This window comes from Fictibacillus sp. 23RED33 (genome assembly GCF_015903925.1).
Classification (GTDB): domain Bacteria; phylum Bacillota; class Bacilli; order Bacillales; family Fictibacillaceae; genus Fictibacillus; species Fictibacillus phosphorivorans.
In genome coordinates, this window is the sequence record NZ_JACZDX010000005.1 from 1 (window position 1) to 57,671 (window position 57,671).

Genomic DNA, 57,671 nt, shown 5'->3' on the forward strand with positions numbered 1-57,671 from the left:
AAATCTCTGGAATCGCTCATAAATCTCTGGAATCGCTCATAAATCTCTGGAATCGCTCATGCAGCGAGCATAGATATGCCGCTGCATGAGCACCTTATTTCAATAACGCAAAAAAACTGGCGATACTAGTTCGTTTCCTGTCCTAGTAAGCCAGTTTTTCCACATTCTTTTATAGATAAGTGATTGCTTCGTCGTTTTTGTATACCGTGTCGATTGTTGCTCCACCTAAGCAAACCTCTCCGTCGTAAAACACGACAGCTTGTCCAGGTGTGATCGCACGTTGCGCTTCATCAAAGACTACATGCAGCGTTTCGTCTTCCATCACATGAACGGTTACACCCATGTCAGGCTGACGATATCTAAACTTCGCCGTACACTTAAAAGTAGCAGGTAGCGGCTTGTCAGAAACAAATCCTGCTTTTACAGCTTTTAAGCTGTCAGAGTAAAGTTTTTCATTATGAAAACCTTGTTCAACATACAATATATTGTCTTTTAAATTCTTACCGACAACGAACCAAGGATCTCCGCTACCACCGATTCCAAGGCCATGGCGCTGACCGATCGTGTGGTACATGAGTCCATCGTGCTTGCCCTTCACTTCACCTTCGAACGTTTGCATATCACCAGGCTTTGCAGGCAGATACTGACTTAAGAATTCTTTGAAGTCTCTTTCTCCAATAAAGCAAATACCCGTAGAGTCCTTTTTCTTTGCGGTAGCAAGTCCAGCTGCCTCCGCAATTTTACGGATTTCAGGCTTCTTCAACTCACCAATCGGAAACAATACCCTACTTAATTGTTCCTGAGAAAGCTGGTTAAGAAAATAAGTTTGGTCCTTATTCTCATCAACGCCTCGAAGCATTTTTACTTCTCCATCTATTTCAGCCACACGTGCGTAATGGCCAGTTGCTACATAATCAGCACCTAAGTTCATGGCATGCTCAAGAAATGCTTTGAATTTGATCTCCTTGTTGCACATCACATCTGGATTAGGTGTTCGTCCAGCTTTATATTCTTCCAAAAAGTACGTGAATACTTTGTCCCAGTATTCTTTTTCAAAATTCACCGCGTAATATGGAATGCCGATCTGGTTGCAGACCGCAATCACATCGTTGTAATCTTCTGTTGCCGTGCATACGCCATTCTCATCGGTATCATCCCAGTTCTTCATAAAGATCCCGATCACATCATAGCCTTGCTCTTTCAGTAAAAGTGCGGCAACGGAAGAATCCACACCGCCGCTCATCCCAATAACTACTCGTGTATCTTGAGGTGCCTTTTTGTTTGATTCTGTTTGCATCGTGTCCACCTCATTTCATTCATATGACAAACATTGTAACTTATTTTGCTAAACGTTTCACGATTTTTGCTGTCTCAAGGGCAGCATATTCAATATTTTCCAATTTATTACCTAGACCGAAGCTAAAACGAACAGATGATTTTGTGCGTTCATCATCTCCAAACATCGCTTTTAGAACGTGTGAAGGTTCGTGTGAGCCAGCCGTACAAGCTGATCCGCTAGAAGCTGCGATGCCAGCAAGATCTAGATTGACTAAAAGCACTTCGGTCTTCACACCTGGAAAACTTACATTTAGAATGTGAGGCAGAAAATGATCAGGACTTCCGTTTTCTATGAAAGATATCTCTTCTTCTGTCCATATTCTTTTCATCGTATCTCTATACGTTGTGTATTGACTAAAGCGTTCTTCTCTTTCTTTTTCAGCGATCGATGCCGCTTTTCGTAAGGCAGCGATTCCTGCTACATTCTCCGTTCCAGCACGGCGCTTTCGCTCTTGTTCACCGCCGAAGCCTTGAGGCAGAAAAGGAACTCCTTCTTTTACATATAAAAACCCAGATCCTTTTGGACTGTTGATCTTATGTCCAGAAGCACTTAACAGATCAATGTTCAGTTCATTTACATCGATTGATATTAAGCCATAGGCTTGCACTGCATCTGTATGAAACAAGATCTCTTTTTCCTTCAATAGGCTTCCGATTTCTTTAATGTCTTGTGTTGTCCCTGTTTCATTGTTACAAAACATGATCGAAACGAGGACCGTATCTTCTCTAAGGGATTTCCTAAGTTCTTCTAGAGAAATTCTTCCGTTATCATCAACAGACAAATATGTGACGTCAAAACCTCTTTTTTCAAGCTCCTGACAAGTATGAAGTACAGCATGATGCTCTACTTCTGTCGTAATAACATGCTTTCCTTTTTTCTCTAGAGCAGAGACTGTACCAAGAATAGCAAGGTTATCACTTTCTGTACCGCCGCTTGTGAAAATGATCTCATTACGTGAAGCACCTATAGAAGTTGCAATCATGGTCCTCGCATCATCAAGAGCTTTACGAGTCTGTCTTCCGTATTGATGGATGCTAGAAGGATTCCCAAAATGTTCGGTTAAAAACGGAATCATCTCTTCTATAACTTCAGGATGAACAGGAGAGGTTGCAGCGTGATCTAAATAAACGTTTTTCATTGCTCATTTCCTTCCTATATATAAAACATGTAAGCGTCCTGTGCGCCCTCATCTTCATAGTTTGCCAAATCTTCAAGTGTTGTAGAATCTAATACATCTTTTACAGCATCTCGGATTTTGATCCAAAGATTTCTTTTTGCGGGCTCTTCATCATCCAATACTTCAACGGGAGAGATAGGTCCTTCAAGTACACGAATGATGTCTCCAGCAGTAATCGTGGATGCTTCTTTTGCCAACATATACCCACCATATGCACCGCGGATACTCTTAACAAGTCCTGCATTTCTAAGCGGAGCAATAAGCTGCTCTAAATAATGTTCGGATAGACTATATTCTTTTGCGATTAACTTCAATGCGATCGGACCTTCACCTGATCTCTTTGCTAATGCCATCATGATGGTTAATCCGTACCGACCTTTTGTTGATATCTTCATATTGTTCACTCCGTTCTAAAACAAACTTCACTAATTTTTGGCAATACGGAAGGGTCCTACCCACGATTGCTCCTATCGTTACACAAAAAAGGATCGTTCCAAACGAAACGGGTCCTTTTAACATCCAACCAAAAAACAGAACAACAAATTCCATTAGAAGTCGAATATTTGAAACTTTCATTCCTGATTTTTCTGTAAGAGCGAGCATCAGACTATCTCTTGGTCCTGCACCGCAGTCTGATGAAATATATAGCCCGATACCAAAACCTAAGATTAAGATTCCGATGATTAAGAACATCCATTTCCCAAAATCAGTTACAGGATCATGAAAAAAAGGAAGCCATAAATAAAAGTCAATAAACAAACCAACAGACACCATATTTAAAAAGGCACCTGATTGAGGTTTCTTTTTTGTTAATAAGGATGTAGCTAAGATGACGAAGAATCCCATAATGATCGACCATGTTCCGATCGATAGTCCGAACTGTGCAAACAGTCCGATATGAAGAACGTCCCACGGAGCACTTCCGAGGTCTGCCTTAATCATAAGGGCGATTCCAAAGGCCATAATAAATAATCCAATAAAAAATACAGACCACTGAAACAAAAACTTGTTCCATCTTGAATGCTTTTGGTCTTTCACTATGCAAAATCCTTCCCCTATTAAGTTGTCTCATTTCGTTTGATTCCATAAATCTAAAGCTTATTATAGCATGAAATCATTTCAACTTGCATGATGTACTATTGTATAGTATTGTCATATGACGATTAGAACAAGTGTACGGAAGGATGATTGTAATGGACTTGTTTTCTTATAAAGATGAAAGCTCCCATTCTTTAAAAAGACCTCTTGCTAACCGCATGCGCCCAAGAAAAATAACGGAATTTATCGGTCAGGAGCATATCGCTGGAGAAGGTAAGCTATTAAGACGAGCGATCGAAGCCGATCAGCTGACACCGATGATTTTTTTTGGACCTCCAGGAACGGGCAAAACAACTTTAGCAAAAATCATAGCGAATTCTACATCTGCATGGTTCGAACAACTTAATGCAGTTACATCTGGAGTGGCTGATCTTAAAGTCATCATGGGAGCTGCGAGAGACCGTCTATTATTAGAAGAAAAAAAGACGGTGCTCTTTATCGACGAGATCCACCGTTTTAACAAAAGTCAGCAAGACGCCCTCCTTCCATACGTGGAAGACGGATCGGTTATCTTGATTGGCGCAACAACAGAGAGCCCAATGTTTGAGATCAACCCCGCTCTCTTATCAAGGTCTCGGTTGTTTCGCTTTGAACCACTAACAGATGAACATATAGCGAAAGTGATCCGACAAGCTCTTTCTGATAAAGAGAGAGGATATGGCAAGCATCCGATCACCATGGAAAAAAATGCAGTCGATCATATCGTATCTATTTCAAACGGAGATGCAAGAACAGCACTTAATGCGGTGGAGCTTGCTGTGTTAACAACCAAACCAGATAAAGACGGCAACATTGTGATCACACTAGAAATTGCTGAAGAATCTATTCAACAAAGAGTCCTTCAATATGATAAAAAAGGAGACAACCATTATGATACAGTCTCCGCTTTCATTAAAAGCATACGCGGATCAGATCCTGACGCAGCTCTGTATTGGCTTGCGAAAATGATTTATGCAGGCGAGGATCCTCGCTTTATTGCTCGAAGACTGCTCGTTCATGCTGCAGAAGACGTCGGTCTAGCTGATCCAAACGCGTTATTAGTTGCCCATGCTGCTAGTTATGCAGCTGATTTTATCGGTATGCCTGAAGCTCGTATTCCACTTGCAGAAGCCACATTATACCTAGCAACTGCTCCTAAAAGTAATAAAGTGATAACAGGAATCGATAAAGCGCTTGATGCAGTGAAAAAAGAAAAAACAGGACTCGTTCCCATCCATCTTCGTGATGCTCATTATAAAGGAGCAAAACAGCTTCAACATGGCGCGGACTATAAATATCCACATAACTTCGAAGACGGATACGTACCTCAAGAATATTTACCGAAACATCTGCAAGGTAAGACTTTCTATGAGCCCACTGAACGTGGTTTTGAAAAGAATATAAAGAAGCGCCTTGACTATTTTAATGATCGTAAGAAAAAAGGAAAGTAAATCTATGAGACTTTATAACTTAGCAAACTAGCAAAAGTTCTTCAGAAGTGTGTATAGGATTCTCTCTGATTGGTAAACATGAAAATATCAAATGAATATTTTTGTAGCTAAGGAGAGGATTACCGTGTCAAAAATCAGACAGGACGCCTGGTCAGAAGAAGACGATCTATTGCTTGCCGAAACAGTCTTACGCCATGTCCGTGAAGGAAGCACACAGTTGCATGCTTTTGAAGAGGTTGGAGATAAATTAGAGCGTACGAGTGCAGCAGTTGGTTTCAGATGGAATGCAATCGTAAGAAAAAAATACGAACAAGCATTAAAGATCGCTAAAAAACAAAGAAAAGAACGTCAGCGTGCACTAGCAAGGTCTCAGCAGCAACAACAACAGTCGAAACCTGCAGCTAAGCCAGTGCAATCGAATAATGCTCCACAGATGCATGATGATGAAACCTATCATCCTGAAGAGTTCTTCAAAACACCTTTTACGTATGAAAGAAACACAACAGCTTTAACACCAGCTGCATCTTCAGCTGCAGTTTCAGAACAACAGAGTTTTGTTCAGCAACCAGAGTCAGAGGCAACAGAAGTTACAAGCTTACAAGGGTCACAACAACATTCATCACCGATCGCTTATCGTCAGCCACAAGCTAGTAATGAAAGTAGTCTTACACTTGATGAAGTCATAGATTTCTTAAGTGGGTTAAAGCGAAACGGTACTTCGAGTGGCAAGCTCGTTCAAGAAAACATGGAACTTCGTCTTCAGATGAACGAGTTGATGCAACAGAACAAAGTGATGAAAGATCAGCTTTCTGTTCTTGAGAAAGAGCACCAAACGGTTCAGGAAGATTATCAAGCATTGATTCAGATCATGGATCGCGCAAGAAAAATGGTATTGTTCCAAGACGAAGATACGAATCCAAACGTTACCTTCCGCATGGACAAGAACGGAAATCTAGAAAAACTAGCAAAATAATAATAGATGACTCATAGGGTTAAGCTTTAATCCCTGTGAGTCATTTTTTTGTGTGGATTTTTGCTTTAAAATCGGATAAATTATTTTATCTGCGGAATTATTTTGTTTATACCTGGATAAATTTCAAATTACCCTGGAATTATTCGAGATTACCTCGTAATAATTCGTAGTGTTCATTTAAGAAGAACATTTTCTTCGCAACGTCCTACTGAAAAGCACAATTCCACTCACCCACATTTATAAGTAATAATAAATTTATGAATAGACGAAAAAAAGCCCTGACTTTAGATCAGTCAGGACTCTTCTTCAATAAAATTTATCGGACTCTTTCAATCTTTATATTGTTATCTTCAATAATTTTGTTGATCACGTAACCTGCCATATAAAGTCCTGAAACAGATGGAACAAATGCGTTTGAAGATGGAGGCATCTTCGCTTTTCGAATGCCAGGAGCGTTCTCTGGTACAATCTCTTTACGAATTTCTTCACGGATCTGGATTGGTTTTTCATCTGAGAATACGACCGGAATTCCTTTTGTGATTCCTTCTTTTCTTAGACGCTGGCGAATAACCTTAGCGATCGGGTCATAGCTCGTCTTAGAGATATCAACGATCTGAAGGCGCGTTGGATCTAGTTTGTTCGCAACTCCCATGCTCGAGATGATCGGAATTTTGCGGTTCAAACATTCTTTCATGAGGTGGATCTTATAGGAGATCGTATCAGAAGCATCAACTACAAAATCAAGCCCATATTCAAAGATTTGTTCATACGTTTCTTCCGTATAGAACATCTTAAGAGCGATTACTTCACACTCTGGATTAATAAGCGCGATTCTTTCTTTCATAAGATCCACTTTTGGCTGTCCAACGGTATTTACAAGTGCATGTATTTGACGATTCACGTTCGTGATATCGACATCATCTTTATCGATAAGGATCAAACGTCCAACTCCTGAGCGAGCTAGTGCTTCAGCTGAAAAGGAACCTACTCCCCCGATTCCAAGCACCGCAACAGTTGAGTTTTTTAAGACCTCTATTCCATCTTTTCCAATGGCAAGTTCATTTCTTGAGAACTGATAAAGCATATTTAGCGAAATCTCCTTTCAGACGTGCACATAAAATAAAGAAAATGCATCTTTATCAGCATATCCACTTTTGAAAACAAAATCAATATGCTTACTTGGTTTTTTTCGCACAAAAAAATGAGCCCCAAAAATGCCGTATACCCTTAGTTTTGAACCTGCTCTCGCAGGTGGGTGCCCTGTTTCGCATTTTGTCCGTCCCCTAGCTTTCAGGGCATGGACGCTGTGTGAAAACACAAACTCCCTAATACTTAATGTTGGCTCAAAACTTTCGGGTTGTTAACGGTCACCATAGGACCCATCGCTTAAATTCATACTATCATACGAGTAATTCAAATACAAGACAAAATGTGTCTCTTTTTAAGACGATTCGTATTTTTCTAAATATTCACTTACTTGGTTTCTTGTTTCACTTTAACTGACAGGTGTAGTTCATCAAGCTGTTTTTCATTTACAGCAGATGGTGCATTCGTAAGTAAACATGATGCAGAAGCTGTTTTAGGGAAAGCAATCGTGTCTCTTAAGTTACTTCTACCAGCTAATAACATCACTATACGATCAAGCCCTAGCGCTATTCCACCATGTGGAGGCGTTCCATATTCGAAAGCCTCTAAAAGGAATCCAAACTCCTCACGCGCTGCCTCCTCGGTGAATCCTAATGTTTTAAACATTTTTTCTTGAACATCACGTTGGTAGATACGCTGAGACCCGCCACCTAGCTCATAACCGTTAAGAACTAAGTCGTACGCTTGCGCTCTTACTTCAGCAGGATTGGAATCCATTAAGTGAAGATCTTCTATCTTCGGCATCGTGAATGGATGGTGCAGCGCCACAAAACGATCTGCATCCTCATCGTATTCCACAAGAGGGAAATCAACGACCCATAAGAAATTGTGTTTTGATTGATCGATCAGATCTAAATCTTTTGCTAGCTTTTGTCTTAACGCACCTAGGCTGTCTGCTACAACGGACGGCTTATCTGCTACAAACAACAACAGATCTCCCTCTTCTGCTTGTAGTGCGTTCGTTAAGTTTGCTGCATCTTCTTCGTTAAAGAACTTTGAAATAGGTCCTTTTAACCCTTCTGCTTCGACTTTCATCCAAGCAAGGCCTTTCGCTCCATATCGAGCAGTGAATTCAGTCAAACCATCAATATCTTTTCTAGAATAATTTGCTGCCTTGCCTTTAACGTTGATCGCTTTAACCTGACCGCCGTTTTCAACCGCTGCTGCAAATACTTTAAATCCAGAATCCTTAACGATTTCTGATACGTTGATAAGCTCTAGGCCGAAACGCGTATCCGGTTTATCTGAACCATAACGATCCATTGCTTCTTTATAAGTCATTCTTGGGAATGGCTTTGGAATCTCTACACCTTTTACTTTTTTAACGAGCCCTGTCATCATCTCTTCCATCATAGCTAAAAGAGGTTCTTGACCCATGAAAGAAGTTTCGATATCGACTTGTGTAAATTCTGGCTGGCGGTCTGCGCGCAGATCTTCGTCTCTGAAACAGCGAACGATCTGATAGTATTTTTCAAAACCTGAAACCATCAAAAGCTGTTTAAATAATTGTGGAGATTGCGGCAATGCATAGAATTCTCCTGGGTGCACACGGCTTGGTACTAGATAGTCACGCGCTCCTTCAGGTGTGCTCTTCGTAAGCATCGGTGTTTCCATCTCCATAAATTCATCGTTCTCTAGGAAGTTACGGATATAGCGAGTTACTTCATGTCTCATCTTCAACGTTTCCTGCATGATCGGACGGCGAAGATCTAGATAGCGATACTTCAATCGAATGTCTTCTGTAATGTCCATATCTTCGCTGATGGAGAAAGGTGGTGTTTTTGCACTGTTTAAAATCTTAACTTCTTCTCCAGAGATTTCAATCTTACCCGTATTCATAGCTGGGTTTACCGTGCTTGGATCACGCTCAAGTACTTTTCCTGTGATCGTTAAAACATATTCACTTCTTACTTTTTCAGCCGTTTCTAACGCTTCAGATGAAACTTCTGGTGAGAATACGATCTGAACAACTCCAGAACGGTCACGCAGGTCGATAAAGATCAGTCCACCTAAGTCACGTCTTTTTTGTACCCATCCTGTTATTGTTACTTTTTCACCGATATATTGTTCTGTAATCTTTCCGCATTGATGTGTGCGATATTCCATGAGATGTGTCCTCCTTATTTGCCTTGCTTCAAAAATGTGCTCAACTTCTCGATCGCTACTTCTGATTGTTCTCCAGAATCCATATTCTTAACGTTGATGATTCCTTTTGAAAGTTCTTCTTCACCTAAAATAGCTACAAACTTCGCCTTTAATCGGTCAGCTGCTTTAAATTGTGCTTTCATCTTTTTATCTAAATAATCTTTGTCACTCTTTATCCCTGCTTGACGAAGCTGACTTAAGATCGCTACTGATTTTTGTTTCGCTTCATCACCAAGTGCAACAACGTAACAATCTAATTCTTCTTCTGTTTCAAGTGTGACACCTTCTGCTTCAAGTGCTAATAACAAGCGTTCTAAGCTCATCGCAAATCCTATGCTTGGCGTAGCTGGTCCTCCAAGGTCCTCAACAAGACCATTGTATCTGCCGCCCCCACTAAGTGTTGTGATGGCTCCAAACCCTTCAGCCTCACTCATGATCTCGAAAGCAGTATGGTTATAATAATCAAGTCCACGTACGAGCGTTGGATCGATCACATACTCGATGTTCATCGCATCTAAGCTCGTTTTCACTTCTTCAAAATACGTTTTTGATTCTTCGTTTAAGTGTTCAAGAATTGAAGGAGCGCTCTTCATGAGCTCATGATCTCGATCTTTTTTACAATCTAAAATTCTTAAAGGATTCTTCAATAAACGATTTTGGCAATCGGAACAGAATTCCTCGATTCTAGGTTCAAAGTGTGCGATCAAAGCTTCTTTATGAGATTTACGGCTCTCAGCATCACCTAACGTATTCAACACAAGACGGAGCTTATTCAAGCCGAGCTCTTTGTATACCGTCATCGCAAGTGAAATTACCTCTGCATCGATGGCAGGATCGGCGGAACCCATCGCCTCAATACCAAACTGTACAAATTGACGATATCGACCTGCTTGAGGTCTTTCGTATCGAAACATAGGTTGAATGTAAAAGAGTTTTACAGGCTGACCTGGTAATCCAAACAATTTATTTTCAACATAAGAGCGAGTTACAGGCGCTGTTCCTTCTGGTCGAAGAGTTAAGCTGCGGTCACCTCGATCATTGAACGTATACATCTCTTTTTGAACGATATCTGTTGAGTCTCCTACACCGCGTTGAAACAGATCAGTGTGCTCAAAGATCGGTGTTCGAATCTCTTTATAATTGAATCGAGCTGATACTTCTTTTGCTTTTTGTTCGATCAGCTGCCATTTTTCTACTTCTCCTGGGAGTATATCTTTCGTTCCCCTTGGAATGTTAATACTCATTTTCTTTCATCCTCCCGTTTTTTGGTTGTTCGTTAAAGATAAAAGGCTGTTCTCTTCTCAATGTTGCTCTTGTAAGTGTTGATTTCCATTACAGGTGCTCGCTTTCCGCGGGGCAGGCGGTGAGCCACATTCGTAAGTTTCACTTTTAAGTGTCTCACCTGCCCACCTGTCCCGCAGGAGTCTCGCACCTTTCACTACAATCAACGAAGTCAGCGAAGATCAAAATAGAAACAACCCTTTAGAAGATAGCCTTTTATAAAAAAACCAATAAAAAAATCCCGTCCCTTATGAAATCAGTCATTTCATAAGGGACGGGATTTCCCGCGGTGCCACCCTGCTTCGAAGCTAAAGAAGCTTCCTCATTATGCAAGTAACGATTGCCCACGTGTAACTCTACTGAGGTCAAAACTTAACCGTTCGAATTAAAACCTATGAAGTGTCTTTCACTTTATCATCAGGGAGAAATACTTTCAGCCATGGTATCTCATCTCTAACCCTGTGGGGTAAAGCTACTTTTCTTCGTCATCAGTTTTCATTTTGGAATTGTAGATTATCATACTTTTAGATGGGGTGTGATGTCAATAGTTTTCGCGTTTAATTTTTTTCTTTAACTGATTGACTTGATATAGATTCATTCCAAATTCTTCAGCAAGCTCCATATCGTTTGCTGATTTTTCGAGAGAAAGAAAATCATGAAAGCTCAGCTGCTTCCATTGAGGGATCCCTTCTATGCCTTTCCGGTTCTGCCTCATAAAAAAACCTCCACCTTTTTTTGATTTAGTCTTTCCATCAAGGCGGAGGTTTCATTCATGTTCAATTTATATTTTAGAGTCCAAGATTAAGGTTACTGGTCCATCATTCGTAAACGAAACATCCATCATCGCACCGAATACACCTGTCTCCACATGTACTCCTAAGCTTTTAAGCTTGTCGTTAAAATAGTCATACATAGTAATGGCGTGATCAGGTTTAGCGGCGTCCATAAAATTTGGACGTCTTCCCTTTTTTGTATCTCCATATAACGTGAACTGTGAAATAGAAAGGATGCTTCCTTCTGTATCTTTTAATGAAAGATTCATCTTTTCATTTTCATCTTCAAATATACGAAGGTTTACGATCTTTTCGGCTATATAATCGGCATCTTTCTCTGTATCTTCATGTGTAACACCAACTAAGAGGACAAGCCCTTTGTCAATTCTGCCCTTAACATCAGAATCGACTAAGACCTTCGCCTCTTTAGCACGCTGTAATACTACTTTCATTGCAGAATCACTTCCTTAAATCCTATTGCATCAATCTTCTAACCGCATATATGTCAGGAATTCTTTTAATTCGTTCGACCACTTTTTGAAGATGACTTACGTTGTGGATCGAGATTGACATACTGATGGTTGCCATCTTGTTGCGATCTGACTTGCCGCTTACTGCTGTAATATTCGTTTTCGTTTCTGCAACTGCATGCAGAACCTCATTTAGAAGGCCACGACGATCAAATCCGTTGATCTCAATGTCCACATTATAATTTTTCGGTTGCTCTAGATTCCCTTCCCATTCAACAGGTAAGAGACGTACTTGAGCATCTTCATTGTGTACGTTGACACAATCCTCACGGTGAACAGATACACCACGACCTTTTGTGATATAACCCACAATGTCATCTCCTGGAACTGGATTACAGCATTTAGATAAACGAATCAGCATATTATCGATGCCTTTAACTACGATACCAGAATCTGTTCTTCGTTTTGGTTCAGGTTTTTCAGCAGAATCTCTTATCGCATCAAGCAGTTCTGAATTATCCGGGTCTTGCTCTTTTTTGCGTCGGACTTTATCCGTTAATCGAGTAGCGATCTGTGCTGCCGTAATACCGTTATACCCTACAGCAGCGTACATATCTTCTTCCCCAGCAAAATTATACTTTTGAGCGACATATTGAATGTTATCATTCGTAAAGATGTCTTTCAGATCGTACCCGCGATTCTTTATTTCTTTTTCAACAAGCTCTTTGCCTTTTGCGACATTCTCTTCTCTTCTCTCGCGCTTAAACCATTGACGGATCTTGTTTTTCGCATGAGAACTCTGTGTGATCTTCAGCCAATCCTGACTCGGTCCGTAGGAATGTTTGCTCGTTAAGATCTCGATAATATCTCCCGTTTTCAAACGGTAATCTAACGTGACCATCTTGCCGTTTACTTTTGCACCAATGCATCTGTTACCAATCTCGGTATGAATGCGGTATGCAAAATCAATAGGAACCGATCCTGACGGCAGCTCATAAACATCTCCCTTTGGAGTGAACACGAACACCATATCAGAGAAAAGGTCGACCTTAAGAGATTCCATAAATTCTTCAGCATCCACAACATCGTTTTGCCATTCTAGAATTTCACGGAACCAAGTTAATTTATTTTCAAATGAGCTAACAGGCGCTTTCGTTGCTCCTTCTTTGTATGCCCAGTGTGCTGCAATCCCGTATTCAGCAACGCGATGCATATCAGACGTTCTGATCTGGACCTCGAGCGGATCGCCTTTTGGTCCGATTACCGTTGTATGAAGGGACTGGTACATATTTGCCTTTGGCATGGCGATATAATCTTTAAAACGGCCAGGCATCGGCTTATAGGCTGTATGAATAATACCAAGAGCCGCATAACAGTCTTTAATATTCTGAACGATGATTCGAACAGCTAAAAGGTCATAGATCTCATTGAACTGCTTTCCTTGTTTAGCCATTTTTCGATAGATGCTATAGATATGTTTCGGTCTTCCAGAGATATCTACCTGAATGTTAACTTCTTTAAGCTTACTCTTCATCTCATCCATCACTTGATGAACATACTCTTCCCGTTCAGCACGCTTTTGCTGCATCAAGTTAACGATTCTGTAGTATTGCTGTGGATTTAGGTATCTTAAAGAAACATCTTCAAGCTCCCACTTTATTGTCGAAATCCCAAGGCGATGGGCAAGCGGAGCGAAGATTTCAAGTGTCTCATTCGCTTTTTGTATCTGTTTTTCTTTTGGCATATGCTTTAATGTGCGCATATTGTGAAGACGGTCTGCCAGCTTGATCAAGATACAACGAATATCTTGTGCCATAGCGACGAACATCTTCCGGTGGTTCTCAGCCTGCTGTTCTTCTTTAGACTTGAATTTGATCTTCTTAAGCTTCGTTACACCATCAACAAGCATTGCCACTTCTTCATTGAACTGAGTGGAAATATCTTTGAGTGTTATCGGTGTATCTTCAACTACATCATGAAGAAACCCTGCTGCTACAGTTACAGGATCCATCTGGAGATTCACCAGAATTGCTGCTACTTCAACAGGATGATGAATATAGGGCTCTCCCGATTTACGGAACTGTCCCTCGTGTGCATTTCTTGCGTATTCATAAGCCTTCGTGATGAAGCTTAAGTCGTCTTTTGAAAGATAGCTCTCCGCTTTTTGCAATACTTCCTCAATCGTCATGGAATCACCTTACGTTGTCATTGTATATTGCTTCTATTATCGTTAAATTGACCCTTCATGTAAAGCAAAAAACGAAATTTGTCGAATGATTGAGCAGATTTTGTGACAGGATTGTAAAAAAACAATTTTTTAGAGGGTAGTTGATTTCCGCTCCAGGTGCTTCGCTTTCCGCGGGGCAGGCGGTGAGCCCCTTGCCGCTTTGCGCCTTTAAGGGTCTCACCTGACCGCTTGTCCTAGCCGAGAGTCTTGCACCTTCCGCTCCAATCAAAATTTACAATGAAGAAAAGAATTTATAGCAATCCTTCTTTTAGAAAAATCACTAAAAAAAGAGCCCCACAAAAGGAACTCTCTCATCATTTTAGTATTGAGTTAAAGTGAAGATATCATAACCTGAAAGTTTTTTACGGCCATCTAGGTAAGTAAGTTCGATCATGAATGCGATTCCTACAACTACTCCGCCAAGCTCTTCTACAAGCTTGATCGTTGCTTCGATCGTTCCACCTGTTGCGAGTAGGTCGTCTGTGATCAAGACTCTTTGTCCTGGTTTGATCGCGTCTTTATGCATCGTTAAAACATCTTTACCATACTCAAGACCGTAATCAACTTTGATCACTTCACGAGGAAGTTTACCTTCTTTACGAACAGGGACGAATCCTAATCCTAACGTGTAAGCGACCGGGCAGCCTACGATAAACCCACGTGCTTCAGGTCCGACGATCACGTCTACCTGTTTTTCTTTTGCGTATACAGCAATATCATCCATTGCTTGTTTATATACTGCACCATCAGACATAAGTGAAGTAATATCTTTAAAACGAATGCCTTCGATTGGGAAATTCTCTACTACTGAAATAAACGGCTTATAATCCATGAATCTTTGCCTCCTGAAAATTACAAACTGGCTTTTGGCCGTGTTTGTTCTGTAAACCAGCTTTTTAAAGAATGATAAGAAGAGTAAACGAGCTGATTTTCAATGTCTGCTTGTTCAAACTTTTTCTGATACGTTTCAGAACTTTCTAATTCTCTTTTGCTAGGTTCTTTGTTAATGAAAATAACACCATCGTCTATTGTAACAAAATCCAGCTCAAAAAACACCTTTGACATGAAATCTATTGTTTCTTTCGACCAGCCTTTCCATTTGGCTAGTTCTGCACCATCCCTTTTGACATTAAAGGTTTTTCTTTTAGCAAGAAACCCATAAAACCATTTGAAGTGTTCTCTGGTCGGTAAAGTCGTGAAAAAGTGTTCTGTACTCTGATGGAACACTGCGTAGATTCTTGAAGGTTCACCGATAGTTTCCAGCCATTCTGAAAAGCGCGTGAGAGAAGGAGGAACATCTAAGAAAACTAAATTCTTTTCTATAAAATAATCCTCGGGTAGAATCAATAACTCGTCTTCACCAATCACTTGGTCAGATAGCGCTTCAAAATCTTTATGCTTTACTGTTTCTTCTTCAAACGCGATAAAACATGTTTTCGAGTACGGCAGTCCGATCAACCGTTTTGCAGCATCTTTCAGACCTCGATAATCAAACAGCTGAAAATGATTTACAGAAAGATCTTCAAGAAGAAGCTGAGGTTTTCTATAGCCGTTCCATTCGTTCAGTTGGATCTGACCCACGATTGAAATCAATGAATATGGCGTCATCTCTTCTAACAAGCTACCTTTTTGAAAACCGATGCAATCTAAAACCGAAAGCTCACCATTGCCCACTTGCAGTTTGAGGTGGTTTGATTGACTCCCAATCTTTTTCATCTCACGGATTGGGACTTCTTCAACCATTACGCGAGGCGATGGATTTCCAACACCGAAAGGAGCTAATGTACTTAGAAGCTCAACCGTTTCTAGTGAGATCTCATTTAATCTAGCTGTAAGATCAACCGTTGTAACCGGCAGATAATCTTCTGGTTTTAAACAATCCTTAGCTTGCCGGTTTAGCCTACTTCGTAATTCATCGACATCATGCATAGAAAGGGTCATTCCTGCTGCCATTGGATGTCCACCGAAATGAGGTAGAATGTCTCTAGATCCTGAAAGATTCTCAAACATATCAAACCCTTTGATGCTACGCGCTGATCCTTTTGCTGTTTCCTTTTCAGGGTCTAAACATAGAACGATCGTAGGACGATAAAATTTTTCAACCAATCGTGAAGCAACAATCCCAATAACCCCAGGATTCCAACCCTCTTTGGCAAGAACTAGCACTTCATTCTCATCAGGAGGATAACTTTCTTCGACCATTGCGATCGCTTCTTTTGTAATCTCGTTTACGATTCCTTGACGTTCCTTGTTTACGGAATCGATCTCTTGTGACAACATGGCTGATTCGTCTCGATCAGTTGAAGTAAACAACTCCACCACCGGCATCGCTGAACCAAGTCTTCCTGCTGCATTCACTCGCGGTCCGATCGCGAATCCAACATCTTCAGCTGTAAGTTCTTTTTCATAAAGACCCGCTACTTTTAGCAGTTCTTGCAATCCGATCTTATCCGTTTTCGAGAGTGCTTCTATCCCAAGTTTTGCGATTACCCTATTTTCATCAACAAGCGGAACAAGGTCCGCTATTGTTCCAATGCATGCATAATCAAGCAAATGTAGCGGTGGCTTACCATGAAGGGCATGTGCTACTTTAAATGCTACACCTACACCTGCGAGTCCAGAAAATGGATAAGTGCAACCTGGTTTCTTAGGATTGATAATGCTATAAGCATCCGGCAATACAGGGGGTGCTTCGTGGTGGTCCGTGATGATAAAGTCTAACCCGATCTCTTTTGCGATATTCGCTTCGTGTACAGCTGAGATTCCCGTATCAACGGTTACAACGAGAGAATAACCATCCTCTTTCGCTTTTCTTAATGCAGGCTCATTCGGACCATAGCCTTCTGTAAAACGGTTCGGAATGTAATAGTCAAACTGTGCACCGAGTTCTTTCAGTGCATAGTACATTACCGTCGTACTACTTACACCATCAGCATCATAATCGCCAAAAATTAAAATCTTTTCATTAGATTCTATAGCTCTATGTATCCGCTCAACGCTCTCTGTCATCCCATCCATCAAGAAAGGATCATGAAATTGATCAGTATCTATTTTTAAAAATGCTTCTGCTTTTTCTATCGTTTCAATTCCTCTGACAACCAATAGATTCGCGATCAGAAGAGGGATATCTAATTCTTGTGACAACCATTTTGCCTTGTCTTCGGATGGTTCTTGAATCTCCCACCTAGTTCTAGGCTCCAACATAAAAATCACCTCTTAACCTATTCATTATACAAAACAGGATAAGAGGTGACAATTTATGAATGATATTTACTTTAAATTTCTGGCTCCGCTTCAACTGGTCGTGTCTTTTTTGATTTCATCTGTCTTGATTTCATAACGTACCACAACTGAGAAGCGATAAAGATGGAAGAATATGCACCGAAAGTAAGACCGATCAACAAGGCGATCGAGAAGTTTCTGATTGAATCAGCTCCAAAGATCAATAGCGCTACTGCTGCGATAATAACCGTTAGAACGGTATTGATCGAACGACCCAACGTTTCAAAAATACTTCTGTTTACGATTTCTGCCAGTTTTTCTTGTGTTCTTACTTTTTCAAGTCTCATGTTCTCTCGAATCCGGTCAAACGTAACGATCGTGTCGTTAATCGAATAACCAACAATCGTTAGAACTGCTGCAATGAATGGAAGGTCTACTTCTATCCTTAAGATACTGAATATTGCAATGATCATAAAAGCATCATGTAATAAAGCAACTACGGATGCAACAGCCATGCTCCATTCAAAACGGAACGCTACATAGATGATGATACCGACTGAAGCGATCAGCACGGCATAAAAAGCGTTCTGTGCTAATTCACGGCCAACCGTTGGCGTAACAGTACTTATACTTGGTGGTTCACCGTATTTTTCTTCAAAGTGAGTGTTGATCTTCAATACTTCCTCTTTTGACAAAGCACCTTTAAAGGAAACATTTGCTTGATCATTATCAGCGCCTGCAAGAACTACTGTAGCATCTTCAAAACCTAGTTCTTCAAACTCTGCTTGAACTTGTTCATTGGTTAAAGTCTCGTTCGCTTGTATATTAACACGTGATCCACGATCAAATTCAATACCAAGCTTCAATCCAGCTGTAAGCAAGAATACAATTCCTATAACCGTAAGGAGAGTCGAGATGATGAAGTAAAGGTTTCTGTTTTTTACAAAGTCGTATTTAAAGCTCACGGATGTCACTCTCCTTTACACCAAACAAACCTGGCTTCTTATCCATTACACGTGACTGTACCCATAAGCCTAGGAAAAGCCTTGAGCCGAACACGGCTGTGATGAAACTTGCCAGTACTGAAATAATTAGAACTAACGCGAATCCTTTTACTGAGCTTGTTCCATATGCGAACAAAACAGCGGCTGCAAGGATTGTCGTAATATTTGCATCAAAAATCGTAGTAAATGAACGACGATTTCCGGCTTTAAACGCACTTAATACAGATTTCCCGCTTCTTAGTTCCTCTTTGATTCGTTCATACGTGATGATGTTAGCGTCAACCGCCATACCCACTCCAAGAATAAGAGCTGCGATACCTGGCAGCGTTAATACCCCGTTCATCAGATAGAAAATAGCTAATATCAACCAGATATAAATGGATAGTGTGATGACAGCAATTATTCCTGGCACACGATAGAAAATCAGCATGAATAAAAAGATTACGGCAATTCCAATAAAGCCAGCAAATACTGTTTCATTTAATGCTTTCTCTCCGAACTTCGCTCCAACTGATGTAGAATACACTTCATCAAGTTTAACTGGCAAAGCTCCAGCATTTAAAATTTTAGCTAAGCTCTGTGCTTCTTCAACAGAGAACTGACCTGTGATGGTTACTACGTCATCTGTAAGTACTTCTCTTACATAAGGTGCAGAAATATACTTTGGCTGTTTTCCAGCAAGTTCCTTCTTCTGTTCTTCCTTAAACGAATCACCTTTTTCATAATCCAGCCAGATAACTAATAAATTCTCTCCTTGTGGCTGACGCTTGAGAACTTCTTCTGTAATTTTAGCAAACTTATTAGCATCTTTTAGCTTAAGGGAAACGATTGGCTTATTATTTTGAGATTCAAACGTTTGTTTTGCACCATTTCCTACTAGATCTGATCCATCTAAAAGCACCTTATCGTCTACATCTCGGAATGTTAACTCAGCTTGTGTAGATAATAGTTCACGTGCTTTGTTCTGATCGGTTACTCCAGCAAGCTGAACACGAATTCTGTTGTCTCCTTCGATTTGAATATCCGGCTCAGAGACACCTAATACGTTGATACGGCTGTTTAATGCTTCAACCGTACTCTTCAATGTTTCCTGTGTAATTTTTTGACCTTTTTTCACAGGTTCAACATCGTAAAGTACTTCAAATCCACCTTGGAGATCTAGTCCAAGCTTTGTACCTTTTACAATCTTTTCTGTTGTAAGCCCAATGAGTGCTGCGAACATGATAAGCACAACAAAAAAGATGACGATCTTACTCCTTTTTACCACTTCAAGAAACCTCCTTCATGCTGTATCAAAAGACAACACTATGTATAAGTACGAATACTAACCCTTCCCATTATAGCGATTGTTGTTTTTTTCTGTCAATTTGTCCTGTGAATGTTCATAAATAAAACATAATAAACTTAAGTTGTTTTTCGTATCCATTGTTCTCCTGGAAGAAGTTGATTTCAGCTCCACGTCATTTTCCATGGAGCGTGCGGTGAGCCTCCGCGAGTACAGGAACTTACAACTTCAAAGCTGCTATTTTAAACAATGATCTTTCAGAAAAACTCCCAAGATACAACAAGCCTAGGATCATCAAAAAGAACAAGGCTGCCCAAAAGTAAGTTCTACTCTTGGGTCAGCCCCTCTTCTTTATATGAGCGTATCGTTAGCCACGTCATAAAATCATTTAGTGAAAGAGCTAAAATTGTGTCAACCAACGCATAGAGACGAGGCTCAACTTTCTTTTTCTTTAGTTTTGATTGCACACATTCCCATATTTCCTCTTCTGTTACACTTTCATACCCCAAGTAATGAAATTCTTCTTTTTTACTCTGTACCGCTGGCTTCACTTCTCTTTTCCATTCCGAAAAATGTGTATTCTCCATCTATATCTCTCTCCTTTCGAGATGAAACAAGCTGTCATGACTGTTCAATGTACTTGCATATAGTGATATATAAGATTGTCCAAGAAAGGACAGGTAAAGATGACAAAACAAACACTCGTGCAAGGAACGATCCTGCTCATATTAGCAGGACTTGTAACCAAAATACTCGGTTTCGTTAATCGTATCGTCATGGCTCGTGTCATGGGTCACGAAGGTGTTGGCCTTTATATGATGGCAGTCCCTACCTTCTTATTAGCTGTAACTTTAACAAGACTTGGTCTGCCGATCGCCATATCAAAACTTGTTGCAGAAGCAGACGCAACTGGAGATCGTTCTAAAGTAAGAAAAATCTTGATCGTATCTTTAGCCATCACTGGAATTTTGAGCATTGTAATCACAATCGCTTTGTTTATCGCAGCTCCATTATTAGCTGAATACTTCTTTACAGATGATCGCACGATTTGGCCGTTGCTCGCCATCGCACCCGTAGTTCCTGTCATAGCAGTCTCCTCGGTCTTGAGAGGGTATTTTCAAGGTCTGCAGAACATGAGACCGTCTGCTTATTCACAGGTCATCGAACAAGTGGTCAGAATTGCTCTCGTCGCATTATTGACAGGTTTGTTCCTGCCATATGGCGTAGAATACGCGGCAGCTGGCGCGATGATCTCTGTTATTATCGGTGAGCTCGCTTCACTTCTTTATATGTTTTCCATGTTTAAAGTGAAAAAGAAGATGCGCATCCGAAAAGGTTTTTTCAAGCAGTTGAAGCAAGGTCATGAAACGATGAAAGATCTCCTGAACATTGCACTACCAACTACTGGAAGTCAATTGATCGGTTCTGTTTCCTACTTTTTTGAACCCATTGTTGTGGCAAATAGTTTAGCGATTGCTGGTATCACTACAGCTGTTGCCACCGCACAATACGGAGAACTTGCAGGCTATGTTATCCCACTATTGTTTCTGCCAACGTTCATTACGTATTCGCTTTCTATATCTTTAGTACCTGCCATCAGTGAAGCGAACGCACAAAAAAAATACCATTTGATTGAGCATCGCTTGAATCAAGCACTCAGACTCTCGATGTTATCAGGTGGTATTGCGGCTGTAATTATGTATGTATATGCGGTCCCGATCATGGACTTGATGTATGATTCACCAGCATCCGCATCATATGTGAAAATCATGACACCTTTTTTCTTTTTCCTTTACTTCCAAGGTCCATTACAAGCTGTGCTTCAAGCGTTAAATCTTGCACGCTCAGCAATGATCAACAGCCTTATTGGTGCTCTTGTAAAATTAACAGCCATATTCGCTCTAGCTACACGACCTGAGTTCGGAATCATGGGAGCAGCACTCGGAATCGTGATTAGTATAGTAGTGGTTACCTTGCTGCATTTCGCTACAGTAATCAAAGCGATCAGTTACACGATCGTAGTAAAAGATTTTGTCTTATGCTTGCTTTCCATTTTCATTACAGGAGGAGGGGCGGTTTATCTGTATAGGTACATGATGCCTCAATTTTCTCCATTACAAGGTCTGACCATATGTGTATCTGCAACATGCGGAATCTATTTGTTTGTTCTCATATTCTTTAAGCTCCTAGGAAAGGAAGACCTTAAACACATACCTATCATAAAAAGATGGATGTAAAACAGCCTGATCGGCTGTTTTATTTTTTGCTATTTAATTCGTCGACATACAGTGTTCCATCCTCATTAAGTGTACAGAACGAAATATTTTTTATTTCTTTAAACCCTACTTTTTTTAACTCTTGCCTTAACCAAAACGTTGTCTTGTCCAACTTTTCAAGATTATCTTCTAAAATTTTCCCGTCCAAAATAAGAGGCAGAACCATTTGAATCGGTATATTTTCAGAATCAGCCTCTTTTTTAATAATTGAGAGCTTGCCTGTTGTTTCTAAAATTCCAAATTCAACTTCATTCAAGCTTCTAATATTTTTCTCGCGCAATTGTGTTAAAAGGTCATCAAAGTTATATCTTTGTTTCTTCATCTCATGTTCATCTACTTGTCCTTCTTTAATGATTAAAGAAGGTTTACCGTCTACGATTTCTCTCATCCTCCTGCTCTTCAGTGAAACGAGTGCTAATATGAGCTGGATGCTAAGCAATACAAAAATGGATACGAGGGAATTCAGCATGGGAATCGTAGGGTCTTCAATTGAGATAACAGCTAACTCTGCGATCATGATCGAAACAACAAAGTCAATGATCGATAATTGTCCCATCTCGCGCTTACCCATCAGTCTGAAGATCACCATGATTAAAAAATAGATAAAAAGCGTTCTGAAAATAATCGTATACAGTTCCACGATTCCCCTCCTTCCATAATACGTTCTCTGATCATTCCATTAGTTAGTGTGGCACAGATATGAAAAAACATGTTACGCAGGTTTTGCCAAATATAAACCAATGGAAACGAAAGGGAAAATGCTTGCTTGTACTTCTATTTTTTTCGGTGTCTGAATAAAGTATATAGAAAGCTTCTAGGGATAAGGAGGATCAAGGATGGGGATTAAACATATGGCTTCTTCTATGGGACGGGGTTTGATTGCAGTTCTACTAATGATCATGCTCTGCAGTTTAGTACTTTCACTATTGTTGCGGTTTACAGGATTGACTGAAGCGTCGTTGAAATGGGTAACAGTGGGTCTTTCTTTTTTATCATTGTTTATAGGTGGAATGATATCTGGAAAGAAAGGACAGAGTAAAGGTTGGTTGTTAGGTGGCGGTACAAGTCTTTTGTTTTCTTTTATTGTTTTTCTTGTTCAATACTTAGGCTACCAAAGTACGTTCAACTCATCTCAGTATATGTATCATGCTCTTTTTCTTTTATTAGCGATCATTGGTGGAATTATGGGAGTGAACTTAAGCAGTCATAAACAAACATATAAATAAGACCCGTATGAACGGGTCTTTTTGTTATAGTGCTGCTTCTTCTTTTACTTCACGGATCGCATTACGATCGAAAGTTAACTTTGCTCCATCGTTCGAACGGATAACAGCGATGTCATCATCGATACTATCAAGTGTTCCGTGTAATCCACCGATCGTTACAACTTTGTCGCCTTTTTTAAGGTTAGACTGCATCTCACGAACCGCTTTTTGTCTCTTTTGCTGCGGTCTGATCAATAGAAAATAAAAAATCGCAAACATCAAGATAATCGGTAATATTCCTCCAAGGTTTCCCATACTAATTCACCCCTTTCTATAAGTTAAAAATGGATTGTACATTTTAGAAATTACGCGCGTTCGGTTTATTGAATCCATACATTTCAAAGAATTCATTTCTAAAGTCAAGAAGTCTGTCTTCCATGATCGCTTGTCTTACTTGCTTCATTAAGTTTACCAAAAAATAAAGGTTATGGTAACTTGTTAATCGGAAACCAAATGTTTCGTTCGCTTTTACAAGGTGACGAATATAAGCTCTAGAGTATGTTCGGCATACGTGACAGTCACATTTTTCGTCGATCGGACGGAAATCGCGTGCATACTTCGCATTACGAACCACTAGCCTTCCTTCACTCGTCATACATGTTCCATTTCTAGCGATACGAGTCGGCAATACACAGTCAAACATGTCGATCCCGCGAATCGCCCCATCGATTAGCGAATCAGGAGAGCCTACGCCCATCAGATAACGTGGTTTGTTTTCTGGAAGATGTGGAGTTGTGAAATCTAAGACACGGTTCATCACATCTTTTGGTTCACCTACTGATAGGCCTCCAACTGCATAACCCGGAAAATCGAGCGATACAAGATCTTGCGCACTCTGTTTTCGAAGCTCTTCGTATTCTCCACCTTGCACGATACCAAAAAGGGCTTGATCTAGAGGTCTAGCATGTCCTTTTAAGCATCGTTCAGCCCAACGACTTGTACGTTCTACAGACGCTTTCATGTAATCAAATTCTGCAGGATATGGCGGACACTCATCGAACGCCATCATAATATCAGAACCTAAAGCGTTTTGAATCTCCATTGCTCCTTCCGGGCTTAAGAAAAGCTTTTCACCGCTAAGGTGGTTTCTGAAGTGAACACCCTCTTCTTTAATCTCTCTCAGATCACTTAAAGAAAAGACTTGAAAGCCTCCTGAATCCGTAAGTATCGGACGATCCCAATTCATAAATTTATGAAGTCCACCAGCTTCTTTTACGATATCATGACCTGGTCGCAACCATAGGTGATACGTATTGCTCAGAATGATCTCTGCTCCAAGTTCTTTTAGTTCTTCTGGACTCATTGTTTTTACTGTTGCTAATGTTCCTACCGGCATGAAGATAGGTGTTTCAAATGTTCCGTGCGGAGTATGAACTTTCCCTAATCTTGCACCTGATTGTTTACACGTTTTTATTAATTCATACGTTACTGCTGGTTTCATCTTAAAATATATCCCCCTTAAAGTATAAGCATCGCGTCACCGAAACTGAAAAAGCGATACTTTTCTTCGACGGCTTCATGATATGCTCTTAAAACGAAATCTTTTGAGGCTAATGCGCTCACCAACATGATTAATGTTGATTTTGGAAGATGGAAATTGGTGATCAATCCATCGATCGCTTTAAACGTATAACCAGGATAGATAAAGATATCTGTCCAACCTGAATCTTCTTTAAACTTGCCGTCGAATTTGTTAGCTACCGTTTCAAGTGTTCGTGTACTCGTCGTTCCAACGGTAATAATTCTTCCACCGGCCTCTTTAACCCCATTTAAAAGTTCAGCTGTTCCTTTTGTTACTTGATAAAATTCTGCATGCATGTCATGTTCTAGAACATTTTCTACACTAACAGGGCGAAACGTACCTAAACCGACGTGAAGAGTAATAAACGTAACATGTACACCCATAGATTTGATCTCTTCGATTAATTCTGTCGTAAAATGCAATCCCGCCGTTGGAGCCGCTGCAGAGCCTTGATGTACAGCGTAGACAGTTTGGTAACGGTCCTTCTCCTCTAACTGTTCCTTAATATAGGGCGGAAGTGGCATCTGACCTAGATCATCTAGAAGTTCGTAAAAAATGCCATCATAAATAAACTTCAGCTGTCTGCCACCATGGTCACTCTCACCCGTACAAACTGCTTTTAATCGGCCATCTCCAAATGAAATTTCCGTTCCAGGTTTTATTCTTTTTGCTGGCTTAACTAGTGTTTCCCAAGTATCGTTGCCTTCTTCTTTTAATAGAAGCACTTCAACTTTTCCGCCTGTTTCCGACTTTTGCCCAAAAAGCCTTGCCGGAAGAACACGCGTGTCATTTAAAACAAGACAGTCTCCTGCTTTTAAATAATTTTTTAAATCATAAAAATGCTTATGTTCAAGTGTTTCTTGTGATCTATCTAAGACCATCAGTCGTGAGGAAGTGCGGTTCTCAAGCGGTGTTTGCGCAATTAGTTCCTCAGGCAGATGGAAATCAAAATCATTTACGTTCATGTCATGTATTCCTGCTTTCTATTTAGCACTTTTCTAAGTAACCTTTGCTCCATTCTTCATGACAAGTTGATTGGATAGCGAGCAACCGGGAGTGGAAATCAACCACTTCAAAAACAGAGTTGCATAACTTTCTATTTAAATCGACCTATGATCATGAAGATCAAGGAAAGTACAATACTAACGATAATGGACGTCACGATTGGAAAATAGACAGTTGTGTTTCCTTTTTTCCATACCATATCTCCAGGAAGTTTACCTATATACGTCCCTACTAATCCTATAATAATGAGAACGATTCCTGCAACGATTAACAGTTTGTTCAATCTGCGGAAGCCTCCAGTCCAAAATAATGGTAGGCCTGTTCTGTTACCATTCGTCCGCGTGGAGTACGTTGTAAAAAGCCAATCTGAAGAAGATATGGCTCATATACATCTTCAATCGTCATGGATTCTTCACCTATTGTAGCCGAAATGGTTTCTAGACCTACAGGACCGCCTTTATACGTGTGAATGATCCCTAGTAATAATTTATGGTCAATATGGTCTAAACCTAAACGGTCTACTTGCAGAAGCTCCAAGGCTTTTTGGCAGATCGGCAAAGAAATCGTATCCTTGCCTTCAACCTGCACAAAATCCCTCACTCGACGTAACAATCGGTTTGCGATCCTCGGTGTACCTCTTGATCTTCTCGCGATCTCTTCAGCTGATAGATCATCTACTCTTACCCCAAAGACATCGCCTGTACGCCTAACGATCTCACCTAACTCATCAGGCTTATAATATTCTAGCCTTGCGAGCACGCCGAAACGATCTCGGAGAGGAGCCGATAAAGAACCCGCTCTTGTAGTCGCACCGATTAATGTGAAAGGAGGCAAGTCTAGTCTCACAGACCTTGCAACCTCTCCTTTCCCGATTACGATATCTAAGCAAAAGTCCTCCATTGCCGAATATAAAATCTCTTCTATGGCACGGGACAATCGATGAATTTCATCGATAAATAATACATCACCTGGTTCTAACGAAGTTAGGATTGCTGCCAAGTCCCCAGGCCGTTCAATAGCTGGTCCGCTTGTTGTCCTCAAGTTAACTTCCATCTCGTTTGCAATGATCGCTCCCAACGTTGTCTTCCCTAAACCAGGAGGTCCGTACAACAGGACATGATCAAGAGGTTCGTTGCGAAGTTTTGCAGCTTTAATAAATATCCGCAAATTGTCCTTTACGGAGGTTTGTCCAATATACTCGTCTAATAGTTCAGGGCGCAGGCTTAACTCGATATTTGCTTCATCTTGACGTTCCTCTGAAGAAACAATTCTCTCTTCCATACATCCTCACGTCCTTATGAATTCATTAACTTCTTTAATGCCGCTTTAACATATTCGTTTGCTGACATCTTTTCTTTTTTCAGATCCGGAAGAATTTTTTGGATTTCTTTTCTGCCATATCCTAAGACTGCAAGAGCCTCAAGTGCTTCGTCAAGTTCATCACTCTCTGGTTCCACATCTGCGAATAGTCCATCCGTGAACTCTACATCTGCAAAGATTGAGATCTTACCTTTCAGATCCAAGATCATCTGACGTGCGGTCTTCTTTCCTACACCAGGAAATTTCGTAAGGAACTTTTCATCTTCCTGTTCAATCGCATTGACGACTTGCTCAGGTTGACCGAAGGCAACGATCGCTAACGCTCCCTTTGGACCGATTCCAGACACGTTCAATAGTTTTAAGAACAAGTCGCGTTCTTTTCTATTCTTAAAACCATAAAGTGCCAGTATATCCTCACGAACATATTGATACGTATATACCGTTTTTTGATCGTTCAATTTATAAATAAAAGGATTTGGACATAAAACTTTATATCCGATTCCATTATTGTTGATAACAATATATTCTGCCGTTATGTAATCTACATTTCCAGAAATGCTTTCAATCAAATTCTTCTCTCCCTAACGCTAAACACGAGCGTATGTTTCTATTGCTTATTGTATCATAGGCTCCCCCTTAATTCCTTATAAAAAGTGAATTTGATTTCTTTAAAAGCATCATATGACATACCTTATTTAAAGGCTGTTTACGAAATTCGATGTTGCTTTTTATATTTTCCAAGGCTACCCGCTTTCTACGGTGGACCACTATACATACGCTTCACTTAAGTAATTAAATTCACAGTAAAAAAGAACTGTTCAAAAGTTGATTCAACTTCTGACAGTTCTTTCATACTAGCGGTTGTTTTCGAAAGGACGTTTTATCGCATTTCCAAGGTCACTGCCGGCATTTACGATATCGTTGCTGATTCCGCGAACATCTGATTCAACTTCCGTGTAAGCACGGCCATCTCGCAGATCGTTATCAACGTTCTCAATGCGGTTAACCATATTTTGATCAGCTACAATTTTCACATCACGATTTGGTGCCAATTTAGAAGTGATCTCTCTAACTTTGTTAGTTAGTTCGGCCTTCTTCTTTTTATCCGTGTCTATTCCTACAATGACGTTGTTATCCTCAAGAATAACGTGAGCATCGTCTACACCCCGGATGTCGTTGACATTTTTCGCTATTCGTTCAGCAAGTTTACCATCATAATCTTCATGGTAAGTGGCAGTATGATCATTTACATCTCGATCAGCCATATCAGAAATGAATCCCTTACCACGGTCAAGATCACCACGATTATCTCCCTCATTGGAGTAGTATCCAATCGGTCGAACGTCGTTGTCATTCTTATCCTGAGATTCATTTACACCATTACAGCCTACAAGACCTACAGCTAGGATTGTTACAGTAAGTGATTTCCCTAAAAAGTTCAATGGAAAAACCTCCTTTCACCATTAGCTTGGCAGAAGAAGGCTCTAAATAATCTGTTAAATGTAGGATGATCGTTAACTCATCCTCTTCATTATTTTTTCAACAAATTTTTTCCTGTGGGAAAAATCACGCAATGTAAATCTTGTAACGGCATCAATCATTTCCTTGTCCCCCGTTTTAAGGGCCCTATTCCATTCTCGATAGAGATCCGTGGGAAATACCAGACTTATCACAAACCATCTTTTGGTAAACCCTTTTAAGAAATCTTCATTCCCTACCTCTTCCATCGTTTCATACGACCAATGCCAAAACGGTAAGATACGATTGGCGTACTGTAACCAGTCAAATGCTTGAGGAACTGCTGCAAAAAGATCAAAATCAATCAGATACGTATCTTTTTCTTTATGTTTCACAAAATTATGCGGAGCAACATCCCCATGTGTGATCTCTTTTTTCTTGTACGCTTTTTTCTCTAGCTTTTCAACAGCTTCATGATCAAAGTGGTTTAAACTCCATTCTCCCCACATGATTATTTCTGAAATTAAAGGACGCATCTGATGATTCCAATTTGCTGATCTTGCATGAAATTTAAAAGCATCAAGTCTGTCACTCCACTTTTTAAATAATGAGTATGAAGTCAGCTGTTCATATAAGGGATCTGGTATATGCTTTGAAAAAGAATGAAAACGACTGATTGCATCTATCCCCGCTTTAACGTCGTCTTTTTTACCAAAATGAAGACCTTCTCCTTTATAGAATGGCATGATCGCCCAAATATATTTCCCGAATTGAACTGTTTTTTTCTGATTTGGAAATACCGTATAAGTACCCATAATTCTTGGCTTTTGTCCATGATACAGTTTTGAAAGCTTTAATTGCTTGTTACAGGTTTCTGATCTGTTAAAACCTTTTAAAACATATTTACCTTGTTTAGTCTTAATCCAGATAACGTTCTCTCGAAAAAAGCCAAAGTCGATCACTTCAAGACCCAGTTCATTCATCTTTTTCAAAAAAAGACGATCCCCTTGGAAATCGTCCCTTACGTCCCTATTCATCTTCTTCCGTTTCTTCCGTAACATTCTCATCTATTTCACGAGATTGTGCTTGTGAATATGGGTTTGGCATACCTTGTTGCATCTGTTGAGGCATCCCAGGCATTCCTGGCATTCCTCCACCCTGCGGCATCATGCCCATCTGACCCATCTGTGGCATTCCTCCACCTTGTGGCATCATACCCATCTGACCCATTCCCGGCATTCCGCCGCCTTGTGGCATCATACCCATCTGACCCATCTGTGGCATTCCGCCGCCTTGTGGCATCATACCCATCTGACCCATTCCCGGCATTCCTCCGCCTTGTGGCATCATACCCATCTGACCCATTCCCGGCATTCCTCCGCCTTGTGGCATCATACCCATCTGACCCATCTGTGGCATTCCTCCACCTTGTGGCATCATACCCATCTGACCCATCTGCGGCATTCCTCCACCTTGTGGCATCATACCCATCTGGGTCATTCCCGGCATTCCGCCGCCTTGTGGCATCATACCCATTCCCATTTGACCCATCTGCGGCATTCCGCTAAATCCTTGCGGCATACCCATAGGCATCATGCTCATTGAACCTGGCTGTTGCATACCCATTTGCATATCCTGCATACCTTGTTGTTGCCCACCAGGTGTGTATTCTCCTGAAGGCATCTGGTCCATATCAGAATCAGGATATTCACCAAAAGGCATAGATCCTCCTTGCTGCATGCCACCTCCACCTTGTTGCCCACTTTGTGGATATCCGCCACCATAGAGTTGAGGCATTCCGCTGAACCCTTGTGGAGGCATCATTCCATATCCCTGTGGCATTTGAGAATAGGTTTGTGGTTTTGGAAACATTGGCGGCATAGAACCATACATGTTCTGCATCATTCCAGATGATTCTTCCATCAAAAATGGATGTTTATTTGGCGCATAGCCATCTTTTCCTGCATAGATCCCATGCTTGCTCGCCACGTTCGGCTGGTTTGCCATATTCGGCATGTTTGCCATGTTTGGTTGATTCGCCATATTTGGCATGTTCGCTATGTTTGGTTGATTTGCCATATTTGGCATGTTCGCTATGTTTGGTTGTTGATTTGGGTACCCCATTGGCACATAATGTCCAAGATTTGACGACTCCACCATCCCTGCAAAGTCCTTGTCATGAATAGGGGCCATGGGCTGCTTCATCGGTGCTTTCATCGGTTGATCTTTTAACATAGGTACATCTTTTTTCATTGGCATATCTTTTTTCATTGGTGCGTCTTTCTTCATTGGTGCATCTTTCTTTTCCATCTTGGTTGGTGCAGGTTTTAATGGCGCCGGCTTCATTGGAGCTGGTTTCTTTTCTTGTTTTATTGGAGCTGGTTTCTTCGGAGCAGGCTTAACCGGTGCCGGCTTCGGAGCCTCTTGTACAGGTGCAACCGGTTTTTCTTTAACCGGTACAATAGGCTGTTCTTTCTTCATACCAGGCATCTTGATCGGGATTTTAATCTTTTCCCCCCGTTCAATTACATCTGTTTTGGAGAAACCCGGATTTGCTTTTCTTAATTCATTCACTGGTACATCGTATTTTTCAGCAATTTTGTCGAGTGTGTCCCCTTTTTGCACAATGTGTATTCTCACGCTGCAAAACTCCCTCCTGCCAAATTTCCTTACAGTATATGAACATTTGGGCATATTGCTACATCGTATTAGAAGTGACATTATTCCTTTATCAATTTATGCCTCATAAAAGAAGGTTATGACAGGGGGAGAAACACTACATCATTCGGTTCAATGCTGTGATTGCATATTTTTTTGTTTCTTCATCTACCTTAATTACGTTTTCAAGGTTTCCATCAATAATATTTTCTAGCGACCACAGCAGATGTGGCAGATCAATTCGGTTCATCGTAAGGCAAGGGCATAGATGAGGGTTTAATGAGACGATTTTCTTGTCACTGAACTGTTGAGCTAACCGGTTTACAAGATTCATTTCAGTTCCTACAGCCCAGCTTGTTCCTGGTTCTGCATGTTTGATCGTCTCAATAATAAAATGTGTAGATCCGTTCAAATCACTAGCTCTTACAACTTCATGCGTACATTCTGGATGAACAATGATTTGGAACTCCGAATGGTTCTCTCTGAAGTCGGCAATCTGTTCTACTGTAAACTTTTCATGGACTGAACAATGCCCCTTCCAAAGAATCACTTTGATTTGGTCGATGTTCGTTCCATCATAGATTAATTTGTTTGAAATCGGATCCCAGATCGCCATATCTTCAAGTGGTATCCCTAGATCAAAAGCGGTGTTTCTCCCAAGATGCTGATCAGGGAGAAAAAGTAATCTCTCTTTTTGATCAAAAGCCCAGCTTACCATCTCTTTAGCATTTGAAGAAGTAACTGTAGCACCACCATTTTTTCCACAAAATGCTTTTATCTCCGCTGTTGAGTTCACATAAGTCAATGGCAGAATCGTATCACCAAAGAGCTTTTGAAGTTCGATCCAAGCTCTTTCTGTTTGATGAATATTCGCCATATCCGCCATAGAACAACCAGCTTTCAAATCTGGAAGAATTACAGTTTGGTTGTCAGTGCTCAACATGTCAGCTGTTTCGGCCATAAAATGAACACCACAGAATACGATAAAATCAGCATCTTTGTTCTCTGCTGAAATTTTGGCAAGCTGAAGAGAATCACCTGTAACATCTGCGAATTGAACGATTTCATCTTTTTGATAATGATGGGCTGGGAGGAATAAACGCGTACCTAAACTGCTTTTAATCTCGTGAACCCTAGCTTCCATCTCTTCAACTGACATAGAGCTATATCGATCTGGTAATGTATTTGTTTTAGAAAAAGTTTTTAGTAAACTCATGTTTTACAACTCCTTTAACATTCATGCTAATATCCAGCGCTTTATAAGAGTGAGTTAAGTAACCGAGAGAAATATAATCAACACCTGCTCGACTATATTCCTTGATCTCATCGGGAGCAATTCCACCAGAAGCTTCGGTTATAATACTCGAAGGTACATGCGTAAGTCTTTGTTTGATCTCTTCAGGACTGCAGTTATCAAACATGATTATGTCTGCTCCAGCTAAGACCGCTTCGATCACTTGTTCTTCCGTCTCTGTTTCAACTTCTATCTTCACGGTGTGTCCACACTTTTTACGCGCCGTTTCAACCGCTTCCTTAATAGAAGGAAATCCTGCTAAATGGTTATCCTTTAACATTACCGTATCGTAGAGCCCGAACCTATGGTTGTATCCTCCTCCACATCGAACTGCATACTTCTCAAACATCCTAAGACCCGGTGTCGTTTTTCGTGTATCACAAATACGAGTTCCACCTTCACAATAAGAAACTGCTTTAGCTGTTATCGTCGCTATACCTGAGAGGCGCTGCAAAAGGTTCAGGATTACTCTTTCACCAGATAAAACACTTTGTCTTCTACCTGTTATCTCAGCTAACACTGCTCCTGCCTCAAACTGTTCTCCTTCGTTTACGAAAATGCTCGTTTGCACGGTTCTATCTATCAACTCATACCCTATAGACAAGATTTGTCCACCTGCAAATACACCATTTTCTTTGGCTATAATGGTGGCGGTCACTTCTGTATGATCTTCAAAGAGAGACGCTGACAAGTCTCCAGATCCAATATCTTCAATTAAAAATTCCTGCAGCTGTTTTTTCAGCAATAATGGATTCATCATGCCACAAACTCCTTATAATTTTTTTTGAGTCCCACTCTTTTTTCTGGGATGGAAAATCTTTTCGATAATGGCTGCCTCTGCTTTCTTCACGCTTAAGACAACTTGTTACCGTCAACCATGCGATTGTTTGCATATTGAACCTCTTGATAACAGGTAGTGGTTCTTTGATCAGATCAGGTCTCCATGAAGGTAGGTTTAGGGTTTTTGCGGCACTCATCAATTCTTTTTTACTTCTGACGATTCCCGCGTATTTATCCATAAGAAGATGAATCTCGCTTTCTTGCAAGAGACCGTCAATCTGTATTGATTTATGTTCAAGATTCTTCTTTCTCTTAAAAGTCGCAGGCTTCATATCCGTTATCTCTGATGAAAGAATACTGTTTGCCACCTTTTTTGCAAATACAGCTCCTTCAAGGAGAGAATTACTCGCTAATCGATTTGCACCATGTACACCTGTATTCGCACACTCTCCAACCGCATAAAGCCCTCTCAACGAGGTCTTACCGCTTTGATCTGTAACGATTCCACCCATCGTAAAATGAGCACCAGGAGATACTGGAATCAGCCCTTTATCTAAATCGATACCAGCATTCACGCAAAGCATTGTTACTCCAGGAAATTTACTTCTAAAATCTTTAATCGAAGATATATCTAAGAACACCTTCTCACCGTGTTCATGAATCTCTTGAAACAGTCTCCTCGATACGATATCTCTTGGTGCAAGGTCTTTTAACGGATGAACATCCTTCATAAAAGGAACTCCACTTGAATTGATCAATATTCCACCTTGCCCTCGCACCGCTTCAGTAATCAATCCTGCTGGCACTCTATCTGATAAAAGGGTTGGGTGGAATTGAACAAACTCTAAGTCCGAGAGTTCAACACCTGCCCGGTACGCCATGCATAGAACGCTCCCATCCGATCCGAATGCATTAGAAGTCGTTCCATATATCCCTGCATATCCACCACCTGCCAATATGGTATTTTTCGCTTGAAAGATAGTGGTTTGATTTTCATCATCTTTACAAGATACACCGATACATTTATGATCTTGAATAATTAAGTCCACTGCATATTGGTGAGTGACGATCTTAACGTTTTTACTTACTCTTCGTATTAAGGCTTCAATCACTTTCTTACCTGTCTGATCTCCTCCAGCATGAACGATACGATTCCGATTATGTCCGCCTTCTTTACCTAAGATAAAAGAACCGTTCTCGTGTCTGTCAAAGTTCACTCCCCACTCTGTAAGAGTACGAACGACACTTTCGCCTTCTTTCACAAGTTGTTTGACCGCCTCTTGATCATTATGATGGCGCCCAGCCTTTAGCGTATCTAAAAAGTGCTCTGCCCAAGAGTCCTCTTCATCTATTGCTGCAGAAATTCCACCTTGAGCTAAAAACGAATTTGATTTTTCTGCAGAAAACTTTGTGATAACTATCACATTCTTATGCGAACTTAAATATTCAGCAGCCATCAAACCAGCGATTCCTCCGCCGATAATTAGAACATCTGCCTCTTTATGTTTCATATACACAAAACACCTCAACTTTACACGTGTCTTGACACCTATATTTACATAGATTTAAACTAGATACAACTATTTTATTAAAACTGAGGTGGAAACCTTGATATATCTTGATTATGCAGCAACTACACCCCTGTCAGAATCGGCAGTGAATGCTTTTGTTCAAACTTCAAAAATGTATTTTCAAAACACAGAAAGTCTTCACGAGGGAGGCCAAGCAGCTCGTGATCTATTAGAACATGCTCGGTGTTCTTTAGCTGAGTTGTTAAATAAAGAAAGTGAAGGGATCTATTTTACAGGCGGGGGTTCTGATGGCAATTTTCTAGCTATTACTTCATTAGCGAATGGAGCAAACTATAAAGGAAAACACATTATCTCTTCAAATGTAGAACACCCCTCTATTGATTATGTGCTTAGATTTTTAGAGGAAAGTGGTTATGAGATAACAAGAATACCCATACAAAAAAATGGGAAGATCTCGATCCATACACTGCTGTCCTCAATTCGTCCAGATACTATTCTCGTCACCATTCAGCATGTGAACAGTGAAACGGGAATCGTTCAGGATATCAAAGAAATCGGTGAACATTTAAAAAATCGAGGTGTTTTGTTTCACAGTGATTGTGTTCAATCCTTCGGAAAATGGGAAAAAAATTATTTTCATTCTTTGAACATAGATGCTTTTACAATGTCTGCTCACAAGATAAACGGACCAAAGGGAACGGGTGCTGTATATGTATCACCATCTATTCATATAGCTCCTCTTCTTTCAGAAGTCACACATGAACGTGGATTCCGTGCTGGTACTGTTGATCTCCCATCAATCGTCGCATTCATAACAGCAGCAGAAGAGGCATTCCATTTACAGCAAGATCGCTATCTGCATGCCATTGACATGCGAAAACAACTAAAATCGTCTATACTTAAAGATAGGAATATAATCTTTGAAGACAATGACGACAGCTCTCCATTTATCATTCCAATCCGCGCAAAAGGAATGGAAGGTCAAATCGTGATGCAAGAGCTGGATCGATTAAAAATCGCTGTTTCAACAGGGTCAGCATGCAAGAACGGACAACAAGCACCTTCTAAAACTTTACTGGCCATTGGAAGAACAGAAAGTGAAGCTCATGAATTGGTTAGAATCTCGACCAGTCATCAAACGACTTCTGCAGAAATTGCTTTACTTGGAAAAGCACTTATTGAAATAACAAATACATTCAGATCTGTTAGTGAGGTAATAACAAGATGAGCAACGATAAATTAAAAGGTGAAGACAGACGTTCGCAGCTCATAGCCTGGCTGATGAAAGCTGATAAGCCGCTTAGTGGTTCGATTCTCGCCACTAAAACAAATGTTAGCAGACAGGTTATCGTACAAGACATGTCACTTTTAAAAGCAAGCGGTGAGCCGATCATGGCAACAGCTCAAGGCTATATTTACTTAAAGAACGACTCAAAAAAACAATTCTCTCGTGTGATTGCAGCAAATCATTCTCCAGAAGAAACAACGAGTGAACTAATAACAATTGTGGATTATGGCGTTACAGTTGAAGATGTTACCGTTGAACACCCTGTTTATGGTGATATTAAGGCTTCACTTAAACTCTCCACGCGAAAAGATGTTGAAGATCTGATCCAACGGCTTAAAGATACGAATGCTAGCCTTCTAAGTGAATTAACAGAAGGTATTCACATGCACACTCTATCATCAGACTCAGAGGAGAAGCTCGATAAAGTTTGCGGTGCTTTAAAGGAAAAAGGATTCTTATTATAAGCCAAAAAAATCCCTAGCTGTAACAGCCAGGGATTTCTTTATGCGCCGGTTCCTACTACTTCCACTCGTTCTACCGTTTCCATACGGTTCAATGTGCTTAACAAGTCCTTCATATCTCCTTGAAGCATGTTCGTTTCAATCGTCAATGTAATATGTGCACGTCCTTGTAAGGGAATCGTCTGATTAATCGTTAATACGTTGCATCCTTGGGAAGCAACAACTGTTAACAGACTCGACAGGGCACCGGATCTGTCTTCAAGGTGAATGGATAGTGTTATAATTTTCTCTTTAACCATCGTATGAAACGGAAAGATCCCATCACGGTATTTATAAAATGCACTTCTGCTCAATCCAACTTTTTCTGCAGCTTCTGCGACTGTTTTAACTTTTCCTCGATCTAAGAGAGACTTTGCTTCCAATGCTTTTTGCATAGATTCGGACAACACATCTTCTCTTACCATGTAGTATTGCTGATCATTTTTCATTTAGCTTCCTCCGGTGACTTTCTTACCTTTATTATAATAGGATTTACCTTTCGTGTCTATCTCACACGGACATTTGTATAAAATAAAGACAGCCTACAGAATAGGCTGCCTTCTTTTAATCGATAAATTCGAACTCATATTTTAGGATTCGAACAACATCACCATGCTCTGCTCCACGATCACGCAATGCTTGGTCTACACCAAGAGTACGCATTTGTCTTGCAAAACGCTTTGTTGCTTCTTCTCGAGAAAAGTCTGTCATCTTGAACAACTTTTCAATCTTCGGACCATTGATAACAAAAACACCTGCAGGGTCACGAGTAATATAGAAGCCAGCATCTTCTTTTTCGTGCTTATATAGAACCCTTTGTTGTTCTCCACCATCATCATGAATAAGAGGGAACTCAGGTGTTACTTCAAGAGTATCTGCTGTTGTGAAAAGCACTTCTCTAATACCTTGACGAGAAATCGCAGAAATTGGGAATACTTTTACGTCTTCTCCCACTTTTTCTTTGAACGTTTCAAGGTTTTCTTCAGCACCTGGAATGTCCATTTTGTTAGCTAGTACAATTTGAGGACGTTCCATTAAACGCATGTTGTACTGATTAAGCTCATCGTTTATTTTCACGAAATCATCATAAGGATCTCGGCCTTCCATTCCAGACATGTCGATAACATGTAGGATAACACGTGTTCGTTCGATATGTCTTAAGAATTGATGACCGAGTCCAATTCCTTCGTGAGCACCTTCGATCAAACCTGGAAGGTCAGCCATTACAAAGCTTCTTCCATCCTCTACCGCAACAACTCCTAAGTTAGGAGTGATTGTTGTAAAATGGTACTCAGCAATTTTTGGCTTAGCTGCTGAAACGATCGATAAGAAGGTTGATTTCCCTACACTCGGAAAACCTACTAATCCTACGTCAGCTAAGACTTTCAATTCTAATGTTACTTCTCGTTCTTCACCTGGTTCTCCGTTCTCAGCAATTTCTGGAGCCGGGTTTGCAGGAGTAGCAAAACGAGTGTTTCCACGGCCGCCTCGACCGCCTTTAGCGATGATCGCTTGCTGCTGATGATGTACGAGGTCAGCAATTGTCTCTCCTGTATTAGCATCTGTCACGACAGTACCTGGAGGAACTTTAACAATCATATCGTTCGCTTTTTTTCCATGCATGCCCTTAGACATACCATGTTCACCTCGAGGGGCTTTAAAATGACGATTGTAACGGAAGTCCATAAGCGTTCGTAAACCTTCTTCAACTTCAAAGATCACGTTTGCTCCTTTTCCTCCGTCACCACCAGCAGGACCACCGTCTGGAACGTATTTTTCACGGCGAAATGCAACCATTCCGTTTCCGCCGTCACCTGCTTTTAAATAAATCTTGACCTGATCGACAAACATTTCATTCTCCTCCTTCCATTAGGAAGTTAACTGAATATCAAAATAACACTTATTTTCCTGATTATAGCTTTCGATGAGTAACATGCTTTTATGTGTTGAAAAAATATTTCTCAATACTTCATACGTATCCTTCTCATCTGTTAGCATCCCTTGAAAGGTATAACAAACTCGAAGAGCTGCAGGATCAAATGTAACAGTAAGTGAGTATTCATCATAACCCGAAATGGAATTATTCAACACATCACATACTTCTTTCGTCGTATGTAACAATTCCTCTTCAAATAAGCTGAAATCCCCGCTTTCACCATTTACTTTTCCATACAATTTCACCGGATGCTTCAACCAGTTATATGTTAATAAGTACTCCGATAAATTCGGGGTTTTCAGGTTAGAGATTCTTGATTCTTCCCGTGATAGTTCAATAACTTCATTCATAATCTCTTTTGCCCGCTCTGTGCGGCCAAGTGATAGGTTTGCTTTAATAAGCTGTAGCTGGTTTAGCCAGTCATGCCTGGCGTGGCGCAAAAGATCGACAGTTGTCCATTTGTTTGACATCATCGCACTCCTAGCCTTTCCTTTTAATAGGGCTATACCTTACACCAACAAATTTAGCGCAGTACTTAATACTCTCACAAAGCAAAGAAAAAACTCTAACCAATCTGGTTAGAGTTTTCATCTCCCTCTTACGCTTCTTGCGCGATTGGGTAAACACTTACCTTTTTGCGGTCACGGCCATAACGTTCGAAACGTACAACTCCGTCTACCTTAGCAAATAGTGTGTCATCTCCGCCTTTACCTACGTTTGTACCAGGATAGATCTTAGTACCACGTTGACGGTAAAGAATTGAACCACCAGAAACGAATTGTCCATCAGCACGCTTAGCGCCTAGACGCTTAGACTGTGAGTCACGACCATTCTTTGTGCTACCTACCCCTTTTTTAGAGGCAAAGTATTGAAGGTTTAATTTAAGCATTCGTTGCACCTCCTTCATGTTCAGTCAATTTTATATACTCGCTGTATCCTTCTTCAATGGAAGCAAGGGATACAACCATGCCTTCCAAAAGCCACTGTGTTTTTTGATGTATAGAATCATTAAGATTACCCGGTACGGTTAACGTTAGAAAACCACCATCTTCATGAGTAGTTACTTCTGGCTCATAGCCGCAAAGCTTTTCTATCGCATTGATCGTACCGAATGACACCGCTGTAGCTGCTGCACAAACCAAATCTTGGCCATGTGGAGCAAAATCAGCATGTCCTTCCATCGTAAACGAAAGTATGTCTTGATCGTTGTTCCTGTATATAGAAACTAGAATCATGAGAATTACCCGTTAATTTTTTCAATCACAACTTTTGTGTATGGTTGACGGTGTCCTTGCTTACGACGATAGTTCTTCTTCGCCTTAAACTTGTAGACAACCACTTTTTCGCCACGGCCATGTTTTTCAACTGTTGCCGTAACTGTAGCACCTTCAACTAAAGGAGCTCCTACTTTCAAGCTATCTCCACCTACCATCAATACATCCTCAAATGTTACTGACGCTCCAGCTTCAACATCTAGTTTTTCAACATAGATTGCTTGACCTTCTTCAACTCGAACTTGCTTACCACCAGTTTGAATAATTGCGTACATCAACGTGCACCTCCTCTTATACTCAGACTCGCCATCCCAGGTGTATATAAAATACTTAAAACCTGGTCTGTGCGGTTGGAGCGGGTGCTCCAAACACTAACGAAAAAAGGATACCATGTTTGGCACCCTTATGTCAATGTGAATCTTTTAACATCCTGTTTCTTATTTCATCTATTTTTCCTGATTGTCTGACTGCCATTTCTCTGTTTGACGAACCGATAGATACAAACACTTTAATATCATGCTGTTTCTCTAAATGTTTCAGCTTGTCAGGATTCTTTTTCAGCCATTCAGAAAAGTGTTGTGGCACTTCCATCCATAAAGCCTCGTCATCTTCGTATGTGTATTCTTTCATTATACGATCCATCTCATAATACAACGTTTCCTGGCGCAGGATATACCCATCCATCATATGGCGATCGAACCTTGTAGCAAGAGTCTCAAGTAATGAAGGCCTTTCTTTTTTTCTAGTCATTTCAAACAAGCCCATTTTCGTAAAACCATGCAAAATCATGGTAGCAGAATCATTCTTTAATGCTTCTCGCATAACCTTGTTGATTTGTTCTTTGTCTTCGTTTGACTGCATCGTAATAAAGTCAATGACGATCATGCCGGCAATATTACGCAAACGAAGCTGTTTCATTATTTCTTGTGCAGCTATCTTATTTGTCTCAACAACAGTCTTAGACCGATCTTTTTTTCCAGTGAATTTACCCGTATTCACATCGATCGCTGTTAACGCTTCTGTCACATTAAAATAAAGCGAAGACCCATTCTTTAACCATACTAACGGAGAAAGTGCTTTTTCAATGTCTGTGTCAATTCCTAATTTGCGAAAAAGAGGCTCTTTTTCATTGTACAGTTTAACAGAAAATGGATTTTGAAAGGAAGCCGCATACTCTTTGACATGCTGATACGTTTCATAATCATCAACTATAATTTCTTCTACGTTATGATTTATCCATCTCTCTAAGAGTGGATAAAAAAATGGAGGTTGCACGATTAGATCAGGTGCTTTTTTACCATCTGAGCATTTTTGCACTTCGTTCAATTGTCTTCTAAGACTTTCAAGCTCTTGATTCATTTCGCGCTCAGGAAAATCTTCGCAACCTGTCCGAATGATCAGACCTTCTTGATTATTTATAACAGAATCTCCCCAGTCTTGTAGCATTGCGCGTTGAGATTCTTTTATCTTTTTGGATATTCCAACGTGAGGAGTGAATGGAAAATAAACGAGCAGATGGCCTGTAAACGAAATAAGGGCTGTTAATTTGGCACCTTTATCTCCAGACTCTTCTTTAACGACTTGAACAAGTATCGATTCTCCTTCTTTAATAAGGCTTGAGATGGATACTTTCTTTTGTGCCTCACCAGAAAGTTGTTGATAAGCAGGCAAATCGTCTTTATGAAGAAAGCCGTTCTTGCTCGTTCCAATATCTACAAACACAGCTTGCATGCCAGGCAAAACCTTTTGAACTTTTCCTTTATAGATGTTTCCTGTTAACGGACTTTTAGTCGGTCTATGGACCGCACATTCTATAAGTTTTTCATTCTCCATTAACGCTGTACGTTTTTCCATTCCTACTGCATTGATTACTACGCGCTGCATCGTTCCATTCACATCTCCCTGTTTTTTGCTCTGTATCCTATTCTAACGAAAAACTTTTCCAATTGCACACTCGGGAGAATGATTATGAAAATAAGCTTCTAAGAGTTGCTTTTCATTGATCGTAATAGGATTAAAATTCTTAATAACAATAGAATGGGAAACACCTTTTACCAAGTGATGAGTGACTTTTGAAAGTGACCATGTTGGAGGTACGATAATCGTACGAGTACCTTTTATGCTTGATTGCTGCATTCTGTTCAGCAAGAACCGTATGAACACATAATGTCTGCTGCGCCATTCAAGAATATGAGCTAAGCCTAGGAAAAGACAGATTACCCAAAGGTTCAAATGCGATGGCTGTAAAGAGAGCTGCCATGCACTGCCTATGACCAACAAAGCACCGGATACCATTAAAAACTTCTGCTGTGCTTCTTTGAATGGAATCCATTTGGATACTAGAGCAAATAAAACTTTCCCACCATCGAGTGGCCATATCGGAAGAAGGTTAAATAAAAATAAGGTTAGATTCAAAATAAAAAACCAATAAAAATCATTCGCAGAGATGAGGTTAGTCTGACTTAAGATATATGCGACTCCGGTAAGCCAAATGTGTTGTAACGGACCAAGTACAGCTACCCAAACCTCTTCGTGAATCGGACGTGTGCCATGTTCTTCAACTACGGCTGCACCTCCAAAAGGGAGAAGATCTATTCTTGAAACTCTCCAATTAAAAAGACGGGCACCAGCAAAATGACCCATCTCATGAATTAGAACGACGAAAAACCAGACGATAATCTCCCTAAAATGCCCCGTATAGACCGCACCGAAAATGACGACCCAAAAGGCGGGATTAATCTTTATTTTTCGTATGAATTCTATTATTAATTTAATCAATATCAATCACCTTGCTAGGATCAATGAAACTCTTGTCTTTTTTTATCGCAAAATAAAATTTACCGGACTTCCCATCCTTACTTCCCGATACTTTACCTAATCGAGTACCGCTTTCTACATAATTATATAGCTTAATGGACTTATCAATTTCCTTTAGGTCTCCATACCACGATTCTTGTTCGTCCGAGTGTTGAATGATTACGGTATAACCCAAGTCATCCTTCTTTCCAGCATAAACAATGTAACCACTTTTCGACGTTTCTACATCTTCCTCTTTGCCCGTTTCAATAACGATTCCTTTGCCGTTTGTACTGAACGTCTCATACACCTTACCATCAGCAGGAACAGCAAATACTTCACTGACTTCTTCCGTTTTCTTTTCTTTCTGCAACTTATCTTTCGGAAATAAAGCTAATGGTTTTCCGAACTTATCTTCATACCAATCTTTTGCTGCAGCAAACTGAAACTCATCTTGATATACATGTTTGATAAAGTTTTGCGCCTGAACCGTATGATCATTATTATTCTTAAATGCGATTCCTACAATTAAAAATAAGATAATGGAAAACATAATCTGCATTAACATAGCATGACGGTTGAATAGAGGATGAGATTTCTCCGGTTCGTCCCTGGATGTGATAACCGAGCTACTTTCTTTTGAGCTGCTGTTCTTAGAAATATTACCGTACTTCTTTCGGATTTCATCTGCTCTATTTTTCATAACCGTTCCTCCATTTTTCTCATATATGTACATCCTATGACTTGTCCGTTGGAGATATGAGTAAATGGTTTGTAGATTTGTGCAGCTGAAAATAAAGATTTACATAAGCTCTGTTGTATTCGTAAGTGGTTGATTTCCGTTACAGGTGCTCGCTTTCCGCGGGGCGACCGGTGAGCCCCTTGCCGCTTTGCGCCATTAAGGGTCTCACCTGACCGCTCGTCCCGCAGGAGTCTCGCATCCTCCACTCCAATCAACTTGCAAATGTAGCAAAAAGAAAAAATCCAAAAGCTCCAAAGACAAATTGAATAGTGCAACACCTTACAAGCTTCTCACCGAGCAAACGACAATAAAGACTATACGGTAGGTTTACTAGTAAACAAAGGAAGCACAGTTGCTTTTGACTAAGCGTGAAATGATCAAATCTAAAAAACAAGCATCATGAAAGTCAATAACCGACTTCAAGAACGCCTATGAAATAGCTTTGTAAAATACATCTTTGGTTTGTTGATTGGAGTGCAAGGTGCGAGACTCCTGGGGGATCAGCGGGACAGGCGAGACACCTAAGGACACAAAGTGTCGAGGTGGCTCACCGCACGCCCCCCGGAAAGCGAGCATCCTGGAACGGAAATTAACCACTTTCAAAACCTTCAGAGTAAAGAGCTCAAAAAAAAAGCATCAGCTAGAAGCCGATGCTTATTTCATACCTAATAATGTTTTGATCTTTCCAAAGAAACCTTTTTCTTCTTCTAATGACAGAAGCGGAACAGACTCACCTAAAATTCTTCTCGCAATATTCCGGTATGCGATAGAAGCTTTCGAGTCAGGCTGTAACGCAACTGGTTCACCTTTGTTTGCAGCTTTTATCACGCTCTCATCGTCGATCACGACTCCAAGAAGCTCGATAGAAAGCACGGAAACGATCTCATCAACATCTAACATATCACCGTTCTTAGCCAGATGATTACGAAGACGATTTACAATCAGTTTAGGCGGTTCCATATCCTCTTGTTCTAACAGCCCGATAATGCGATCAGCATCACGCATAGAAGCAGTTTCAGGATTGGTTACTACGATTGATTTATCCGCACCTGCAATGGCATTTTTAAAGCCTTGCTCAATGCCTGCAGGACAATCAATAATGACATAATCGTAATCTTGCTTTAATTCCTGAACGATTGTTTTTACTTGTTCAGGGGTAATGGAAGATTTATCTTTTGTTTGAGCTGCTGGGAGCAGGTACAAACACTCAAAACGCTTATCTTTTATCAATGCTTGTTTAAGTTTGCAGCGTTCTTCTGCTACATCAACAAGATCATAGATGATGCGGTTCTCAAGTCCCATCAATACATCCAAGTTTCTCAACCCGATATCCGTATCTACAAGACATACTTTTTTTCCAGAAAGAGCTAGAGCAGTCCCTAAATTGGCAGAAGTCGTCGTTTTACCGACTCCACCTTTCCCAGACGTTATGACTATTGCTTCTCCCATGCTTCATTCCCCTTTCTATAGCAAACTGTTCAGTTTCGGTCTTAATCGATGAACAGCACTGATTCGATCAATACGAATCTGTTTTTCTTCATTGGATATGTAAGCAAACTCCATCTCATTTCCTAGTTCGGGATAAGAGTCTGGTGCTCTATTAATATGGTGAGCAATCCTAAGTTGAGAAGGCTTCATTACGGATGCTGCAATGATCGCTTCTTCGTTACCTTTTGTGCCGCAGTGAGCGATTCCTTTTAGCGAACCGAGAATATAAATATTCCCTGTCGCCATCACAGTTGCTCCAGGATTTACATCGCCGACCAGAAGCAGGTCTCCTTGTATATCAAGAACCTGACCTGATCTGACGACTTTAGATACGGTCACAACTTGAGCATCTTTTCTCATCTCTTCAGCTTCAGCTTTTGTGATAACATCTGACTCAATATGATCTAGGATAAGATTTTCTTTTTGTTTAAGAACTTCTATTAACTTCTCTTCTTGTTCAGCAGTCAAATAACGGTTCCCTGCTTTTACTTTAACGGAAATTACAGGTCCGCTTAACATTTGGCTGCTTCCGGCGGTTAATTTATCATTAAGCTCCTCGACTAATAGATCGAAGGAACACTTATCATCCAACAATAAAACGAGGCCGTCTTTTGTTCCTTTAATTGTTACGTTGTGCTGGAGTTTTTGTACCATTGCCATTGTTCACCTCAACGTACTAACATTCGACAGCTAGGTCTAAATTCCTCTTTGCAAAAGTTAGTTTTCTTTTAGAGTATCCTTTATTTGGTTCAACTGCTTTACAAACGGATAATAAATGAGTATCGCAAAGAAACCGTTTAAGATGAGGGTAGGCAACAATCTTTTATACAGGAATACATCTAACATCTGAGTACTGATTCCTATAAGACTGTTCAAACCGTATACAAAAAACTCTAATATGGAAACCCCTACTACGGACAGAAGTAAAGTCACGATCAAGTTTCCAAATAAATACCTTGAAAAGATTGATGTAATATAGGCAGTAGCTGCCATAGAGAACAAATAAACACCAATGATGTCTGTATAGAGAAGATCAGTGAGCAAACCAAAAGCAAGTCCGTACAAAAGCCCGTATGTGGTGTTTACATACATGGCAACAAATAAAATTAATACCATTGAAAAACGGGGGACTAGCTGCCAATCCATACTATTATCATGAGGCAAGAAAGCTTGTACTAATGAACTCTCACTAATAAAAGCTAGATAGATAAGAAAAGGAAGAAAGACTTTTTTCATCATTCTTCCTCCTTTTCTCTTAAACTTTCATCCACTGCAGGCATTTCTCGTTCAAGTACCATCACATGATCAATATCATAAAGATCTGCTGAAGGTTTTAAATAAGCAGTTTGTGTCAATCCCACTTCATCTGGTTCAATATCAATTACTTCTCCGATGAGCAGGTTAGGCGGAAAGACATCTCCTAGACCAGAGGTGATCACCTTTTGGCCTTTCTTAATCTTTGCATCTACCGGAATCTTCTTAAACACCAAAGCTTGTTTTTTTGCATCATAACCTTCGATCGTTCCAAAGATGTTCTTCTCACCTTGAACGATAGCAGAGAAACGATTCGTACGATCATTGTCACTTATCAACTGAACGGTTGACTGAAACAAGGAAACATTCGTGACTTTCCCAATAAATCCTTGTGGTGAAATGACTGCCATCTTCGGTTTGATACCATCTTTTTCCCCTTTGTTGATGTAGATAAATTGATTCCACTGATCAGGGGAGCGTCCGATCACAGTACCTTCTCTCACTTTAAAATCGGTAAGATCTTCTTCTTTGTCTAATTGCGCTTTAAGTGTTGCGTTTGTTTTTTTAACTTCCTCATACTGTACATAAAGTTTTGCGTACTCATCTAACCTAGCTTTTAACATTTGATTCTCTTTGTAGAGCTGCTTCATTTCAGCTAAATTCTCAAAGAAACCCGCTAGTGTATTAGCGGGTTTATAGAAAATCGTTTGTGTTAGTCCTGCAGAATCTTTTAAAAACTGTTCAGGTAAGGTTAGGCTTTCCCTTTTTTTCATCGAAAAACCAATCAGAGCTACTAGAATGATAATGCTGACTAGCAGAATGATAAGGCGTTTGTTCGAAAAAAATTGTGGCATGAAAATACACCTACTTACTTGGATTTAGATCTAGAAGTTATACCAGCCTTGGATTTAAAGAGGTGCAGGTTTTCAAGCGCACGGCCAGTTCCAACTGCTACACAATCCAACGCGTTCTCAGCCACAATAACAGGCATCTTCGTCTCTTCACTGATTACTTTATCCAAGTTTCGTAATAAAGCACCGCCACCAGTTAAAACAATACCACGATCCATAATGTCAGCAGCAAGTTCTGGTGGTGTTTTTTCAAGAGTTACTTTAACGGCATCCATAATGCTATTAACAGTATCACGCAACGCACTGGAAACTTCTTCCGCCGTAATCGTAATCGTTTTTGGAAGACCTGTCAACAAATCTCTACCACGGATATCCATATCTTCAATTCCATCCGGCGCACCAGCTGAACCGACTTCTAGCTTAAGAGTTTCAGCCGTTCTTTCACCGATCATAAGATTATAAGTCTTCTTAATATAAGCAATGATCGCATCGTCCATCTCATCACCAGCAATACGAATTGACTGGCTTGTAACGATACCACCTAAAGAGATGATCGCAACTTCAGTCGTTCCTCCACCGATATCAACGACCATGCTACCTGTTGGTTCCCATACAGGAAGATCAGCACCGATTGCAGCTGCAAAAGGTTCTTCGATCGTGTAAGCTTCACGAGCTCCCGCTTGTTTAGTCGCATCTTCAACCGCACGCTTTTCCACTGCAGTAATTCCTGATGGTACACATACCATGACATAAGGTTTACGTGCAAAAACAGAACGGTTTTTTTGGGCTTGCTGAATAAAGTATTTCATCATTGTAGCTGTTGTTTCAAAATCAGCAATAACTCCATCTTTCATAGGTCGTACGGCAACGATATTACCAGGAGTACGTCCAATCATATTCTTAGCAGCATTACCTACCGCTTCAATTGAACCTGTGTCAGTACGCAAAGCAACAACGGAAGGTTCACGCACAACAACACCCTTGCCCTTCACGTAAACAAGTGTGTTTGCAGTTCCTAAATCAATTCCTAAATCTCTTGAAAATCCACCAAACATTTATGTAGACTCCTTTCATCAAGCAAAACTCATAAGTTTGATTATACGCTAAAAAAGAAACAAAAGACAATGTTAAACATATCCTTTTTCTTTTAAACTTACGTATCTTTGATCACCTATTATGATGTGATCCAACACTTCAATTCCTAACATTTTTCCGCATTCTACTAATCTTTTTGTCACTTCAATATCTTCCCTGCTCGGAGCAGGGTCACCGCTCGGATGATTATGAAAACAGATGATTGAAGCACTTGAGCGTTTGAAGCCTTCTTTAAATACTTCTCGCGGATGTACGATAGACGTATTTAGACTTCCGATAAAAACCGTTTTTTTATAAAGCACTTGATTTTTTGTATTTAAATATAAACAAACGAAGTGTTCTTGCTGTAAAAAACGCAGCTCGTCCATCAGATACCTAGCTCCATCTTCAGGTGAACGTATCGTGTACCTTTCTTCAAACTGAAGACGGCTGATCCGTTTTCCGATTTCTATGGCAGCCATCAGTTCCACTGCTTTTGCTGATCCTATACCATTGATCTCTTTCAGTTCACCAATTGTTGCTTCTTTAAGATGCCTTAATCCTTCAAATTGCTGAATGATATGATGGGCAAGCTGGATAGCTGACATTTGCTTCGTACCCGTTCTTAAAAGAATAGCTAACAATTCATAGTTAGAGAGCGCTTCAGGACCATCATTTAAAAGTCTTTCTCGCGGCCTCTCCTGTAATGGGTAATCTTTTATCATAAGCGGCTTCGTTACCACTTACGTCCCCCCTATTATTCAGTCTTCGTGACTGACTCGGTGAAAGAAAACCCGAAATCTTTTAGTGATCGAACCACCTTAGAGATCGGTAATCCTACAACATTGAAGTAATCGCCTTCGATTTTCTCAACTAATAGCGATCCTGATCCTTGGATTCCATAACTGCCAGCTTTATCAAAAGGTTCACCAGTGTTTAAGTACCAATCAATTGTATTTTCATCTAAAGTGTAGAAAGTAACACTTGTCTTAACAGAGAAAATCACTTTTTTTGTTTGATCTATTAAACAGACCCCCGTGTAAACTTCATGTGTTTGACCTGAGAGCATCCTTAACATTTCGGCAGCTTCAATTCGATTCTTAGGTTTGCCAAGACGATTATTTTGATAAGATACGATTGTATCTGCACCTAAGATCACACACTCTGGTTTTTGAGTAAAAATGTCTGCAGCTTTCTGTTCAGCAAGTGATTCTACCAATCGACTTGGAGTAAGGGAGTGATCCATTTTTTCTTCAAGTGTACTTGGATACGTTTCAAATGGAAGAAGCGTTAATGACAGAAGTTCATATCTTCGAGGTGAAGCAGAGGCTAATATGAGGCGTTTCATGTAATCACCTTTCATCTAATTCTTTAATGTATAGTTTCGTATAGATTTACAATAGCAAACTTGTAAAAATTAGACAAATCACGCCGAAAAACATACTTCTATTAGTTTTTCGGTTCTTTACTGCATTTTATGAGGGCAAATGATTAAATTCATTGACGAATTCCGACAAAATTCTTAAAAACCTATCAATCAAGATTTTGTTTTACGCTTTCACAATCAATCTTTTTGGAAACTAAAAAAGTATGACTCAACAATCGAGCCATACCTTAAATTCCTTTAGTTTCTTCATTTCTAAGAATGTTACTTTTCTTTTAATGCAAGTTGATCAGAGTGGAGGGTTGCCGACTCCTATGGGACGAGCGGTCGATCCTAAAAGTAGAAGTGGCTTGTTAAGGCCCGACAAGCAAAAGTTGAATGGGCTATGAAGGAGCACTTTGCTCATCACAGACCGTATAACCTTTGTCCTCGAGGGGCTAGCCACTGCAACTAGACAGGTGAGTCCCTTAATGACGCAAAGCGGCGAGGCGCTCACCTGTCTCCTCATGGAAAGCGATCAACCCGGAGCTTAAATCAACTACTTTCAAAGAGCAATGAATAAGCAAACAGGCTATTTATTTTAATTATTTTAATGTTGCAAGCAGCTTCGTATAAGACTGTAAGCTATCCATTACTTTTTGCTGAAAAGCCCAGTTCAGTTCTCCTTTTTTCGAATCCTTTAACGCTAGAAAGGCACCTTCAAGCTGCTTTTCAAAATCTGAAGCTGCTTTCGTTGTACTTTCACTCCACTTGCCCTTCTGCCCTTTTCCATACTCTTTCCACTTGTTAAAATCGTTCAGTGTCCGATCAAGACCTGATCCACTTATGTCTGGCATCTGAGAAAGGGTAAGCGTATTTTGAAGTAGAATCTGACCATTCGTAAAATAGGTTTCATCTAGCTTTGATGGTGTTTTTAATTGATCAAAAGAAAAAGAGAGCGATTTAAAAAGTGGCTTATCCATTTCTTTTTGATAAGCTTCATTAAATTTATCTAATTGATGCTTCTCATTTCCAATGCCTACGATAACAGAATACTTTTCTTCTTCAGCTTTAAAAACAACTGCTGAAAAGCCTTTATCTTCTATGGTTTTAACAGCTCCTTCAGCTCGATCTTTTGATGAGAAGACACCCGCTTGAAGTGCTGAAAAATCTAATTTGATTGGCCTGATTGTTACGGATTTACCAGAGTCAGCTACTTTTTCTGTAGCAACTGTTGATGCTTCTGTCACTTTATCTCCAGCTTCCGTGATATCGGAGGAGAATACCGTTAAGACTAATACTCCTAAAATTGTTCCTGTAACGATAGCTCCTATAATCGCTGCAACAATTTGCTTAGGAAAGCCTTTCCCATTATTCGGAACAAGGAAGCTTGTCCTCTTGTTCAACACATGTCCGTTCTTTCTTTTAAAGAAGTTTTCACGTTTCTTAAGAGAAGTTGCCAGAATCGTATATCCGCCTCTGTTCACTTCCTCGATGGCAGCAGCAACCTCATTATGAGCGGGCTGCTCTTTAACAGATGTTTGATCTTCACTATAGTTCTTTTCTTTACCATTGATCAAGATGGATATCTCTTGTTTCATATCATCCGCTCCTCTCTATCATCTACTAAAACATATGCTATTTTTGTTTTAATAGAACAAGAAAAAGATAGGAACACAAAAAAAATCCAGGCGTGAAACTGCCTAGATTTTTATCCGATATAAGCGGCGACTTTATTTCTTCCTTGTTGTTTTGCACCTGTATACATGGCACGATCTGCGTTTCGTACTAATGTAAGTGCATCTTCTCCTTGATGAGGAGCGGTTGCAACCCCGATACTTGCAGTTATGTAGATCGTATGTCTGCATTGGTCGGTGAGGTCATTATGTATATCAAATCCTTGATCAGAAATTACAGAACGAAGCTGTTCAGCTAATTGGATACCCGCTCTATCCCCTGATTCAGGTAGCAAGATAATAAACTCCTCTCCACCATACCTGGCAACTGTTCCTCGATCACCAATAAATTCTTCTAGTCTTTTAGCTAAAAGGATCAATACTTCATTTCCACTTTGGTGACCGTATGTATCATTTACTTTTTTGAAGTGATCAATATCTAATAAGATGATTGAGAACTGCTTCCTAAAATACTCATAATTTTGGTACATTTCGGTAAGAATGCTCTCAAAATATCGATAATTATATAAACCTGTTAAAGGACATTGTTCACTTTTTAACTTTGTGGATTCGTAGTTTCTTGCGTTATCGATCGCTACTGCCAAGTAGTTTGCTAAGATTTCAAGGATGATGAGGTGATGCTTCTGAAAAGCGTGTTTTTCTTTCGATGCAAAGGTAATGATACCTACGATTTTTTGATTTCTGATCATAGGCACCGAGAGTACAGACTGTGCTTTTCCTTGAAAGAAAACGTTCGATATCTTACGCCATGGCTTCAATTTGCTATAACGTATACTTTTTCCTGTCGACCATACTCTACCACTAATAGCTTCATGTTTTTTGATAGGTACTGTGGTGAGTATGCCTTCTTCACTTTCATATTGGCGTATGATCTTAAGATTTTCTCCCGCATCCGCATCATATATAAACGCAAAATCAACATTCATAAAACCGATCAGTCTTTCTATAAAAACATCCAATATGTGATTTACCTTTAAATGTTCAGAAAGCTGCTGGCCGATCTCACTCGCTTTTTGAAGAGCATCGTTAATCTGTTGACTAACATGATAGAGATTAATAATGATAGATAATGAAAGAAATGGTAGGCCAACATAAAAGATTCCAGGACGCCCTAGCTGAGAGTATAGAACAAATAGCATGAGGCCAACAGGAATAGCTAGAACCTCCGAAACGAGGTCCCATACAGCATCACGCTCAAAAAAAGCAACGTCTTCTTCGTATAGTACTTTTACGATAAAGTAAAGACCAACATGATTTAAAACCAACCCCGTTAAAACATATGCGACTACAGGAATCAAATTAATAGATTCATCAACTGCAAACGGTCCCACTTCACCTCCAAAGAGATGAAACACCGAGCTCTCACAGATAATTAGCCATGTAAACATAAGGCTGTTCGCCATATATCTATAATACTCTTTTATGACATGAACCTTTAGAGAGATAAACATGGCTAAAACTGATAATAGCGTCATATATAACGCAACAGTCAGCCCATAGTAAAGAAATACGGCTAGGTTGATTCCAGACATGAAGGAGATGTTCGTATTCATCACTTTGATCGGGAAACAAGAAACAACGATCGCTAAAAAGCTTATAATACCAAGGTCGATTACATTGATATCAGGCTGGTTACTCGTCATCTGAACAGCCGTCCAAATAGCGAGTGGGAAAAAGAAAATCCATGCCGCTATAAGAATCATACGTTTTTTTCTATTTACCATACGAGTCGCCACCACCTTGTCCCCCTTCCAAATAAGGAATGTTTAAAATACACAACTTTTTTACTAGGACAAATTCATTATCTTTTATTTTATCAAAAGTTCTAAAAATTACAATAAATGTTATTCCAAATTTGTAAATGTTTTTCTAATTTCTGAAATAAAGTAGAGCGATCCTGTAATGATGAGAATATCATCTTCCTCTAATTGGTCTTTTAAATGTTGCAATGCCTCTTTCCAAGAAGAGATGCTATATGAATTTTCCAGAGGGCTTTCTGCCAATAATTGTTCCGCAGATGCTGCTCTTGGAAAATCAAAGGATGTAAAACACGCTTCGTACACGACACTTACCAAGTCTTGCATCATCGTTGCATACGCCTTATCTTCCAAAGCCGCAAACAAAAGAAAGATTCGCTTAGATCCATAATGATTGATCAGTGTTTGTTTAAGTGCTGCAACACCTTGTTGGTTATGAGCCCCATCAATTATTATATCGGGTGAATGTGATACTTTTTCAAATCTTCCAGCCCAAATTGCTTCGCGAAGTCCATCCATTAACGTAGAGAGCGAAATATTAAACTTGCCAGACCTTGTTAAATGCTTAACAGCTGCCACTGCTAATCCAGCATTTTTAATTTGGTGCGTTCCCATCATAGAAATCTCAAGTTCTATACCTCTATGAACTTCAGAATCTGTATAGAGAAATCTTTCACCACTATTTGTACTTTCTACGTGTACAACAGAAAAATCACGATCAAGGTAATGGTTCTCTGCATTCATTTCCTTCGCTTTACGATCGATCACTTCACGTGCTTCAGATTGATCTGCTGTTGTAATGATAGGTACACAACGCTTGATGATCCCAGCCTTTTGAAAGGCAATCTCTTTTAGCGTTTCACCGAGTATGCCCATATGATCAAAGCCTATGTTTGTAATGAGGCTTAATATCGGTGTTATTACGTTAGTAGAATCGTAAAGACCCCCAAGCCCTGTTTCATATACAACAATATCAGGCTGTTTATCAGCGAAGTAAAGAAGTGAGATTACGGTGATCACTTCAAACTCGGTAGGACTTCCTAGATTGGTTAAAGAAACTTCTTCAACAAGAGGCTTCACGATTCTTGCATAATGAAGCAGTTCTTCGTCTGCAATAGGTACCCTGTTCAATGATACCCTCTCATTGAAAGAAATGAGATAAGGAGATGTGAACGTACCTACAGAATAACCCGCTTTATTCATGATGCTTCTTATATATTCTACAGTTGACCCCTTACCATTCGTGCCTGCAATATGTATACACGTTATCTTCTTTTCGGGGTTGCCTGTTCGTTCTAAGAGCCATTCCACTCGTTTCAGACCAGGTTTTATACCAAATTTCAATAAGCTATGAATCCACTCTAGTGCTTCCTTGTAAGAATTCAAGTTAATTCCGCCTTTCTAACCATAAAGAAGGCGAATCCCTGCTGAAATAAGGATCCGCCTCATATAGATGATGTGTTAGCTTTGAAGTTCTTTAATACGCGCTAATACGTTATCATATTTCTCTTGATAATCCGCTTCTTTTGCACGCTCTTCTTCTATAACCTTTTCAGGTGCTTTCTTCATAAAGCCTTCATTGCTTAATTTTTTCTGTACGCGCTCTACTTCTTTCGCGTATTTCTCAGCTTCTTTTTCAAGTCTCTTAATTTCTTCATCGATATTTAACAACCCTTCAAGTGGAAGGTACATTTCTAAACCTGTTAAAATCGTGCTCATGCTCTTCTCAGGTGCTGAAATCTCATCTGAGATGATAAGTTCGCCTGGGTTACAGAAACGCACTAAATAATGACGATTTGATTCGAGTGCTGAAAGGATCTCTTTATTCTTTGGTTTGATCTGTAGTTCAACTGGCTTACTCGGAGCAACGTTCATTTCAGAACGGATGTTACGAACTGAACGGATCACTTCTGTAATCAGCGCAAATTCTTTTGCTGCTTCAGGGAAATGAAGATCTTCACGCTTTTCTGGCCAAGAAGCAATAGTGATCGATTCACCTTTATGAGGCAAGTGCTGCCAGATTTCTTCTGTAATAAATGGCATGAAAGGATGAAGCAATCTTAGCGTTTGGTCTAACACATGTGCTAGAACAGAACGAGTCGTTTTCTTCGCTTCTTCATCTTCCCCATAGAGTGGAAGTTTCGCCATTTCGATATACCAGTCACAAAGATCATCCCAGATAAAGTTATAAAGCAGGCGTCCCACTTCTCCAAATTCGTATGCATCGATCAAACGTGTGATATCTTCTGCCGTTTCATTCAATCGCGTTAAAATCCATTGATCAGCTAGTGATTTCTTTCCACTTAGATCAATCTCATCGTATTGCATACCATCCATATTCATCAATGCAAAACGAGATGCGTTCCAGATCTTGTTAGCAAAGTTCCAAGTAGACTCTACTTTTTCCCAATAAAAACGAAGGTCGTTTCCTGGTGAACTTCCTGTTGATAAGAAGAAACGCAAAGCATCAGCGCCATACTTCTCGATCACATCCATCGGGTCAACACCGTTACCGAGTGATTTACTCATCTTTCTTCCTTCGGAGTCACGTACGAGCCCGTGAATCAGCACATCGTTAAACGGCTTTTGTTCCGTAAATTCGATCGATTGGAAGACCATTCTTGAAACCCAGAACGTAATGATATCGTAACCTGTTACGAGTACATTTCCTGGGAAGTAACGCTTGTAATCAGCAGCTTCTTCGTCAGGCCATCCCATCGTTGAGAACGGCCAAAGAGCTGATGAGAACCACGTGTCAAGAACATCTGTATCCTGCTCCCAATTTTCGGGATCTTTCGGCTCCGTTTTACCAACGTAGATCTCTCCCGTTTCTTTATGGAACCAAGCCGGGATTCTGTGACCCCACCAAAGTTGACGCGAGATACACCAATCACGAATGTTTTCTATCCAACGCATATACGTATTCTCGAAGCGATCAGGAACAAAGTTTATTTTATCTTCACCTTTTTGAAGCTTGATCGCTTCGTCTGCTAAAGGCTGCATCTTAACAAACCATTGTGTTGAAAGATATGGTTCAACAACCGCTCCACTTCGCTCAGAGTGTCCAACAGAATGAATATGCTCTTCAATCTTAAACAAAATACCTTGCTCTTGAAGATCTTTAACGATCTGCTTTCGACACTCAAATCGGTCGAGTCCTTGGTAAGCACCAGCATTGTCATTCATCTGACCGCCTTCATCCATTACAAGGATACGCTCAAGGTTGTGTCTGTTTCCGATCTCAAAGTCATTTGGATCATGAGCAGGTGTGATTTTTACAGCTCCTGAACCAAATTCCATATCAACATAATCATCTCCAACAATTTCGATCTCACGTCCAACGATTGGGAGGATAGCTTTTTTGCCGATTAGGTGTTGATAACGTTCATCTTTCGGATGAACAGCGATTGCTGTATCACCAAGCATCGTCTCAGGGCGAGTAGTTGCTACTTCGATATGTCCAGATCCATCAGCTAGTGGATACTTCATATGATAGAACGCACCTTGAACATCTTGGTGGATAACTTCAATATCAGAAAGAGCTGTTTTCGTCTTTGGATCCCAGTTAATGATATATTCACCACGGTAGATCAAGCCTTTTTCATAAAGGGTAACAAAAACTTCTTTAACTGCATCAGACAATCCCTCATCTAATGTAAAGCGTTCACGGGAATAATCTAAGCCGAGCCCTAATTTTGCCCATTGATTACGAATAAACTCTGCATACTCTTCTTTCCATTCCCAAGACTTCTCTAAAAACTTTTCACGGCCTAAATCGTATCGAGAAATCCCCTCTTCACGAAGCTTTCCTTCTACTTTTGCTTGGGTTGCAATACCAGCATGATCCATCCCAGGCAGCCATAGAACATCGTATCCTTGCATACGTTTTGTACGTGTTAAGATGTCTTGAAGCGTTGTGTCCCATGCATGCCCGAGGTGTAGTTTCCCTGTAACGTTAGGAGGTGGGATTACGATCGTATACGGCTGTTTACCCTCTTCGCTCTTTGCTTCAAAAAATTTACCTTTCAACCAAAAATCATAACGATTTTCTTCTGTAGCCTTCGGATCATATTTCGTTGGCATCGTCAGTTCTTTCTGTTCGTTCGTCATTCTATTCTCCTCCTTTATTTCTAAAAAAACAAAAAAGCCCTTTCGTCAAAAAGGACGAAAGGACTCCGCGGTACCACCTTTATTTACGGCAAGTCTAAATAGACTTGCTGTACACTCATGAATAACGGATGGACCGTCTTCTCCTACTTCGAGTTTCAGAGAAGATGCTCAAGGGCGACTTCCAACTAACATTCCTTAAGGATTCTTTCAGCAGATGAATCCTCTCTCTAAAAGGTGTTATGTTGTACTATTCCCTGTCTACGCGACAATATAGAATCTGAGTATATTTTATACAACTTATCTGTTTTTAGTCAATAGTATTACCGTAACTTATAAAAGTTATTCTATGCCTTTGATCGCCCTTTGGTGAAAGCCTGTCTTTCACATTAATTATATTGTTGCATAAATTATAAAAAATGGGCGAATGGAGGGCTTGTCTTGTCTAGAAAGTATTTTCGAAAAACACGTTTTCCTGGGTGGTTTGTCACACTCAAACAAACAATCGGACAATTGACTGCGCCACTTATTGTCTTTCAGCTTTTAAGGACGATACTATTTCCATCTGCTGTTGATTTTATCATCCTTTTAACCTTAGTGATCCTCCATGTGTGTTTCGCTTATGATGTTCTTTAAAAAAACAAAAAAAGATCACATATAGTCGTTATATGTGATCTCCTTCATCATTTATGTGAATTTTTGTTGGAATAGAATCTGTTTGCTCTAAAGGTGCAGGTGGGGGAGCCATCATAATCGCATCACAGAAATCTCGGATTTTTTTCATGGCTCTTATTCTGCTCTCAAGCCTATGCACCATTTCAATTTGAGAATAATCGTTCCGTTTCATGCAATAAAGGTCCACTG

At 40.1% G+C, this 57,671-nt stretch carries 55 protein-coding genes, 1 other RNA gene, 1 pseudogene and 3 other annotated features (1 of these 60 running past the window's edge); of the genes and pseudogenes, 7 read left to right on the forward strand and 50 right to left on the reverse strand.

What is annotated here, in order from left to right; translation table 11 throughout:
* Nucleotides 1–169: 169 nt before the first annotated feature.
* The 4 genes from mnmA to IHV09_RS15975 are packed head-to-tail and all read right to left on the reverse strand — an operon-like array spanning nucleotide 170 to nucleotide 3,554.
* Nucleotides 170–1,297 (reverse strand): tRNA 2-thiouridine(34) synthase MnmA, encoded by a 1,128-nt coding sequence (mnmA, locus tag IHV09_RS15960; RefSeq protein ID WP_197264952.1) that lies wholly within the window; start codon nucleotides 1,295–1,297, stop codon nucleotides 170–172.
* 40 nt (nucleotides 1,298–1,337) lie between these two features.
* The gene (locus tag IHV09_RS15965) at nucleotides 1,338–2,477 is read right to left on the reverse strand and encodes a cysteine desulfurase family protein (RefSeq protein WP_197264953.1); all 1,140 of its coding nucleotides are present in this window, start codon (nucleotides 2,475–2,477) and stop codon (nucleotides 1,338–1,340) included.
* Between the two features lie 14 nt (nucleotides 2,478–2,491).
* Entirely contained in the window at nucleotides 2,492–2,911 is a 420-nt protein-coding gene (gene cymR / locus IHV09_RS15970; protein WP_144698865.1) for a cysteine metabolism transcriptional regulator CymR, read from the reverse strand.
* Nucleotides 2,844–3,554: a YczE/YyaS/YitT family protein gene (locus tag IHV09_RS15975; protein ID WP_328084053.1), complete on the reverse strand. Its 711-nt coding sequence runs from the start codon at nucleotides 3,552–3,554 to the stop codon at nucleotides 2,844–2,846. Before IHV09_RS15975 ends, cymR begins: the two co-directional genes overlap by 68 nt.
* A 155-nt stretch (nucleotides 3,555–3,709) precedes the next feature.
* On the opposite strand from IHV09_RS15975, the gene IHV09_RS15980 reads away from it, so the two are divergent.
* On the forward strand, nucleotides 3,710–5,044 hold the full coding sequence (locus IHV09_RS15980) for an AAA family ATPase (RefSeq protein WP_197264954.1): 1,335 nt from the start codon (nucleotides 3,710–3,712) through the stop codon (nucleotides 5,042–5,044).
* Nucleotides 5,045–5,168: 124 nt separating this feature from the next.
* Entirely contained in the window at nucleotides 5,169–6,017 is an 849-nt protein-coding gene (locus IHV09_RS15985) for an RsfA family transcriptional regulator (protein ID WP_197264955.1), read from the forward strand.
* A gap of 316 nt (nucleotides 6,018–6,333) precedes the next feature.
* Here IHV09_RS15985 and IHV09_RS15990 read toward each other — a convergent pair whose 3' ends face one another.
* The 12 genes and pseudogenes from IHV09_RS15990 to IHV09_RS16040 form a co-directional block, all read right to left on the reverse strand.
* A complete protein-coding gene (locus tag IHV09_RS15990; protein ID WP_197131234.1) occupies nucleotides 6,334–7,101 on the reverse strand; it encodes a tRNA threonylcarbamoyladenosine dehydratase in 768 nt (255 codons plus the stop codon).
* A gap of 117 nt (nucleotides 7,102–7,218) precedes the next feature.
* Nucleotides 7,219–7,399, reverse strand: a non-coding RNA gene (gene ssrS, locus IHV09_RS15995) — 6S RNA.
* 91 nt (nucleotides 7,400–7,490) lie between these two features.
* A complete protein-coding gene (gene aspS / locus IHV09_RS16000) occupies nucleotides 7,491–9,269 on the reverse strand; it encodes an aspartate--tRNA ligase (RefSeq protein ID WP_197189507.1) in 1,779 nt (592 codons plus the stop codon).
* A gap of 14 nt (nucleotides 9,270–9,283) precedes the next feature.
* Nucleotides 9,284–10,552, reverse strand: coding sequence for a histidine--tRNA ligase (hisS, locus tag IHV09_RS16005; protein WP_197131238.1), 1,269 nt, complete (start codon nucleotides 10,550–10,552; stop codon nucleotides 9,284–9,286).
* 32 nt (nucleotides 10,553–10,584) lie between these two features.
* The gene (locus tag IHV09_RS22685; protein WP_255520105.1) at nucleotides 10,585–10,710 is read right to left on the reverse strand and encodes a hypothetical protein; all 126 of its coding nucleotides are present in this window, start codon (nucleotides 10,708–10,710) and stop codon (nucleotides 10,585–10,587) included.
* A 146-nt stretch (nucleotides 10,711–10,856) separates the two neighbouring features.
* Nucleotides 10,857–11,087, reverse strand: a binding site (T-box leader).
* A 43-nt stretch (nucleotides 11,088–11,130) separates the two neighbouring features.
* A complete protein-coding gene (locus tag IHV09_RS16010; protein WP_197131240.1) occupies nucleotides 11,131–11,304 on the reverse strand; it encodes a hypothetical protein in 174 nt (57 codons plus the stop codon).
* 66 nt (nucleotides 11,305–11,370) lie between these two features.
* Entirely contained in the window at nucleotides 11,371–11,814 is a 444-nt protein-coding gene (dtd, locus tag IHV09_RS16015) for a D-aminoacyl-tRNA deacylase (RefSeq protein ID WP_197264956.1), read from the reverse strand.
* Nucleotides 11,815–11,836: 22 nt separating this feature from the next.
* On the reverse strand, nucleotides 11,837–14,020 hold the full coding sequence (locus tag IHV09_RS16020; protein ID WP_197131245.1) for a RelA/SpoT family protein: 2,184 nt from the start codon (nucleotides 14,018–14,020) through the stop codon (nucleotides 11,837–11,839).
* Between the two features lie 358 nt (nucleotides 14,021–14,378).
* On the reverse strand, nucleotides 14,379–14,891 hold the full coding sequence (locus IHV09_RS16025; protein ID WP_066239566.1) for an adenine phosphoribosyltransferase: 513 nt from the start codon (nucleotides 14,889–14,891) through the stop codon (nucleotides 14,379–14,381).
* A gap of 20 nt (nucleotides 14,892–14,911) precedes the next feature.
* Nucleotides 14,912–17,263 (reverse strand): single-stranded-DNA-specific exonuclease RecJ, encoded by a 2,352-nt coding sequence (gene recJ / locus IHV09_RS16030; RefSeq protein WP_197264957.1) that lies wholly within the window; start codon nucleotides 17,261–17,263, stop codon nucleotides 14,912–14,914.
* Nucleotides 17,264–17,334: 71 nt separating this feature from the next.
* Nucleotides 17,335–19,552, reverse strand: a pseudogene (gene secDF, locus IHV09_RS16035) (protein translocase subunit SecDF).
* 344 nt (nucleotides 19,553–19,896) lie between these two features.
* A complete protein-coding gene (locus IHV09_RS16040; RefSeq protein ID WP_197189512.1) occupies nucleotides 19,897–20,157 on the reverse strand; it encodes a post-transcriptional regulator in 261 nt (86 codons plus the stop codon).
* A gap of 99 nt (nucleotides 20,158–20,256) precedes the next feature.
* Here IHV09_RS16040 and spoVB point away from each other — a divergent pair, with 99 nt between their 5' ends.
* Nucleotides 20,257–21,807: a stage V sporulation protein B gene (gene spoVB, locus IHV09_RS16045; RefSeq protein ID WP_197264958.1), complete on the forward strand. Its 1,551-nt coding sequence runs from the start codon at nucleotides 20,257–20,259 to the stop codon at nucleotides 21,805–21,807.
* Between the two features lie 19 nt (nucleotides 21,808–21,826).
* On the opposite strand, the gene IHV09_RS16050 is transcribed toward spoVB, so the two are convergent.
* Nucleotides 21,827–22,486, reverse strand: a complete 660-nt coding sequence (locus IHV09_RS16050) for a DUF421 domain-containing protein (protein WP_197131257.1) — start codon at nucleotides 22,484–22,486, stop codon at nucleotides 21,827–21,829.
* Nucleotides 22,487–22,682: 196 nt separating this feature from the next.
* Here IHV09_RS16050 and IHV09_RS16055 point away from each other — a divergent pair, with 196 nt between their 5' ends.
* Complete coding sequence (locus IHV09_RS16055) at nucleotides 22,683–23,072, forward strand: TIGR04086 family membrane protein (RefSeq protein ID WP_231618360.1); 390 nt, start codon at nucleotides 22,683–22,685, stop codon at nucleotides 23,070–23,072.
* Nucleotides 23,073–23,096: 24 nt separating this feature from the next.
* Here the strand turns inward: IHV09_RS16055 and yajC are convergent, their stop codons facing one another.
* The 12 genes from yajC to nadB form a co-directional block, all read right to left on the reverse strand.
* Nucleotides 23,097–23,366 (reverse strand): preprotein translocase subunit YajC, encoded by a 270-nt coding sequence (gene yajC / locus IHV09_RS16060; protein ID WP_197131260.1) that lies wholly within the window; start codon nucleotides 23,364–23,366, stop codon nucleotides 23,097–23,099.
* A gap of 43 nt (nucleotides 23,367–23,409) precedes the next feature.
* The gene (tgt, locus tag IHV09_RS16065) at nucleotides 23,410–24,552 is read right to left on the reverse strand and encodes a tRNA guanosine(34) transglycosylase Tgt (RefSeq protein WP_197131262.1); all 1,143 of its coding nucleotides are present in this window, start codon (nucleotides 24,550–24,552) and stop codon (nucleotides 23,410–23,412) included.
* A gap of 17 nt (nucleotides 24,553–24,569) precedes the next feature.
* Nucleotides 24,570–25,598, reverse strand: coding sequence for a tRNA preQ1(34) S-adenosylmethionine ribosyltransferase-isomerase QueA (gene queA, locus IHV09_RS16070; RefSeq protein ID WP_197131265.1), 1,029 nt, complete (start codon nucleotides 25,596–25,598; stop codon nucleotides 24,570–24,572).
* 131 nt (nucleotides 25,599–25,729) lie between these two features.
* Nucleotides 25,730–25,921 (reverse strand): DUF2905 domain-containing protein, encoded by a 192-nt coding sequence (locus IHV09_RS16075; protein WP_197131267.1) that lies wholly within the window; start codon nucleotides 25,919–25,921, stop codon nucleotides 25,730–25,732.
* Nucleotides 25,918–26,919, reverse strand: coding sequence for a Holliday junction branch migration DNA helicase RuvB (gene ruvB / locus IHV09_RS16080; RefSeq protein WP_197264959.1), 1,002 nt, complete (start codon nucleotides 26,917–26,919; stop codon nucleotides 25,918–25,920). The genes IHV09_RS16075 and ruvB overlap by 4 nt, the downstream gene beginning before the upstream one ends.
* A 14-nt stretch (nucleotides 26,920–26,933) precedes the next feature.
* Nucleotides 26,934–27,527 (reverse strand): Holliday junction branch migration protein RuvA, encoded by a 594-nt coding sequence (gene ruvA, locus IHV09_RS16085; protein ID WP_197193768.1) that lies wholly within the window; start codon nucleotides 27,525–27,527, stop codon nucleotides 26,934–26,936.
* Nucleotides 27,528–27,812: 285 nt separating this feature from the next.
* A complete protein-coding gene (locus tag IHV09_RS16090) occupies nucleotides 27,813–28,400 on the reverse strand; it encodes a YhcN/YlaJ family sporulation lipoprotein (protein ID WP_197131271.1) in 588 nt (195 codons plus the stop codon).
* 72 nt (nucleotides 28,401–28,472) lie between these two features.
* Complete coding sequence (locus tag IHV09_RS16095; protein WP_231618371.1) at nucleotides 28,473–29,399, reverse strand: phosphotransferase; 927 nt, start codon at nucleotides 29,397–29,399, stop codon at nucleotides 28,473–28,475.
* 46 nt (nucleotides 29,400–29,445) lie between these two features.
* Entirely contained in the window at nucleotides 29,446–31,056 is a 1,611-nt protein-coding gene (locus tag IHV09_RS16100) for a LysM peptidoglycan-binding domain-containing protein (protein WP_197264961.1), read from the reverse strand.
* Between the two features lie 136 nt (nucleotides 31,057–31,192).
* Entirely contained in the window at nucleotides 31,193–32,290 is a 1,098-nt protein-coding gene (nadA, locus tag IHV09_RS16105; protein WP_197131277.1) for a quinolinate synthase NadA, read from the reverse strand.
* Complete coding sequence (nadC, locus tag IHV09_RS16110; protein ID WP_197132106.1) at nucleotides 32,265–33,125, reverse strand: carboxylating nicotinate-nucleotide diphosphorylase; 861 nt, start codon at nucleotides 33,123–33,125, stop codon at nucleotides 32,265–32,267. Before nadC ends, nadA begins: the two co-directional genes overlap by 26 nt.
* On the reverse strand, nucleotides 33,079–34,659 hold the full coding sequence (gene nadB, locus IHV09_RS16115; protein ID WP_197264962.1) for an L-aspartate oxidase: 1,581 nt from the start codon (nucleotides 34,657–34,659) through the stop codon (nucleotides 33,079–33,081). The genes nadC and nadB overlap by 47 nt, the downstream gene beginning before the upstream one ends.
* 97 nt (nucleotides 34,660–34,756) lie before the next feature.
* Here nadB and IHV09_RS16120 point away from each other — a divergent pair, with 97 nt between their 5' ends.
* Nucleotides 34,757–35,908, forward strand: a complete 1,152-nt coding sequence (locus tag IHV09_RS16120; protein WP_197264963.1) for an IscS subfamily cysteine desulfurase — start codon at nucleotides 34,757–34,759, stop codon at nucleotides 35,906–35,908.
* Nucleotides 35,905–36,432 (forward strand): transcription repressor NadR, encoded by a 528-nt coding sequence (locus IHV09_RS16125; protein WP_197131284.1) that lies wholly within the window; start codon nucleotides 35,905–35,907, stop codon nucleotides 36,430–36,432. The genes IHV09_RS16120 and IHV09_RS16125 overlap by 4 nt, the downstream gene beginning before the upstream one ends.
* Nucleotides 36,433–36,470: 38 nt before the next feature.
* Here IHV09_RS16125 and IHV09_RS16130 read toward each other — a convergent pair whose 3' ends face one another.
* The 20 genes from IHV09_RS16130 to IHV09_RS16225 form a co-directional block, all read right to left on the reverse strand.
* Nucleotides 36,471–36,917, reverse strand: a complete 447-nt coding sequence (locus tag IHV09_RS16130; RefSeq protein WP_137788756.1) for an ACT domain-containing protein — start codon at nucleotides 36,915–36,917, stop codon at nucleotides 36,471–36,473.
* Between the two features lie 115 nt (nucleotides 36,918–37,032).
* Nucleotides 37,033–38,319, reverse strand: a complete 1,287-nt coding sequence (gene obgE / locus IHV09_RS16135; protein ID WP_197131287.1) for a GTPase ObgE — start codon at nucleotides 38,317–38,319, stop codon at nucleotides 37,033–37,035.
* Nucleotides 38,320–38,337: 18 nt separating this feature from the next.
* Nucleotides 38,338–38,874 (reverse strand): Spo0B domain-containing protein, encoded by a 537-nt coding sequence (locus IHV09_RS16140; RefSeq protein ID WP_171005400.1) that lies wholly within the window; start codon nucleotides 38,872–38,874, stop codon nucleotides 38,338–38,340.
* Nucleotides 38,875–39,002: 128 nt separating this feature from the next.
* A complete protein-coding gene (gene rpmA, locus IHV09_RS16145) occupies nucleotides 39,003–39,293 on the reverse strand; it encodes a 50S ribosomal protein L27 (RefSeq protein WP_066239506.1) in 291 nt (96 codons plus the stop codon).
* Nucleotides 39,286–39,639 carry a ribosomal-processing cysteine protease Prp gene (locus IHV09_RS16150; protein ID WP_197131293.1) on the reverse strand — a complete coding sequence of 118 codons (354 nt, stop codon included), beginning with the start codon at nucleotides 39,637–39,639 and terminating at the stop codon, nucleotides 39,286–39,288. The genes rpmA and IHV09_RS16150 overlap by 8 nt, the downstream gene beginning before the upstream one ends.
* Nucleotides 39,640–39,644: 5 nt before the next feature.
* Nucleotides 39,645–39,953 (reverse strand): 50S ribosomal protein L21, encoded by a 309-nt coding sequence (rplU, locus tag IHV09_RS16155; protein ID WP_066396525.1) that lies wholly within the window; start codon nucleotides 39,951–39,953, stop codon nucleotides 39,645–39,647.
* Between the two features lie 14 nt (nucleotides 39,954–39,967).
* Nucleotides 39,968–40,040, reverse strand: a sequence feature (ribosomal protein L21 leader region).
* A 46-nt stretch (nucleotides 40,041–40,086) separates the two neighbouring features.
* Complete coding sequence (locus IHV09_RS16160) at nucleotides 40,087–41,574, reverse strand: Rne/Rng family ribonuclease (RefSeq protein ID WP_370568993.1); 1,488 nt, start codon at nucleotides 41,572–41,574, stop codon at nucleotides 40,087–40,089.
* 30 nt (nucleotides 41,575–41,604) lie between these two features.
* On the reverse strand, nucleotides 41,605–42,456 hold the full coding sequence (locus tag IHV09_RS16165; RefSeq protein WP_197264965.1) for a site-2 protease family protein: 852 nt from the start codon (nucleotides 42,454–42,456) through the stop codon (nucleotides 41,605–41,607).
* The gene (locus IHV09_RS16170; protein WP_197264966.1) at nucleotides 42,449–43,177 is read right to left on the reverse strand and encodes a M23 family metallopeptidase; all 729 of its coding nucleotides are present in this window, start codon (nucleotides 43,175–43,177) and stop codon (nucleotides 42,449–42,451) included. Before IHV09_RS16170 ends, IHV09_RS16165 begins: the two co-directional genes overlap by 8 nt.
* A 693-nt stretch (nucleotides 43,178–43,870) precedes the next feature.
* Nucleotides 43,871–44,665 carry a septum site-determining protein MinD gene (gene minD, locus IHV09_RS16175; RefSeq protein WP_197264967.1) on the reverse strand — a complete coding sequence of 265 codons (795 nt, stop codon included), beginning with the start codon at nucleotides 44,663–44,665 and terminating at the stop codon, nucleotides 43,871–43,873.
* Nucleotides 44,666–44,680: 15 nt separating this feature from the next.
* Complete coding sequence (gene minC / locus IHV09_RS16180; RefSeq protein ID WP_197131311.1) at nucleotides 44,681–45,358, reverse strand: septum site-determining protein MinC; 678 nt, start codon at nucleotides 45,356–45,358, stop codon at nucleotides 44,681–44,683.
* Between the two features lie 63 nt (nucleotides 45,359–45,421).
* Nucleotides 45,422–45,940 (reverse strand): rod shape-determining protein MreD, encoded by a 519-nt coding sequence (mreD, locus tag IHV09_RS16185; RefSeq protein ID WP_197131315.1) that lies wholly within the window; start codon nucleotides 45,938–45,940, stop codon nucleotides 45,422–45,424.
* Complete coding sequence (gene mreC, locus IHV09_RS16190) at nucleotides 45,940–46,812, reverse strand: rod shape-determining protein MreC (protein WP_197131317.1); 873 nt, start codon at nucleotides 46,810–46,812, stop codon at nucleotides 45,940–45,942. The genes mreD and mreC overlap by 1 nt, the downstream gene beginning before the upstream one ends.
* A 14-nt stretch (nucleotides 46,813–46,826) precedes the next feature.
* A complete protein-coding gene (locus IHV09_RS16195) occupies nucleotides 46,827–47,864 on the reverse strand; it encodes a rod shape-determining protein (protein ID WP_137788747.1) in 1,038 nt (345 codons plus the stop codon).
* Between the two features lie 72 nt (nucleotides 47,865–47,936).
* On the reverse strand, nucleotides 47,937–48,608 hold the full coding sequence (gene radC / locus IHV09_RS16200) for a RadC family protein (protein ID WP_197132108.1): 672 nt from the start codon (nucleotides 48,606–48,608) through the stop codon (nucleotides 47,937–47,939).
* Between the two features lie 32 nt (nucleotides 48,609–48,640).
* A complete protein-coding gene (locus IHV09_RS16205; protein WP_197131319.1) occupies nucleotides 48,641–49,231 on the reverse strand; it encodes a Maf family protein in 591 nt (196 codons plus the stop codon).
* 620 nt (nucleotides 49,232–49,851) lie between these two features.
* The gene (locus tag IHV09_RS16210; RefSeq protein ID WP_197131321.1) at nucleotides 49,852–50,847 is read right to left on the reverse strand and encodes a hypothetical protein; all 996 of its coding nucleotides are present in this window, start codon (nucleotides 50,845–50,847) and stop codon (nucleotides 49,852–49,854) included.
* Between the two features lie 110 nt (nucleotides 50,848–50,957).
* Nucleotides 50,958–52,679 carry a GGDEF domain-containing protein gene (locus IHV09_RS22460; RefSeq protein ID WP_197264968.1) on the reverse strand — a complete coding sequence of 574 codons (1,722 nt, stop codon included), beginning with the start codon at nucleotides 52,677–52,679 and terminating at the stop codon, nucleotides 50,958–50,960.
* Between the two features lie 108 nt (nucleotides 52,680–52,787).
* Nucleotides 52,788–54,086 (reverse strand): bifunctional folylpolyglutamate synthase/dihydrofolate synthase, encoded by a 1,299-nt coding sequence (locus tag IHV09_RS16220; protein ID WP_231618362.1) that lies wholly within the window; start codon nucleotides 54,084–54,086, stop codon nucleotides 52,788–52,790.
* 75 nt (nucleotides 54,087–54,161) lie between these two features.
* A complete protein-coding gene (locus IHV09_RS16225; RefSeq protein ID WP_197193754.1) occupies nucleotides 54,162–56,810 on the reverse strand; it encodes a valine--tRNA ligase in 2,649 nt (882 codons plus the stop codon).
* Nucleotides 56,811–56,857: 47 nt separating this feature from the next.
* Nucleotides 56,858–57,080, reverse strand: a binding site (T-box leader).
* Between the two features lie 168 nt (nucleotides 57,081–57,248).
* Here IHV09_RS16225 and IHV09_RS16230 point away from each other — a divergent pair.
* Nucleotides 57,249–57,443 carry a hypothetical protein gene (locus IHV09_RS16230; RefSeq protein ID WP_066396554.1) on the forward strand — a complete coding sequence of 65 codons (195 nt, stop codon included), beginning with the start codon at nucleotides 57,249–57,251 and terminating at the stop codon, nucleotides 57,441–57,443.
* Nucleotides 57,444–57,471: 28 nt separating this feature from the next.
* On the opposite strand, the gene ysxE is transcribed toward IHV09_RS16230, so the two are convergent.
* A protein-coding gene (gene ysxE, locus IHV09_RS16235) for a spore coat protein YsxE (RefSeq protein WP_197264969.1) crosses the window boundary here: on the reverse strand, nucleotides 57,472–57,671 show its 3' portion. 874 nt of this gene lie beyond the right edge of the window; 200 of the gene's 1,074 nt are visible here — the last part of the coding sequence; the start codon falls outside the window, past its right edge; its stop codon occupies nucleotides 57,472–57,474.

What these genes read in the sequence shown, in the direction of transcription:
- IHV09_RS16170 (WP_197264966.1), bottom strand. Translation starts at nt 43,177, where the DNA reads ATGAAAAATAGAGCAGATGAAATCCGAAAGAAGTACGGTAATATTTCT.
- nadA (WP_197131277.1), bottom strand. Translation starts at nt 32,290, where the DNA reads ATGAGTTTACTAAAAACTTTTTCTAAAACAAATACATTACCAGATCGA.
- IHV09_RS16210 (WP_197131321.1), bottom strand. Translation starts at nt 50,847, where the DNA reads ATGAAACAAGAGATATCCATCTTGATCAATGGTAAAGAAAAGAACTAT.
- mnmA (WP_197264952.1), bottom strand. Translation starts at nt 1,297, where the DNA reads ATGCAAACAGAATCAAACAAAAAGGCACCTCAAGATACACGAGTAGTT.
- IHV09_RS15965 (WP_197264953.1), bottom strand. Translation starts at nt 2,477, where the DNA reads ATGAAAAACGTTTATTTAGATCACGCTGCAACCTCTCCTGTTCATCCT.
- IHV09_RS16150 (WP_197131293.1), bottom strand. Translation starts at nt 39,639, where the DNA reads ATGATTCTAGTTTCTATATACAGGAACAACGATCAAGACATACTTTCG.
- hisS (WP_197131238.1), bottom strand. Translation starts at nt 10,552, where the DNA reads ATGAGTATTAACATTCCAAGGGGAACGAAAGATATACTCCCAGGAGAA.
- yajC (WP_197131260.1), bottom strand. Translation starts at nt 23,366, where the DNA reads ATGGGAAACCTTGGAGGAATATTACCGATTATCTTGATGTTTGCGATT.
- nadB (WP_197264962.1), bottom strand. Translation starts at nt 34,659, where the DNA reads ATGAAACATAAAGAGGCAGATGTTCTAATTATCGGCGGAGGAATCGCT.
- IHV09_RS16195 (WP_137788747.1), bottom strand. Translation starts at nt 47,864, where the DNA reads ATGTTTGGTGGATTTTCAAGAGATTTAGGAATTGATTTAGGAACTGCA.
- obgE (WP_197131287.1), bottom strand. Translation starts at nt 38,319, where the DNA reads ATGTTTGTCGATCAGGTCAAGATTTATTTAAAAGCAGGTGACGGCGGA.
- IHV09_RS16205 (WP_197131319.1), bottom strand. Translation starts at nt 49,231, where the DNA reads ATGAAACGCCTCATATTAGCCTCTGCTTCACCTCGAAGATATGAACTT.
- rplU (WP_066396525.1), bottom strand. Translation starts at nt 39,953, where the DNA reads ATGTACGCAATTATTCAAACTGGTGGTAAGCAAGTTCGAGTTGAAGAA.
- IHV09_RS16225 (WP_197193754.1), bottom strand. Translation starts at nt 56,810, where the DNA reads ATGACGAACGAACAGAAAGAACTGACGATGCCAACGAAATATGATCCG.
- mreD (WP_197131315.1), bottom strand. Translation starts at nt 45,940, where the DNA reads ATGAAAAAAGTCTTTCTTCCTTTTCTTATCTATCTAGCTTTTATTAGT.
- recJ (WP_197264957.1), bottom strand. Translation starts at nt 17,263, where the DNA reads ATGTTGGAGCCTAGAACTAGGTGGGAGATTCAAGAACCATCCGAAGAC.
- IHV09_RS16095 (WP_231618371.1), bottom strand. Translation starts at nt 29,399, where the DNA reads ATGAATGAACTGGGTCTTGAAGTGATCGACTTTGGCTTTTTTCGAGAG.
- dtd (WP_197264956.1), bottom strand. Translation starts at nt 11,814, where the DNA reads ATGAAAGTAGTATTACAGCGTGCTAAAGAGGCGAAGGTCTTAGTCGAT.
- IHV09_RS16140 (WP_171005400.1), bottom strand. Translation starts at nt 38,874, where the DNA reads ATGTCAAACAAATGGACAACTGTCGATCTTTTGCGCCACGCCAGGCAT.
- tgt (WP_197131262.1), bottom strand. Translation starts at nt 24,552, where the DNA reads ATGAAACCAGCAGTAACGTATGAATTAATAAAAACGTGTAAACAATCA.
- IHV09_RS16125 (WP_197131284.1), top strand. Translation starts at nt 35,905, where the DNA reads ATGAGCAACGATAAATTAAAAGGTGAAGACAGACGTTCGCAGCTCATA.
- rpmA (WP_066239506.1), bottom strand. Translation starts at nt 39,293, where the DNA reads ATGCTTAAATTAAACCTTCAATACTTTGCCTCTAAAAAAGGGGTAGGT.
- IHV09_RS16020 (WP_197131245.1), bottom strand. Translation starts at nt 14,020, where the DNA reads ATGACGATTGAGGAAGTATTGCAAAAAGCGGAGAGCTATCTTTCAAAA.
- IHV09_RS16010 (WP_197131240.1), bottom strand. Translation starts at nt 11,304, where the DNA reads ATGAGGCAGAACCGGAAAGGCATAGAAGGGATCCCTCAATGGAAGCAG.
- IHV09_RS16055 (WP_231618360.1), top strand. Translation starts at nt 22,683, where the DNA reads ATGGGGATTAAACATATGGCTTCTTCTATGGGACGGGGTTTGATTGCA.
- IHV09_RS15980 (WP_197264954.1), top strand. Translation starts at nt 3,710, where the DNA reads ATGGACTTGTTTTCTTATAAAGATGAAAGCTCCCATTCTTTAAAAAGA.
- aspS (WP_197189507.1), bottom strand. Translation starts at nt 9,269, where the DNA reads ATGGAATATCGCACACATCAATGCGGAAAGATTACAGAACAATATATC.
- minD (WP_197264967.1), bottom strand. Translation starts at nt 44,665, where the DNA reads ATGGGAGAAGCAATAGTCATAACGTCTGGGAAAGGTGGAGTCGGTAAA.
- IHV09_RS16130 (WP_137788756.1), bottom strand. Translation starts at nt 36,917, where the DNA reads ATGAAAAATGATCAGCAATACTACATGGTAAGAGAAGATGTGTTGTCC.
- cymR (WP_144698865.1), bottom strand. Translation starts at nt 2,911, where the DNA reads ATGAAGATATCAACAAAAGGTCGGTACGGATTAACCATCATGATGGCA.
- radC (WP_197132108.1), bottom strand. Translation starts at nt 48,608, where the DNA reads ATGATAAAAGATTACCCATTACAGGAGAGGCCGCGAGAAAGACTTTTA.
- nadC (WP_197132106.1), bottom strand. Translation starts at nt 33,125, where the DNA reads ATGAATCCATTATTGCTGAAAAAACAGCTGCAGGAATTTTTAATTGAA.
- ruvB (WP_197264959.1), bottom strand. Translation starts at nt 26,919, where the DNA reads ATGGAAGAGAGAATTGTTTCTTCAGAGGAACGTCAAGATGAAGCAAAT.
- mreC (WP_197131317.1), bottom strand. Translation starts at nt 46,812, where the DNA reads ATGCCACAATTTTTTTCGAACAAACGCCTTATCATTCTGCTAGTCAGC.
- queA (WP_197131265.1), bottom strand. Translation starts at nt 25,598, where the DNA reads ATGAACGTAAATGATTTTGATTTCCATCTGCCTGAGGAACTAATTGCG.
- IHV09_RS15990 (WP_197131234.1), bottom strand. Translation starts at nt 7,101, where the DNA reads ATGCTTTATCAGTTCTCAAGAAATGAACTTGCCATTGGAAAAGATGGA.
- spoVB (WP_197264958.1), top strand. Translation starts at nt 20,257, where the DNA reads ATGACAAAACAAACACTCGTGCAAGGAACGATCCTGCTCATATTAGCA.
- IHV09_RS16025 (WP_066239566.1), bottom strand. Translation starts at nt 14,891, where the DNA reads ATGGATTATAAGCCGTTTATTTCAGTAGTAGAGAATTTCCCAATCGAA.
- minC (WP_197131311.1), bottom strand. Translation starts at nt 45,358, where the DNA reads ATGGTACAAAAACTCCAGCACAACGTAACAATTAAAGGAACAAAAGAC.
- IHV09_RS16040 (WP_197189512.1), bottom strand. Translation starts at nt 20,157, where the DNA reads ATGGAGAATACACATTTTTCGGAATGGAAAAGAGAAGTGAAGCCAGCG.